Raw genomic sequence first — 57,671 nt, 5'->3', positions numbered from 1 at the left:
GAGCCGGGTGCGGTCGGACAGCACGGCCTGGAGGTGCCCGGGTCCGAGCTCACCGGTCGCGGGGTCGAAGTCCGCCCACCGGACCGTCGCGCCCACCGCTTCGGCGGCCTGCACCCATGGCCGTATGTTCGAGTCGTGGTCCAGCCGTGAGACCACCACCTCGTCCCCCGGGCCCCAGCCCTTGGCCAGGGTGCGCGACAGGTCGTAGACGAGTTGTGTGGCGCTGCGCCCGAACACCACCGAACCGGGCTCCGAGCCGAGCAGATCGGCCAGGGCCGACCGCGCCCCGGCCACGATCGCCTCGGCGTTGCGTCCGCCCTCCGTGAGTATGCCGCGGTTGGCCAGTGGACGGGTGAGGGACTCGGTGATCGCGTCGATCACCTGCTGGGGCGTCTGGGTGCCGCCGGGGGCGTCGAAGCGGGCGGTCCCCGCCTTCAGGGCCGGGAAGCAGGCGCGGACCGCCTGCACGTCGAGGGTGGGGAAGCTGTCACTGCTCAAGGGGTACTCCGGGAGGGGAAGGGCGGGCGGGGACCGTGCGGGGCACCGTTCAGAACGGGTAGCGCTCGATGCGTGCCTGGGCGGTGATCCACTGCACCTCGGAGAAGGTGTCCAGACTCGCCTTGCCCCCGAAGCGGCCCCCTGTCCCGGAGGCCTTGGTGCCGCCGAAGGGGGCCACCGCCTCGTCGTCCACGGTCTGGTCGTTGATGTGCACCGCGCCCGATTCGATCCGGTCGGCGAGTTCCCACGCGGCGAAGGCGTCACCCGTGAGGATCGACACGGACAGCCCGTACTCGGAGGAGTTGATGATGTCGATGGCCTCGTCCACGGTCTCGTACGCGACGACGGGAGCGACCGGGCCGAACACCTCCTCGGCGAACGCCGGCGAGTCGAGTGGGACACCCGTCAGGACGGTGGGGCGGTAGAACAGACCGTCGTAGGTGCCGCCCGCCGCGAGCTCGGCGCCCTGCTCGACCGTGCGCGTGACGATCGAGTGGATCCTGTCGCGCTGCCGCTCGTCGATGACCGGGCCGAGCGGGTTGGCCGGGTCGGCGGGGTCGCCGACCGGGATGCCGTTCGCCTTCCCGGCGAGCGCGGCGGCGTACTCGGCGGCCTGGGAGACGTGCACCAGATGACGTCCGGTGGTCATGCAGATCTGGCCCTGGTGCAGGAAGGATCCCCAGGCACCGGCCGAAGCCGCGGCCTCGAGGTCGGCGTCGGGGAGGACCAGGAGGGCGTTGTTGCCGCCCAGTTCCAGATGGACCTTCTTGAGCAGCGGGGCGGCCGCCGTACCGATGGCGCGGCCGGCGGGGGTGGAGCCGGTGAAGGAGATGCACGGCACGTCCGGGTGCGCGACCAGGGCCTCGCCGACGTCGGCGCCGCCCGGCAGGACGTGCAGCAGCCCTTCGGGCAGTCCGGCGTCGGCCAGCAGTTCCGCGAGGGCGAGGCCGCCGGAGACCGGGGTGCGCGGATCGGGCTTGAGGACCACGGCGTTGCCCGCGGCCAGCGCCGGTGCCACGGAACGCAGGGCGAGGATGGCCGGGAAGTTGAACGGGCTGATGACGCCCACGACGCCCAGCGGGACGCGGCGCACGGCGGAGAGCCTGGACTTGGAGCTCCGCAGCAGTTCCCCGTAGGGCTCCGACGTCAGTGCGGCGGCCTCGTTGAGCTCCGAGACGAGCAGACCGACCTCGAACTGCGCCTTGCCCTGCCCGGACCCGGATTCCGGGACGAGCCACCGCACGATGCGGTCCGGGTCGGCGGCGAGCAGGGCGGACGCCCTGACGAAGACCTGGGCCCGCTCGGCGTAGGCGAGCTTCGCCCAGGCGCGCTGCGCCGTCCTCGCCGAGGCGACGGAGGTGTCGAGGTCCCCGGCCGTGGCCGCGCCCACGGTCGCGACGACCTCGCCGGTGGCGGGGGCGGTGACCTCGAAGGTGCCGCCGCCCGCGGCTCGCCAGGAGCCGTCGAAGATCTTCCCGGACCAGATCGGCCCGGACGCCGACGGGGCGGTGTCTGTGCTGGTCATGATGAGTTCCTCTCGCGGGTCGGGGCCGGCCTGCCGGTGGGGAGGCGGACCGGGCGGTCCGCCGATTCCACCACAGGCCCCGTACCCGGCCACCGCCCCGGCGCACGACTCCCGCCGCACGTGAACGGGGGCCGTCGCGTCCGACGGCCCCCGTTCCGGACGGGTCAGGCGGCGAGCCGCGGTCCCGGACGCGTGCCGGGACCGCCCCGCTATCCGGCGTACGTCTCGAACTCGGCCACCTTCGGTGTCCCGGTGGAGCCGGTGATCTCGAAGGTGATCTTCTTCAGCGAGGTCTGGGGCACCGCGATGACGCCCGCCCCGCTGCCGGAGGCCAGCACCGCGCCGGTGTCACCGTTGAGGACCTTCCAGGTACCGATGCCGCCGGTGGAGCCCGACGCCTCGCGGATGTTGACCTTCGAGACGGAGGTGGCGGTCGCCCACTTGACCGAGACGGAACCGGTCGAGCCGGCCGGCGACCACGAGGTGTTCAGGTCACCGTCCCGTACGTTGCCGTAGCTGGTCCCGGCGGCCTTGCTGGAGCCGTCGGCGCCGGCACCGAGGCTGAGGTTGGTCCCGCTGGGCTGGGTGGGGTCGGGCGTGGGGTCCGTCGGGTCCGGGGTCGGGTCCGTCGGGCCGGTGGTCGGGTCCGGCGTCTGCGGCGAGCAGTTGCCGTCCGACACCTTCAGGCCCTTGCCTGCGCCGGCCGTCGCCGTCACGATGCCCGGCACGCAGCTCGCGGCGTCGAGGCTGTACGCGTAGGGGATGCTGACGGTGGTGTTGGACTTCGGGTCGGGACCGGCGGGGTTGTTCTCGCTGCCGGGTGCGGACCAGGTCACGTTGTCGAAGGTGTTGCCGCTGACCTGCCAGTACCCGGCCGCGTCGGTGTAGAACGTGCCCAGGACGTCCTTGGAGTCCTTGAAGTAGTTGTTGTCCACCTTGGCACGCGCGCCCGCCCGGGAGTTGATGCCGGACTCGTTGAGCTTCACGTAGTAGTTGTTGTAGATGTGGGCGATGCCGCCGCGCAGCAGGGGCGCGCGCGAGTCGATGTTCTCGTACAGGTTGTGGTGGTACGTGATGTAGCCGTTCGAGAGCTCGGTCTCGCTGGACCCGACCAGGCCGCCACGGCCGGAGTTGCGCAGGGTGCTGTAGGACAGCGTGACGTACTGGGTGTTGGCCTTCATGTCGAAGAGGCCGTCGTAGCCCTCCGACTCGCCGCCCGACGCCTCGAGGGTGGTGTGGTCGACCCAGACGTTGCGGACGTCGCTCTCCATGCCGATGGCGTCACCGCCGTTGGACGTGGGCGAGCCGGACTTCTTGACGTTCTTGACGGTCACGTTCTGGATGATGATGTTGCTGGACTGGCGGATGTGGATGCCCAGCTGGTCGAAGACGGCTCCGCTGCCGACGCCGACGATCGTGACGTTGCTGATCTGCTTGAGCTCGATCACACCGGCGGCGGTGTTGCAGCTGTCGCCTGACACCTTGGCGGTGTTGCCGTGGTTGATCGTGCCCTCGACCTCGATGGTGATCGGGGTGCTGCTGCTGGCCCGGTTGCACAGGGCCGTGTGGATCGCCGTACCCGTGGTGGCCCGCACCGTCGTCCCGCCGGCACCGCCGGTGGTCCCGCCGTTCTGGGTCGCGTATCCGGTGGCACTCCCGGTCACCGCCGCCGACGCCGCCTCGGGCATCGACAGCACCACGCCGGTCGCGGCCGCCACGGCCAGTGTGGCCAGCCCGGCGTTGAGTCGCAGCGCGACTGGTCGTCTCATCTTCGTGTCCCCATTCGTCTTCACGTGCTGGGTGTCGCCGCGGTCGCAACGGCGGACCGGCGGGGCCGCCGTCACCGGGCGGCCCCCGTCGGCCTCGTAAAAGCCCTGCACCGGACCGGTGGCGGCTCGTGCGCGTCTGTCGCGACGGCCGTCGCGACAGACGCTTCCACCGGACGGAATCAGGAGGGGAAAGCGCTTTCTGTCCGCGACAATAGAGCGCCCACGGTCAAGCTGACAAGGTTCATGACACGTACGGACTCCGGTTTCACCCGTCGGCACTCCGACTGCAACACCCCTGTACGGCAAAGGAGTTCGGCGCCCGGTTCAGGCGTCGAGACCTCCGCGCCTGACCAGCTGGCTCGCGATGACGTTGCGCTGGATCTCGTTGGTGCCCTCGCCGACGATCATCAGCGGGGCGTCACGGAAGTAGCGCTCCACGTCGAATTCGGTCGAGTAGCCGTAACCGCCGTGGATGCGTACGGCGTTGAGGGCGATCTGCATGGCCGTCTCGGAGGCGAACAGCTTCGCCATGCCCGCCTCCATGTCCACGCGCCGCCCGGCGTCCGCCTCGCGGGCCGCGTACAGGGTGAGCTGGCGGGCGGCGGTGAGAGACGTCGCCATGTCGGCGAGGTAGTTGCCGATGGACTGGTGCTTCCAGATCGGCTGCCCGAAGGACTCGCGCTCCTGGGCGTAGGCGAGGGAGTCCTCCAGCGCTGCCCGGCCGACGCCGAGCGCGCGGGCGGCGACCTGGAGACGGCCGGTCTCCAGGCCCTTCATCATCTGGGCGAACCCGTCGCCCTCCGCTCCGCCGAGCACCGCGTCGGCCGGCGCCCGGTAGCCCTCGAAGGAGAGTTCGCAGCTCTCCACGCCCTTGTAGCCCAGCTTGGGGAGATCGCGGGAGACCGTCAGCCCGGGGCCGTGTTCGACGAGCAGGATGGAGATGCCCTTGTGCGCCGGGGACGCCTGCGGGTCCGTCTTGCACAGCAGGGCGATCAGCTGCGAGCGCCGCGAGTTGGTGATCCAGGTCTTCGCGCCGTCGATCACGTAACCCTCGCCGTCCTTGCGGGCGACCGTGCGCATGGCCTGGAGGTCGGAGCCGCCGCCCGGCTCGGTCAGGGCCATGGTGGCCCTGACCTCGCCGGTGGCCATCCTCGGCAGGTACCGCCGCTTCTGCTCCTCGGTGCCGAAGCGGAGCAGCAGCTTGGCGACCACGGTGTGTCCGCCCATGGCACCGGCCAGGCTCATCCAGCCGCGCGCCAGCTCCTCGGTGATGAGGACGTAGCAAGGGGTGGACACGGGGGTGCCGCCGTACTCCTCCGGGACGGCGAGGCCGAAGATGCCGAGCTCCTTCATCTGCTCGATCAGGGCCTCGGGGTAGGTGTCGGTGTGGTCGAGTTCCCGCGCGACGGGCTTGATGTCCTTGTCGACGAAGTCGTGCACCGTGCTGACGATGAACTGCTCGTCCTCGGAGAGGATGTCGAGGGTGCTCATGTGGGGCGGCCTCCTTGCCGCGGGTCCTGCTCGCGTGTCGGGTGGTCAGATGGCGCCGTGGGCGCGCAGGGCGGCGATCCGGTCCGGGGTGTGGCCCAGCTCGGCGAGGATCCGTTCGGTGTGCTCACCGACGGCGGGGACCGCGTCCATGCGCGGGGCGGTGCCGGCCAGGTCGACGGGCGGCAGCAGGGCCGTCATCGTCGCCCCACCGGGTACGGGCACCTCCCGCCAGCGGTCCCGGCCGGCCAGCACGGGGTGTTCCAGGAACTGCTTCACGTCGTTGACGGGGGCGTTGGCGATGCCGATGGTGTCGAGCAGCTCCATCACCTCACCGCTGTCCGACGCGGCGATCCTCCCGGCCAGCAGCGCGTCGACCTCCTCGCGGTGGCGCACCCGGGCGGATCCGGTGGCGTAGCGCGGGTCGCCGGCGAGGCCGGGGTCGCCGAGGAACTTCTCGCAGAGGGCGGCCCATTCGCGTTCGTTCTGCACGGAGAGCAGGACGTCCTTGCCGTCGGCCGCCGTGTAGGTGCCGTACGGCGCGATGGTGGCGTGCCGGGTACCGACGCGCGGCGGCTGCGTCCCGCTGTACGCCGTGTAGTACGCGGGCTGGCTCATCCATTCGGCCAGCGCCTCGAACAGCGAGACCTCCACGGCCCGTACGGAACCGCGCGTCGCCCGGGTGAAGAGCGCGGTGAGGATGCCGCTGTAGGCGTACATGCCCGCGGCGATGTCGGCGACCGACACCCCGACCCGCGCGGCCTCCTCGGCGCTGCCGGTCAGCGAGACCAGGCCGGTCTGGCACTGCACGAGCAGGTCGTAGGCCTTGCGGTCCGCCCAGGGCCCGCTCGATCCGTAGCCGGTGACGGAGCACGGGATGAGTGACGGGAACCGCTTCGCCAGCTCGTCGGCGCCGAGGCCCATGCGGGCTGCGGCGCCGGGTGCCAGGTTCTGCACGAACACATCGGCGCCTGCCAGGAGTTCCTCCAGGACCGCCCGGCCCTCCTCCGACTTCAGGTCCAGGGTCAGCGATTCCTTGGAGCGGTTCAGCCACACGAAGTAACTGGACTGGCCGTGCACCGTGGTGTCGTACGCCCGGGCGAAGTCCCCGTCGCCCGGGCGCTCCACCTTGATCACCCGGGCTCCGAGGTCGGCGAGCTGGCGGGTGGCGAAGGGGGCGGCCACCGCCTGCTCGATGCTCACGACCGTGATGCCGGACAGCGGCAGGTCATCGGCGGGCGGTGCGTTCTCTGCCATGCGTTGTCCTCCGAGGTGTCGGTGACCCGAGCGGGAGTACCATCATGTGCACTCATGTGAGGCCGAGGGAAATAACAATTCGTGATGCTGCCATGCGGGCCGCGGATGCCGGAAGAGGGACGCACCATGGACGTCAAGCAGCTCAAGGCACTCATCACGGTCGCCGAGGTGGGCAGCGTGACCCGCGCCGCCGAGCTGCTCCACCTGGTGCAGCCCGCCGTCACCCGGCAGATCCGCACCCTGGAGGAGGAGCTCGGTGTCGCCCTCTTCCGGCGTACGCGCCAGGGCATGCGGCCCACCGAGGCCGGCGAGATCATGGTCGACCGGGCGCGCCGGGCCCTGAGCGAGCTGGAGCGGGCGCGCGCCGAGGTGCAGCCCAGCCCGGGTGAGGTGACGGGCATCGTCACGGTGGGGCTGCTGGAGAGCACGAGCGATCTGCTCGCCGAGCCGCTGGTGTCGGCCGTCGGCGCGGCCCATCCGGGTGTGGAGCTGCGGCTGATGACGGGGTACTCCGGCCATCTCCAGCGGTGGCTCGACGACGGTGACCTGGACCTCACCCTGCTGTACAACCTGGACAGCTCCCCGTCACTCAACGCCCGCCCCCTGGTGCGCGAGCGCCTGTGGGCGGTTGCCCCGGCGGCTGCCGGACTGCGGGCCGACCGCCCGGTCGCCTTCGCCGACGTGGCGGCGCACCCCCTGGTGATGCCCGCCGCGGGCCATGCCCTGCGCACCCTGATCGACGCGGCGGCGGCCCGGTCCGGGAGCCCGATGGACGTCGCCGTACAGACCAACGCGATGCGTGTGCAGAAGCAGCTCGTGCTGGCGGGGCACGGCTGGACGGTGCTGCCCGGTGTCGGTATCGCCGAGGACGTCGCGGACGGCACGCTGAGCGCCGCGCCTCTGTGCGAACCCGATGTGTGGCGGTCGATCGTCCTCGGCACCCCTCGGTACCGGCGGGTCCCGCCCGCCGTCGAGGTCGTCGCCCGGGAGCTGGTCCTCCGCGTGGAGGCGGCCGTGTCGCAGGGACGGTGGCCATCGGCGCAGCTGCACACGTCCGGCGAACCGGGCACCGGAGCCTGACGGCTGCGCCCCCGGGACGCGCTCGGGGTGCCGGGCCACCGTCATGCGGTCGAGTCATACGGGCATCACGGATTTCTATTGTTCTTCCGCCTCGATCAGCACTCATGATGTGGGGCACGTGAGCCGCCGGGGACGCCGAGCACATGGGGCCGCCCGAGCCGCAGCGTCACCCGGGCGACGAGAGCAACGGAGCTTCCCATGCCGCAGAGCCGCACACCCGCACCGCCCACGCCCGACCGACCGCGCGTCGTAGCGAACGTCGTACGCGGCTGTCTGGGCAACCTCGTCGAGTGGTACGACTGGTTCGCCTACGCCACGTTCAGCATCTACTTCGCTTCGGTGTTCTTCCCCGAGGGAGACCGGACGGCCCAGCTGCTCTCCACCGCGGTCGTCTTCGCGGTCGGCTTCTTCATGCGCCCCCTCGGCGGCTGGCTGCTCGGCGCGTACGCGGACCGGTTCGGCCGGCGCCGCGCGCTGACCCTGTCGGTCACCCTCATGAGCGCCGGGTCCCTGACCATCGCGCTCGCCCCCGGCCACGACGTCATCGGCCTGTGGGCGCCTGCCCTGCTGGTCCTGGCCCGGCTGGCCCAGGGCCTGTCCGTGGGAGGGGAGTTCGGCTCCAGCGCCTCCTACCTCTCGGAGGTCGCTCCGGCGGGACGGCGCGGCTTCTACTCCAGCTTCCAGTACGTCTCGATCGTGATGGGCCAGCTGGCCGCGCTGCTCGTGGCGATCGTCCTGCAGCACCTGCTCACCGAGGAGCAGTTGCACGGCTGGGGGTGGCGCGTCCCCTTCCTGATCGGCGCCGTGGCCGGTCTGGTCGTGATGTACCTGCGCCGCAGCATGGAGGAGTCCGAGCACTTCCGGAAGGAGCAGGCGCGCACCGCCGGCGGGCTTCCCGAGAGCTCCGGAACGCCCGAACGCAAGGGCCTCGTCGCGCTGTTCGCCGAGTACCCGCGCCAGCTCCTCGCGGTCTTCGGCCTCGCCATCGGCGGCACCGTCGCCTTCTACACGTACACCACCTACCTCCAGAAGTACCTGGTGAACACCGCGGGCATCGCCAAGCCGACGGTCACTCTGATCGGCTTCGCCGCGCTGTTCGTCTACATGCTGATGCAGCCCGCCGTGGGCGCCCTGTCCGACCGCATCGGCCGCCGCCCGGTGATGTTCGCGTTCTCCGGCGGCTGCATGCTGCTGACCGTGCCGCTCATGACGCTCCTCGGCCGCACCAGCAGCCCCTGGATCGCCTTCCTCCTGATGACGGTGGCCCTGACCTTCGTCACCGGCTACTCCGCGCTGGCCGCGATCATCAAGGCGGAGATGTTCCCCACCAAGGTCCGCGCGCTCGGCGTGGGGCTGCCACACGCCCTGGTCACGGCCACCTTCGGCGGGCTGACCGAGCCCATCGCGCTCGCCCTGAAGGACGGCGGCCGCGAGACACTCTTCTTCTGGTACGTCACCGGATGCGTCGGCCTGACCTTCCTGGCCACCCTGCTCGTACGGGAACCGTCCCGCACCTCCCATCTCGACACCCCTGAGGCACCGGCCGCCGCTCCGCGGCCGTCGAAGACCGCACCGCTCGCCTGAATCACGAGGTCCGATCCCCCGATGCAGCCCGCACCCCTCGGCTCCTACGTCGAGACCTGGCACCCCGAGCCCGTCACCGCCCACGACCCGATGGACCCCGGCCCCACCGCCGCCGTGTCCGCCCTCCTGGACCTGCCCGGGCCCGCCGCGGGGGCCGGTGACCCGCTGCCGCCGCTGTGGCAGTGGTTCCACTTCCTGCACTGGCCCGCCCAGCACGAGCTCGGACCCGACGGCCATCTGCGCGACGCCCGCTTCCTGCCGCCCCTTCCCGACCGGCAGCGCATGTTCGCCGGCGGACGCAGCCGGATCGTCCACCCCCTGCGCCTGGGCGAACCGGCCGAACGCGTCAGCAGCCTGGGCGCGGTGACGCCGAAGCACGGCCGCAGCGGGGAACTGCTCTTCGTGACCGAGCGTCAGGAGTTCCGCCAGTCCGGCCGCACCTGCCTGGTGGAGGAACAGGACATCGTCTACCGGTCCGGCCGCAGCGCCGGTGCTCCGCACCCGGCCACCGTCGACGACCGCACGGTCCCGGCCGCCGGGGAGCCCTGGCGGCTCCGCGCCCAGCCCGACCCGACGCTGCTGTTCCGGCTGAGCGCGCTCACGGCCAACGCCCACCGCATCCACTACGACGCCCCGTACTGCCGTGATACCGAGGGCTATCCGGGGCTCGTCGTCCACGGCCCGCTGCTCGCCCTCCTCATGCTGGACGTGGTCCGGCGCGAGGCCCCGGAACGCCAGGTGGGCGCGCTCTCCTTCAGGCTGCGGCGTCCGGCGTTCGCGGGAGAGCACCTCCTCGCCGAGGGCAGCCCCTCGGACACGGGTGCGCTGCTGCGCACCGCCACCCACCGCGACACCCGTCACGCCACCGCCGAGGTGACCTTCGCATGAGCGCCTCCCTCGCGGTCGCGGCCGCCCGCACCCTGCTGTTCGTACCGGGCGACCGCCCCGACCGCTTCGACAAGGCCGCGGACTCCGGCGCCGACCTCGTGGTCGTCGACCTGGAGGACGCGGTCGCCGCCGAGGACAAGAACCGGGCCCGCCGGGCCGTCGCCGGCTGGCACGGGCCCCGGGACCGTACGGTCGTACGCGTGAACGCGCCCGGCACGCCGTGGTTCGAGGCAGATCTGGACACGGCGGCCGGGCTCGGCTGCCTGGTGATGGTGCCGAAGGCCGAGGACCCGGCGGTCCTGGCCAGGATCGCCGCCCGCTGCACAACGGTCCCGCTCATCGAGACGGCGCTCGGCGTCGAGCGGGCGTACGAGGTGTGTTCCGTACCGGGTGTCGTGCGCGCCGCGTTCGGCAATGTGGACCTCGCGGCGCAGCTCGGCGTCGCCCCCGACGACACCCTCGCGCTGGCCCACGCCCGCTCCCGCCTCGTCCTGGCCTCGGCGGCCGCCGGGGCCGCCCCGCCGGTGGACGGGGTCACGACCGCGGTGCGGGACACCGGGGCACTGGCCGCGGACACGGCCCACGCCCGCCGGCTCGGCTTCTCGGGCAAGCTCTGCGTCCATCCGGCGCAGATCGCCCCGGTCGCCGCGGGCTTCGCCCCGACGGAGAGCGAACTGCGGTGGGCGCGGGCGGTCCTGGGCGCGGGGGACGCGGTCACGACCGTCGACGGGCACATGGTCGACAAGCCGGTCCTGGACCGCGCCCGCGGGATTCTGGCGCGGTCCACGGAGGTTGCACATCCGCGCGACTGACGATTGACATGTGCAGGACCATTCACGATGCTGTGGGAGCGCTCTTTTCATCGATGTACAAGCCGGTTCGATTCGTCGAGGTACACCTCGGCGTGACGGCCGGCCTGCCCCTCCCCCGGTGCCGCGTCGGCGCCGGGCCCGACCCGTGGAGCGGGATGATGACGTTCTCTCGTCGCTTTGCCGGTGCCGCCGCCTTCGCTCTCTCCGTCGTGCTCGCCGCCGCGATGTCCCTCTCCTCCGCCGAGCCCGCGCGGGCGGAGCAGACCGGTCTGCGCGCCGCCGATCCCAGCGTGCTGCGCGTCGGGAGCACGTACGTCTCGGTGGAGTCGACCGGGGGCGGAATCGCCGTACGGCAGGCTTCGTCGACGGCGGCCCTGGCCTCGGCGCCCGCGCGTCAGGTCTGGTCGGACACCGGGGGCCTCGGCGAGGTCTGGGCCCCGGAGATCGTGCGGGACGGCGGCCGTTACTACATCTACTTCACGGCCGGGCGGGGTGCGGCCCACCGGATGTACGTCATCGACTCCGCCACCGCCGACAGCGGGTACTCCGCCGGGACGAAGCTCGCGCTGGCCGACGACAAGTGGGCCATCGACGGCACGCTGTTCACGTTCGGCGGGCAGCGCTGGTTCGTCTGGTCCGGCTGGGAGGGCGACAGCAACGTCGAGCAGAACCTCTACATCAGCTGGATGAGCAGCCCGAGCACACCCTCCGGCGCCAGGTACGTCATCTCGCAGCCACGGGAGAGCTGGGAGCGCGTGGTCGGCAACCCGTTCATCAACGAGGCGCCCGAGGCGATCAAGGACCCGAACGGCCAGCTGCACATCACCTACTCCGCCAACGGCAGCTGGAGCGACCGGTACTGCCTGGCCGACCTGCGGCTCCGGGCCGGCGGTGACCCCACGTACGTATGGGACTGGTACAAGTCGAACGGCTGCCTGTTCGGCTCCGACCGCGCGACGATGATGCCCGGCTGGGACCCGACCCTGTACGTCGACGGGCCCGGCCACCACAGCTTCGTCCTGCTCGACGGCGACATCGCGACGAGCCCGCCGGCCGGTCCGCGGTTCCCCCTGATGTTCCACGCGGTCGCGAAGGGGACGCCGTACTCCTGGGAGAACCGGCACTGGTACACAGGGACGTTCAGCTGGTGGGGCGACATCACCTACAGCCGTGCGAACGTCCCGGGCGACCCCACCAGCACCGGCTGGAGCCTCAAGTTCTTCGAGTGACACGGACGCGGGGGCGCACGGACGGGTGCGCTGCGGCGCCGTACGGAAATGCGTGGCCCCGTGAGCGAGTTCGGGCTACGCTCCCGCCGATGACTACTCCAGGTGTACGCAGATTGGGGGTCCCGTCCGCGCAAGGTGAGTGCTGATGCTCACCAGGACCGCGTTCGAGGATTCCCGCCTTTCCTTCTGGCTGCGCGTGCGCGAGATCGCCGTGCCGCCCTCCATGATCGAGACCGCGACGGTCCGGCGCACCGCCGGCGACTGGGCGGGGGCGTGCGCCGCCGCCGGATTCGACGTCGACCTCGACCTCCGTACCGCCGGCCGTGTCCACGGCGGCGAACTGGCCGCCCGCCTCCGGGCGGACCTGCGCCGGCTCGCACCGGATCTGCTGCGGTGGCACATGCCCCGCACCGCACCCGACGGTTTCCTGCGGGCCGGTACGTCCGTCACGCTCGTCCGGTACGACGGGCCCGGTCGTACACGTCCGGTGCACCTCGTCGCGCGTACCGCTCCCGCGTGGGCGGACGCCGGACAGCGGATCAGCCTCGCGCTGTGGGACGGCCGCGTGACGCCCGGGTGGGACACCGGGCCGCGCGGTTACCGCGCCCCCGACCGGCGGTTCCGGCTGGATCTGCACCGCCATCTCTGGGACGCGGACCGCAGCGGTGAGCTGCGCGGGCGTTCCGGGGCCGACGGGCCGGGAGGCCTGCTCCCTCCATCGGGGGCTGCCGGCCGGACCGTACCGGCGTGGGCCCCGGGCCTGCCCGGCGCGGAGCGGTTCGCGGTCGGCCGGTGGGCCGCCGAGGCGGCTCTGCTGCTGAGCGCGGACGGCCGTGCCGGGGACGGCCGCGTGGTGGTCAGGCTCGGCGCCCGGCAGCGTCTTCTCCTGGACGTACGGTCCTCCCCGGAGGACCCGGCGGCAGATGGCGGACCGCCCGAGGTGCTGTCCGCCCGGGTCGTACGGGCCGGTGCCTGCGCGGGACTTCCCGTGCTGCCCGACGCCGCCACCTGGGTCCTGCCCGACCTGGAACTGCTGCGGGGCGGCTGGATCGCACCCGGCCGGCTGCATCCGCTGGTCGCGGCGGCCCTGGAGCCCGGCACACCGCCGCCCGACGCCACGGATCCTGGCACGGGCGGCCGTGCCGTGCCGCGCGTCGTGGACTGCCGGGGCGCCCGGCACCGGATCGGTCCGGTCGACGGGGTGCTGGTTCCGCTGGACCACGATCCCGCCGAGATCCGGCGGGAGGAACTGCTCGCCGCGCTCACCGGTACGCCGCTCCCCTGCCTCCAGGTCATCGATCTGGCGCACCGCCGGCCGGACTGGCTCGCCGATGTCCGTGACCGGCTGGCCCACGGGGATGCGGCGGGTGCGCTGGCCCGGGTCGAGAGCGTGCTCGGTGCCGGGGCCCGGCTCCGGGACGGCGATCTGCGCGACGCGCTTCTGGACGCCGCCCGCCGGCGGGTCAGGCACGGCCTGTTCAGGGCGGGCCTGACCCCGCTCGCCCCCGGGGAGCCGCCGCCCGTACGGACGTCCTCCCGGCCCGCCGCCCACCGCTCCCGCCCCCGGCGAGCGGCCTCCACCTGACCTCCGACGGCGGATCCGCAGGACCGCCCCCGCCTTTGCCGTGCCCCCGGGCGCCCTTGACAGCGGGCGCCGACAGCCTTCGACGACCCACAGGTGATGCCTCATGACCACGTACGCCCCGACCCCGTCCGACACTTCTGCCCCGTCCGACCCCTCTGCCCCTGCCGCGCCTTCTCCCGCCCCGGCCTCCCGGCTCGACGTGTCCGGGGCGCTGCTCGGCCTGCTGCGGGACACGACCACCGCGCCACGCACGGATCCGCAGCTGGAGGCGCTGACCCTGGCCGTGGCGGCGGACCTGCCGGTCCTGCTGTGGGGCGAGCCGGGCATCGGCAAGACGGCCGCGCTCACCCAGCTCGCCACCACCCTCGACCTGCCGCTGACCACGGTGATCGCCAGCGTGCACGAGCCGTCGGACTTCTCCGGCCTCCCCGTCATCGGGGAGGATCCGGCGGAGAACGGCATCCCGATGGCACCGCCGGACTGGGCGGTCCGGCTGGTGAGGGCGGGCCGTGGCCTGCTGTTCCTCGACGAACTCTCCACCGCGCCGCCGGCCGTCCAGGCGGCACTGCTGCGGCTCGTGCTCGAACGCCGGGTCGGCGCCCTGCGCCTGCCGCCGGGTGTGCGGATCGTGGCCGCCGCCAACCCCCGGTCCTCCGCCGCCGACGGCTGGGAGCTGAGCCCGCCGCTCGCCAACCGGTTCGTCCATCTGCAGTGGGTCCATGACGCCGATGTCGTGGTGCGTGGCCTCGGTGGGGTCTGGCCGACGGCCGACCTGCCGGTGCTCGACGGCACGAGGCTGCCGGAAGCCGTGGCGTTCGCCCGCCGCGCGGTCTGCGGGCTGCTGGGTGCACGGCCCGCCCTCGTGCACCGGCTGCCGTCGACCGAGGCCCGGCGCGGCGGGGCGTGGCCGTCACCGCGCAGCTGGGACATGGCGCTGTGCCTGACCGCCTTCGCGACGGCCGCCGGCGCCTCGCGCGACGTCCTGTCGATGCTGGTCAGAGGGACGGTGGGGGACGGTCCGGGGCTGGAGTTCCTGGCCTACCTCGACCGGATGGACCTGCCCGATCCGGAGGACCTGCTGGCCGATCCGGGGAGCGCGGAGCTGCCGGACCGGGGCGACCTGCGCCAGGCGACGCTGGACGCGGTGGTCGCCGCGGTCCGCTCGCGCCCCGGGAAGGACCGGTGGGACGCCGCCTGGGCCCTGCTGGCGAGGGCGGCGGATACCGGGGCTCCGGACCTCCTGGTCGTACCGGCGACGACGCTGGCCACGCTCCGCCGTGACGACTGGGAGGTGCCGGCTTCGATCGAGGGGCTCGCGGGGGCGGTGTCCGTATCGCGGCGGGCCGGCCTGGCGGAGGTGCGGGCCCTCGACGTGACACGGGCGGGCCGATGAGGGCGCCCGCCCCCGGACCCGTACTGGACACCGGGAAGCTCTTCGCGGCCCGCCTCCAGGCGGCACGCGTACGCCCGTACCTGGCGACGGCGCTGTTCGCCCTGCGCCCGGTGGAGTCCCGCGGCGTGCCGACCATGGCGGTCGATCCGTACTGGCGGTGCTACGTGTCCCCCGCCTTCGTGGACCGTACGCCCGTGGAGGAGCTGGCCGGTGTCTGGGTGCACGAGGTGTCGCACCTGCTCCGCGACCACCACGGGCGCGGTGACCGCTACGCGCACCGGCACGGGCTGACCGGACCTGCGGAGCGGCTGCGGATGAACATCGCGGCCGACTGCGAGATCAACGACGACATCTTCGGTGAGGGTCTGGTGGGGCCCGAGGGAGCCGTCCGCCCGGAATCCCTGGGGCTGAAGGACGGCGAGCTGATGGAGGACTACCTCCGGCAGTTCCGCCTCGGGCCGCACACCGCGCACCTGGCGTGGCTGGAGTGCGGCAGCGGTGCGGACGGCCTGCCCCGCCCGTGGGACCTGGGCCCGGGCGGGGCGCACGGGCTCAGCACGCAGGAGCGGGACGCGGTCCGCTTCCGGGTGGCGCAGGGCATCGTCGGGCGTCCGGGGAACGCGCCCGCCGGATGGCGGCGGTGGGCGGAGGAGGCGTTCCACCCGCCGCAGCCCTGGCGGGAGTTGCTCGGTGCGGCCGTACGGGCGGCGGCCTCCGCGCCGGGCACGGGCGAGGACTACGTGTACGGCAGGCCGGCGCGCCGCTCGGCCGCGGTCCCGGGCGCCGTCCTGCCGAGCCTGCGGCGCAGGCCGACGCGGGTGGTCGTGGTGATCGACACCTCGGGCTCGGTCAGCGACGCCGAACTGGGCAGCGCGCTGCTGGAGGTGGCGGCGATCTCACGGGCCGTCGGCGGCCGCCGCGACCTCGTGGGCGTGCTGCCGTGCGACGCGGCGGCCGGCCGGGTCCGCCCCCTGTGCGGCGGCACGGAGGGCGTCGAACTGCTGGGCGGCGGCGGAACGGATCTGCGTACGGGCTTCTCCCGCGCCCTGGAATCCCGCCCCCGCCCGGACGTCGTGGTGATGCTGACCGACGGCCAGACCCCGTGGCCGTCCCGGCGCCCGCCGTGCCGGACGGTGGTGGGCCTGTTCGGCCGCCACCACCGGCGTTCGTCCTACGACGAGTCCGATGCCGAGTACACCCCGGACGGCCCACCCGCATGGGCGCGGGTGGTGACCATCGGGTGAGGGCTCCCCGGCGCGCGGCCCGTACCGCGGAACCTCGTACCGGCCGGGGTTCAGACGGCCGGGGTGCGGAAGTAGTGCCCCTTGCCGAGATCGTCGATGAGCCCCGGCTGCGTGGGCTGCCACCCCGTCAGTTCACGGGTCGCCGCGCTGGAGGCGGGCTGGTCGGCGGCGAGCACCATGGCCAGCCAGCCGAAGTGCTCGCCCGCGTCCTCCGGCGGTACGGAGGCGACCGGCACGTCCAGGTGGCGGCCGATGACCTCGGCGATGTCGCGGAGGGCCACTCCCTCGTCGGCGACGGCGTGCAGTGTCGTCCCCGCCGGGGCGGTCTCCAGCGCGACGCGGAACATGTGCGCGGAGTCCAGACGGTGGACGGCGGGCCAGCGGTTGGTGCCGTCGCCGTAGTAGCCCGCGACGCCCTTGTCGCGGGCGGTCCGGACCAGGGCCGCGACGAAGCCCTCGTCCCCCTCTCCGTGGTTCGTCCGCGGCAGGCGCACGACGGACGGGCGGACACCGCGGGAGGCGAGTGAGAGCGTCCACTCGGCGGTGGCCGTCCGGGCCGCCGGTCCGGCGAGCACCGGATCACCGGCGGCGCCCGGGGCGGTCTCGTGCCCGTCGAGCTCGGTCGCCGCCCGGCCGGGCACCACGGGCGTCCCCGAGGCGAGGACGAACGGCTTGTCCGAACCGGTCAGCGCCTCCCCCATCGCCTCGACCGCGCGGCGGTCCGCATCGGCGGCGCCCTTGAAATCCCCTCCCTCGAAGGCGAGCTCATGGTTGAACGCGAGATGGATCACGCCGTCCGCCGAGGCGGAAGCGCTGCGCAGGACGTCGAGATCGTCGAGACTGCCGCGGACCACCGTGACCCCGGCCGCGGTCAGGGCGTCGGCGGAGGCGTCCGAACGGGCGAGCCCGACGACCTGGTGGCCTGCTCCGACGAGGTCGGGGACGACGGCGGAGCCGATCCAGCCGGACGCGCCGGTGACGAAAACACGCATGTGAAACGACCTCCTTGTACCGCCGGGGCGGCACGCGGGAACACCAATGTCAGGTACTGACATCAGAATAACAGGCGATGTCAGTACCTGCCATCACACGCGGCGGCGTGTCAGGAGCGCAGGAGCGCGGCCATGGCCGCGCGCGCCGCGCGGCCTTCCGGGATCGGCAGCAAGGGATAGACGTGCACCATGCCCCGGGCCTCGTGGAAATCGACCTCGACACCGGCCTCGCGGGCCCTGCTGACCAGCAGGCGGACATCGGGGTACGTGATGTCGACCGTGCCGCTGAACACCGCGAGCGGGCCGAGGCCCGCGAGATCCGTGAGCAGGGGGCTGACGCGCATGTCGTCCAGGGGCAGGTCAGCCCGCCACAGGTCGATGGCTTCCCGGAGTCCGGGCCGGGCCAGCCAGGGGTCCCGGGGCTCCACGTCGTCGATCTCCGGGTTGCCGAGGCGGAGATCGAGGGCGGGCGAGATCAGGACGGTGCGGCGCAGGACGATGCCTTCCCGGCGCAGCAGCAGCCCGGCGGACAGGGCGATCTGCCCACCCGCGGAGTCCCCGATCACCGACACCTGTTCCGCACCGTGTTCGACGGCAAGGCCGCGCAGGAGCTCGGCGGCCCTGGGGACGACCGTGGCGGCCGTCCCCTGTGGTGCCAGGGGATATATGGGGACGACGATCCGGGTTCCCCCGGCCGCGGCGAGGCGGGCGATGAGCCTCCAGTGGTGGCCGGTGATCTCGTTGATCCAGGCGCCGCCGTGCAGATAGACGGCGTGGCGGTCCGGCCGGCCGCCCTTGCCCACCACGTCGTAGACCGGCCAGCCGCCGTCGTCGCGCACACTGATGTGCACGTCTCGCGACAGGCGCCGCGGGGGGCCGTACGCCTTCGGGCGCAGGCGGTCCCCGGCGACCTGGTCCAGGGTCGCCTGCGGGTTCGCATAGCGCCGTTTACGCCCCAGGACCGCGAGCACCGGAGGCATCAGACGGCTGGCGAGACTGGCCACGGGTATCTCCTCGCATCGGACCCGAGAGTGAGCCCGGGTCCGCTCGGCAGGCAGCAACCCCTCGATGATGCGGTCGAGTTGACACCCTGTCGACCGGCCGGTGCGCCCGCAGCGGCCCGGTACCGCGCTACGGGGCCACCGTCGCTCCCTCCGCCGCACGTTCTCCAGGTTCTTCAGGCGATAACTGGCGGTCGACGGCGTGATGAACACGGCGGAGGCGCCGAGGGAGAGGCTGTGCGCCTCCGCGATGGCACGGAAGAGCCGCAGATCAGAAAGTTCGTAACGCACGGCTTCTCCGTCCGGGGAGCCGCCGGCGCCGGACGCCAGGCGCACTCCATGTGATCCACACCTCATGTACGGCGCCCCACGCTACGACGCGTGCAGAGAGCAAGGAACTGTGAGTGCTGAGGGTCACAGGCCGACCCCCGTCCCCCTCCTGCTCCGGCAGGACCGCGGCGCCCGGCTCAGCCACGCGGCGTCGACCCTTGCCCGAACGGTTGACAGTCACGCTGTAGCAAATACGCTACGGGGCATGGAGCAACTCCCACACCTCACGTCTTCCGCATCCCTGGGCGACCAGGCGTACCAGGCCATTCGCGAGGCGATCCTGGCGGGCGTGCTGGAGCGCGGGCAGAAGGTGACCGAGCGAGGGCTGGCCGACTCCCTGAGCATCAGCCCCACCCCGGTACGCGAGGCGCTGCGCCGCCTGGAGCAGGACCGGCTGGTGAAGCGGGCCGGCCCGCGTTCCGTGCACATCGCGAAGTTCGAGGAGGAGGAACTGCGGGAGTTCACCATGATCCAGGACGTGCTCCGCGCACTGGCCGCCCGGCTGGCCGCGGAGAAGTCGACCGCCGCCCAGCGGCGGGAGATGCGCGACGTCCTGGACACGGCCGATGCCCTGCGCGGCAGGGCGGCCGCGGCGGGGGCGGGAAGCGAGGAGGAACAGGACCTGGTCACGGAGATCCTGGACTGCATGCGCCGGTTCCACGCCCTGGTGGACCGGGCCGGCGCGAACCCCACCCTGATGCAGATGCTTCACATGGTGGACGCGTTCGGGATCGACGAACGGCGCAGCACCGTCCTCAGCGACCTCCACGCCGACCGGGGCGCGGTCGACGAGCGCTATCGGCAGCACCGGTCCATCTACGACGCCATCGCCGCGGGCGACGGCGATCTCGCGGCGGAACGCATGGCCGCCCACAGCCGTACCGCGAACTCACCCCTCATCGCGGAACGGTACGCAGACTGAGGAGGCAGGCGGGCGCCTGCCCTGCCTGACACCCAGGATGCTATAGCAAATCGCAAGAGTCTCTCCGGGGTCGACTTCACAGCGGCCCCCTGCAGTCAGGCAGCTCACCCCGGTGGGGCGCCGGAGAATCACCGGACATACACCCGCTCGACAGTCGCACGGGACGCGGCCGTACGAGCATTTCGTCAACCATTGATGCTATGGCATATGGCAAAGGAGCCGCCATGCCCGCCAACCTCGCCCCCGGGTCGAAGAAGAGCCGTGACACCGGGGCCGATCCACATCCCGCCGGCCGTCCGGTGCACCGCACCACCGTCCTCTGGGTCGCGCTCGCCGTCTTCGCCCAGGAGTCGGTGTGGAACTTCTACGACGCACAGGTCCCGGGTGAACTGCGCCAGTACCTGACTTCGGCGGGCCTCGTCGGGCTGATCATGGGCCTGGACAACATGCTCGGAGTGCTGATCCAGCCGTGGATGGGCTTCGTCTCCGACCGGCGCGCCCGCGACGGCAGGGGGCGCTGGGCGATCATCCTCATCGGGGCCGCCCTGGCGTCCGTGCCCTTCGCCCTGATCCCATGGACGAAGAGCCTCCCGGCGCTCATGGTGTGCGTCATCGCCTTCGCCGCGACCGCGAACGCGTTCAAGGGCGTGACCGAGACGCTGGTCTCCGATTACGTCACGCCCGCTCACCGGAGCAGGGCCCAAGGGTTCGTGAAGGCCGGGGTCGGCCTCACGATCGTCGTCTCCTCGCTGATCAGCCTGCTGGTCATCGACCGCAGCATCAGCCTCGCCTTCGCCATTCCGCCCGCGCTCATGCTGCTGCTGATCTCCACGTCCTGGCTCTTCCTGGGACGCAGGCCCACCGTCCACGCGGCGCACGCCGAACCACCGGTGACGGGTCGGGGGACAGCACCACAGGAGGGAGCGGCGGAGCTGACCTCCCCCTGGGCCGTCGTCAGGAACCTCGTACGCGAGCCGTCCCGTGCCCGGCTCCTCCTCATGCTCGGCATCTTCTGCTTCGCCGGCATGTGGTCCGCCCTGCGCTCGCAGATGACGCCCTACGGCATGGAGACGCTCGGCCTCTCGCGGGGCGCCGCCGGCGGACTGGCCCTGCCGGGCGCCGTCGCCTTCCTGGTGTGCGTGGTCCCGCTCGCCTACGTCTCGTCCAGACTGGGTCAGGTGCGGGCCATCCGGTACGGCGTCGGGGTCTTCATCGTCGGCCTGCTCATCGGCTTCGCCTCCCCCACGGTGCCGGGCACCGTCATCGCCATGGTCGTCACCTCGGCGGGCTATGCGGCCTTCGCCGTCAACGCCCTCGTCGCCCTCTGGAACCTGGCCCCGAGCCGTCATGTGCTGGGCACCTACACCGGCCTGTACACCGTCGCCTCCTCCACCGGCGCGGCGCTGGGACCCGCCCTGCTCGGCTTCACCGTCGACCTCACGGGCTGGCGCTACATGCTCCTGAACGGCGCCCTCTTCGCCGTCGTCACCTTCGCCGTCTTCACCCGCCTGGCCCGGCGCACCCCCGCGCCACCGGCCTGACCTGCACCTCCCGTAAGTCCTCCACCCCCTCCCGTAAGCCCCCCGAAGGAGACACAGACACTGATGGAACTCCGCATCCTCGCTCCCACCGGTGCACTCGGCGCCGGCTTCGACGCCGGCGCGTTCGCACAGGGCGTGGCCGCCCGGCCCCATGTCATCGCCTGCGACGCGGGCTCCACCGACTCCGGACCGGCCGCACTCGGCTCCGGCGTCCCCAAGCTGTCCGACCAGGCCGTCGCCCGGGACCTGCGCCTGCTCCTGAAGGCCCGTGACGAACTCGGCGTCCCCCTGATCATCGGCTCCTGCGGCACCAGCGGCCGCGACACCGGCGTGGACGGGGTCGCCGCGCTCGTACGGGCCCTCGCCTCCGAGGAGGACCTCCACTTCACCCTCGGCCTGATCTACTCCGACCAGTCCGGCGACCGCCTGCGCTCCCTCTTCGACGCCGGCCGCATCAAGCCGCTGCCCCACGCACCCGCCATCGAGCGGGAGTTGTTCGACCGCAGCCACACCGTCGCCATGATGGGGGTCGAGCCCATCCAGGACGCCCTGCGCTCCGGGTGCGACGTCGTCCTGACCGGACGGGCCAGCGACACCGCCCTGTTCGCCGCGCTGCCCCGGATGCGCGGCGCCGACCCCGGCCTGACCTGGCACATGGCCAAGACCATCGAGTGCGGCGCGGCCTGCGCCGTCCCGCCGTCCGCCAACGGGCTCCTGGTCCACCTGCGCGACGACCACTTCGACGTCACCACACTCGCCGAGGGCAGCCGGCTCACCCCCCGCTCGGTGGCCGCGCACACCCTGTACGAGAACGCCGACCCGTTCCACGTCGTCGAACCCTCAGGCGTGCTCGACACCTCCCGTGCGACGTACGAGGCCGTCGACGAGCGCACCGTGCGGGTACGCGGAGCAGAGTTCCGCCCCGCCGAGGGCTACACCAACAAGCTGGAGGGCGCCGAACTCGTCGGCTACCAGACCGTCGTCATCGGCGGCGTCCGCGACCAGGTCGTCATCCGGCGGCTCCCCGAACTCCTGCCGTTCGCCAGGAAGTACTTCACGGACAAGATCCTCGACGTGTTCGGCGGCGCCGTCGACCCCGACACCGTCGACATCGACTACCGCCTCTACGGCGACGGAGCCGTCCTGGCCACGGCGGAACCCGAACCGCTGCACCCCCGCGAACTCGGCGTCCTGATCACCGTCACCGCACCGGACCAGCCCACCGCGCACGCCGTCGCCACGTTCGTCGCCCACGCCAGCAGCCATCTGCCCATACCCGAGTACGACGGCCTGGTCTCCACCCTCGCGTACCCCTACTCCCCTCCCGAGACGGACCGCGGGGCCCTGTACCGCTTCACGCTCAACCATGTCGCCACCGGGGTCACCCCCACCGAACTGTTCCGCACCACCACCGAGGAGCTGTAGACCCCATGGCCACCCTGCTCGACCACTGCTCCCTGGTGCGCTCCAAGAACGCCGGGCCCTTCACCCTCACCTTCGACTTCATGTGCCACGACCGGGCCGCCTTCGACGCGCTCGTCGCCTCGGGCTTCCTCGACAAGGGCCTCTTCGCCGAGCTGTACGGGGCCGACCCCGAGGACATCCTCGTCGTCAACCACCCCCTCGCACTGGCGGTCAAGGTCTCCCTGCCCCGGCCCACCGTCCAGGGCGAGCTGCGCGACAGCGACTGCTACGCCGGACAGCAGTACGCGCCCCTGATGGACCTCACCTTCGACACGGAGCCCCGCCCATGACCACGGAACGCCCGCTCACACCGGCCGACTTCCCCCCGGGCCACCCCGCCTGGTCCCTCCTCACCGGCCCCACCCCGCTGTTCGCCCTCGCCCAGGACCCGCGCTTCTCCTACTGCCTCTACGTCCCCCGGGAGTACCGCGCGAACGGACCCGCGTACCCGCTGGTCGTCGCCGTACACGGAACCCGCCGACGGGCCGAGACGCTCCGCGACGCCTTCGCCCGCTTCGCCGAGGAACACGGCTGCATCGTCCTGGCGCCGCTCTTCCCGGCGGGGATCACCGGCCCCAACGACCTGGACAGCTACAAGCTCCTGTCACCGGTGATCCGGGCCGACACGCTGCTGCTGCACATGGTCGACGAGGCCGCTGCCCGCTGGAACGTGGCGAAGGACCGCTTCCATCTGCACGGCTTCTCCGGCGGCGGCCAGTTCGCCCACCGCTTCGCCTACCTGCACCCCGGCCGGCTGGCATCCCTGTCGGTCGGGGCGCCCGGCCGCGTCACCTTGCTCGACGCCACCCTGCCCTGGTGGCACGGCACCGCCGACATGGCGGAGAAGTTCGGCGCCGAGGCCGACCCGGCCGCGCTACGGCACCTGCCCGTGCAGCTGGTCATCGGTGAGGGCGACACGAGCACCACGGACCTCTCCCCGGACGGCCCGGACCCCGCCGGCGCCCACCGCACCGATCGCCTCGCCGCCCTGCGGGACAACTGGCACGCCCACGGCATCAGCACCCGCCTGGACACCGTGCCGGACGTCGCCCACGACCACTTCGGTGTCCTGCCCACCGTCCAGCGCTTCCTCGCGGAGCAGCTCAGGACGTAGCGGGCTCCGGCCGAGGGGCGGGACGCGGAAGCCCGCGGCCGGAAGGTGCTCATCGCTGCGCGGTCTCGTTCAGCCAGAGGGCCGCGGTGACACCGCGCGGATAGTAGCGGCTGGCCATGACGTCGCCGGCGAGCATCTGATCGCTCCAGGCCGATGCCGCGTTCCCCGTCCGCAACAGCCATGACATGTGGGCATCGTCGGCCTGCGTGTCCTGGCTGGCCGGCCGGCCCAGGATGTGACGGGCGACGAACTGGCAGAGGTAGATCTTGCTCAGCCAGGAGTTGTCGCTGCTCGCGGAGAGCTTCCAGCCCCCGTCCGCGAACAGGCACGTTCCGGGGGTGAGTACCGCGTCGAGGTGAACGCGCAAGGCCGAAATGAGCTCGCCGTAGGGGCCGTCCGTGGCGAGGACATCGGTGAGGCCGGCCGCCCACAGGTGAGCGAGGCCTTCGATCACCGGAATGGTGACGCTGCGCGACCCGTCATCGAGCAGGGCCGGAACGACTCCTCGGCCGTCCCGGTGCGCCAGCACGGTCCCGGCGCAGCGACGTGCCTGTTCCTCGGCGAGTCTCCCTGGCACGCCCTGCAGCGTGCGTGCCAGCCACACGTACGCCGCGAACGTCTTGACCGCCAGATAGGCGCTGCGCCGCGCCTGCCCGAGGGATGCGTCCAGACTGTCGTACGTGGTGATCTCACCGCTGCTGCCGCACCGGACTCCGTCCAGGCTCATCACTCCGTCCCGCAGCGCAGGATCCGGATGATCTCGGTTCACCAGACTCTCGAGACATCTCCGGAGGAGGGACAGCTTGCCGCTGAGCCAGCCGCTGTCGCCCGAGGCATTGACGTAGACGGCGGCGCACAGGACCCAGTTGACGAGCTGTTCGTGGGACATGTGGGAGAACAGGCCGTCGGTGCCGGAGCGCTCGTAGGAGGAGTGGCCCGGTGGTGAGAACGCGTTGGCGAAGCCCATGTCGTGGGTGAAGGCGATGCCCCCGGGGTGCTCGACCGCTTCGCCCGGCAGCCGCGCCCGGTCGTCGTAGGCGTACCGCTCCGCGAACTGGTCGAGCACGTTGCGGATGGTCCACGGGTTCTGCTGTGCCTCGAAGAAGACCTGGTCGGCGGTGAGGTCGAAGGTGTTCATCATGCGGTACTCGCCCTCGTTGACCACCCAGTGAGCTGCGCCGTTCTCGTCCAGGGCCTGGGTCGAGGCGAAGTATCCACGCGTGGCGTGGGCCAGCATGAAGCGTTGCGAGGCGCTCAGGTGCGGCGCGTCGAACCGGGCGGCGTCGCGTTCGCACCGCGCCGTGAGGGCGGCGAAGTTGCGGGTCGCGTGGTCGGCGACGTCTTCGATCGTCGGGAACCAGCGTGTGTAGAGGTACGACATCGGTCGCCCCGTGGTGGCGAGGCCCGCGCGGTGGAAGCACACCGCCACCCGGATCGTGCGCCGGGTGCCGGCCGGGACGTCGGCGACGAGGGCGGCCGCCGGGCCCAGGCCGAAGCCCCAGTTCTCACCCTCGGGGGAATTGACGATGTCCTCGAGGTCGAAGCCGATGGCGGAGCAGACGCCGTCGTCGCCGGTGGTCAGTGCGGTGCAAGCGCCCTGACCCACCCCTGCGGTCAGAGTCCCGGTCCGTTCGAAGTGGCGCATGCCTCGGGTGCGGTCGCTTCCCTGGTAGCCGAAGAACGCGCGGCGCGCACGGGTGCCGCCGGTGTTGTCGAGGGTGAGCTCGGTGAAGACCGCCGGCAGGAACGCCGTGGCGAGTTGTTCGTCGGTGGCCGTGTCCGGGTCGGGAAGGGGGCCTGTGGGCGACCACACGGTGAAGGTGAGGTCCCCGGCGGTCCAGGTGTCGCGGCCTGCCGTCATGTCGCGTGACAGCGCCTCGTCGGGGAACGCCACGAGCGGACGGTCACCGACAGCTCCCGTCCGTACGGCCTCGGAGTCGAAGCGCAGCCGATCGTCGGGGGCGGGCGAGAAGAAGGGAAGCGCCTCGAACCGTTCTCCGTCCGCGGACTCGGCGCCGATCCACACGTTGTCCTGGGACGGCCCTGTGTGTCGACCGTGATGCCGTGCGGGCTGTTGAACCGGCCGGGCAGGGGTGCGGGCGCGACGGTCGCGCCCTGCGCGTCGGTGGTGTTGGGCCATGCCTGCCGGAGGGGCGCCACGTCGTCGAGGCCGACGCGCTCGATCAGCTTTCCCTCGCGGTCCAGATGGGCGAACGACGCCTCCAGCTCCCCCACCAGCAGAGAGCCCCGGTGAAGGGCCACACTGCTCGGTTTGCGCAGCCCCTCGGCGATCGTGCCGATGAGAGCACCATCCGGATCCACCGCGACCAGACGGTTGTTCTCCCGGTCGGCCACGATGATCCGGACCTCGGCCTCGCTGTCGTCCAGCGCCATGGCGTGCGGGCAGTGGAAGGCACCGTCCCGGCTCGCGGCCACCGGGCCGAGGTAGTCGCCCCCGGCCCCGTAACGGTGGATCAGACTCTGCCCGTATCCGTCCGACACCCACACCTCCCCCGTTACGGCGACCGGCAGGACAGCTGTCGGCGGGGGAGAACGTCACCAGCCTGCCGTCGGGAAGGGTGGTGATGTCGCTGTGCGCCCAGTGCGGGCCGCTCATGTCACTCCTCGGTGCAGGGTTACGGAATGGGGGGCGCGGCAGGTTCGAGGGCCGCGCGGGCTGCGGGTCCGGCCTGTTCACCGATCCACAAGGGCGCGTGCTGCAGGGCGAGGTCCACCTCTCGCCAGCAGGGTCCGGACACCGACGCTCCGGTGGCGTAGTGCGTCCACTGCCCCGGCGGGAACCAGACGTGCCTGCGTCCGCCGGGCGCGTACAACGGTGCGACGAGCAGGTCGGGGCCCAGCAGGTACTGGAGGTCCGCGGCGTGGGCGTCGGGCCGCCCCGGATGGTCCAGGAACATGGACCGCATCAGGGGCAGACCGGTGCGCACGCTGTGCGCCGCCTGTTCCCGCAGATACGGGAGGAGGCGTTCGCGCACGCGGGCCGCCGAGAGCACGGCGTCGAAGGCGTCCTGCGGGAAGTCCCAGGGAAGCCGGGAGGTCATCCCGTGGAAGCGGGCCATCGGTGAGAGAAGGCCGAACTGGGCCCACCGGACATAGAGTTCGGGGGTCGGCGTGCCATGGAATCCGCCGATGTCGTGGCTCCAGAAGGGCTGTCCGGTCAGGCCGAGCGAGAGCCCGCCGCGCAGCACCGAGGCGAGGTCCTCCCAGGTGGAGTTGGGGTCGCCGGCCCACTGCACGGCGTGCCGCTGTCCGCCGGTCCAGGAGGAACGGCCCCAGACCATGCCGGTGCCGCCGGTGACCTCGCGCAGCACCTCGGACACCAGGTCGTTGTAGAGCAACGGGTAGAGGTTGTGGAGCCGTTCGCCCGACATGCCGTTGTGGGCGACGGCGTCGCGCGGGACGCCTTCCCCGAAGTCGGTCTTCATCGCGTCGGCTCCCGCGGCGAGCGCCTCGCGCAGCAGTTCCCGGTACCAGGAGACGGCGCCCGGATGGGTGAAGTCGACCATGGCGACGTCGGGGTGGAAGCCGCTCCAGGCGTCACTGATCCAGGGTGTGCCGTCCGCCGTGCGCAGGAAGTAGCCCGAGCGCTCCGCCTCGGCGAATCTCGGGCTCCCCGTACCGATGTAGGGGTTCATCCAGAGACAGGTGCGGAAGCCCTGGTCCCGCAGGCCGGTGATCAGGCCCTTGGGGTCGGGGAACGCCCGCTCGTCCCAGCGCAGGTCGGACCAGCTGCCGTGCTCCTGCCAGTGGCAGTCGATGTGGATCACCGAGCACGGCAGTCCGTGCTCCCTGACCTCCGCGGCCCGCCGGGTGACGCCGGCGGCGTCCTCGGCGGCGAATCCGGAGGAGACCCACGGCCCGAAGGCCCAGTCGGGCGGGAGCAGGGCCGGTCCCGTGAGTGCGCGGTGCGCGCCCAGGCAGGTCCGGGGGTCGCCCGCGATGAGGTAGTAGTCGAGCTGTTCGTCGGCGACGCTCATGGACCAGGCGGCGGTGTTGCTGTGGGCGAGGTCGAACAGCGCGTGGCCGGTGGTGTCGACCAGGACGGCGTAACCACGGCTGGAGAGGAGCCAGGGGCTGGCCTTGTAGGCCCGGCTGCCGGAGGTTCCCATGGCGTCCTGGATCCAGCAGCTCACCTGGCGGCCACGGAGATCGGGTCCGGTGAACTGCTCGCCGAAACCGTAGAACCGTTCGTCGGGCGCCGCGGTCCAGGTGTCGTGATGGACGAGCGAGCCGTCCGTCAGCTCGGTGACCCCGAGCGGGAGCACCGTCAGGACGTCGTCCGGCTGCCGGTCGTCCCCGTTCTGCCGCAGTACGTCCCCCGAGGGGCCGGGGGTCAGCCGGAACGACATGTGGAACGGGTCGAGGTCCACCCGCAGGGCGGCGCTCGGGGTGATCAGCTCGACGTGGGTGTCGTGGAGTACGACGCGTCCGGATCCACGGCCGGGGTCGGCGACACTCACCCGCGGGCTCCGCGCGACACCGGCCATCCGCAAGGTGACCCGCACCGAACCGGCCGCGGCCGCGGCCAGCCGCAGGGTGCCCTCGCGCCCCTGCTCGGTGTGGACCCGCAGGGTCAGGGAGTCGCCACCGGTCCCGGCCGCCTCGGCCCGGACGACCGGGTCGAGGGCGCCTGCGGCCTCCATGGAGGGAGGCGGAGCGATGAAGGGGTTCACGGCGCGTGGGTGCAGGGAGGTCATGTGTTCCTCGGGGTGCGTCGGGGATTGCGGTGGAACGCCCACGTGGGCGCCGCGCGGCGGGCCGGTCAGCCCTTGACGGCGCCGGTGAGTACGCCCTTGGAGAAGTGGCGCTGGATGAAGGGGTAGACGCACAGGATGGGGATGACCGCGAGTACGACGACCGCCATCTGCACCGCCTGCTGCGGCGGCGGCACGTCGCCCGCGCCCTGGTCCATGCCGGCCAGCGGCGCGCCCTGCAGCACATAGGTGCGCAGGACCAGCTGGAGGGGCCACTTGGTGGAGTCGGAGAGGTAGAGGGTGGCGCTGAAGAAGGAGTTCCAGTAGGCGACGGCGTAGAAGAGGCCGACGACGGCGACGACGGCCTTGGACAGCGGGAGGACCATGGTGCGCAGGATGCGCCACTCGCCCGCGCCGTCGATCCGTGCGCTGTCCAGGAGTTCCTGCGGGATGCCCTGGAAGAACCCTCGGACGATGACCACGTTGAACGCGCTGATCGCGGTGGGCAGGATCAGGGACGCGTAGTTGTCCAGCAGGCCCAGCTGCTTGACGACGAGGTAGCTGGGGATGATGCCGGGGGTGAAGAGGAAGGTGAGCAGGACGATCAGGAGCAGCGGCCTGTGGAAGACCGTTCCCGACCGGCTGAGTCCGTAGGCGGTCAGCACGGTGACGGTGAGGCTGATCGCGGTGCCGACGAGGGTGACGCCGGCGCTGACGAGTACGGCTCGGGTGACGATGCCGCCCGACAGTACGGATGTGTAGGCCTCGAAGGTGGGGTGGGACGGCCACAGGACGAAGCCGCCGCCTCCGCTGATCTCGGCCTGGCCGGCGAGGCTGGTGGAGATCACGATGAGGAAGGGGAAGGTCACCGCCAGGACGATCGCGGTCAGCACGAGGCCCTTGGCCGTGTTGCCCAGCCGGGTGGGCGGCTCCATCCAGGCGGGACGGATTGCTGAGCTCATTTCGAGTACACCCCTTGCTCTCCCAGCGCCCGTGCGGCGCGGTTGGCGGCCAGGACGAGGACCAGGCCCACCACGCCCTTGAAGAGACCGGCGGCGGCCGCCACACTCCAGTCCCCGTTGGCCACGCCGTGGAAGTACACGTAGGTGTCGAGCACTTCACCGGCCTCCGGTCCCACCGCGTCGCGTTGGAGGAGGATCTGCTCGAATCCCACGGACAGGCTCTCGCCGAGGCGCAGGATGAGGAGCAGGACGATCATGGGGCGGATGCCGGGCAGCGTGATGTGCCACAGCCGGCGCCACCGGCCCGCGCCGTCGACGACGGAGGACTCGTAGAGCTGGTCGTCGATGGTGCTCAGTGCGGCGAGGAAGATAATCGTCCCCCAGCCGGCGTCCTTCCAGATCGTCTGGGTGGTCACCAGGAAGGTGAAGGTGTCGGGGTTGGTCATGATGTCGACGGCGTGCCAGCCGTGGTCGCGCAGTGTCTGATTGATGACACCGGCACCACCGAGGACCTGCTGGAACAGGGCGACGATGATCACCCAGGACACGAAGTGCGGGAAGTAGACGACCGTCTGCACGAGGCGTTTGATCCGGGTGCCGACGATGCTGTTCAGCAGCAGGGCCAGGGCGATGGGCAGCGGGAAGAACAGCACGAGCTGGAGCCCGGTGATCTCCAGCGTGTTGCGCATGGACTGCCAGAAGGCGGGGTCCGCGAACAGCGTGCCGAAGTTGTCGAACCCCACGAACTCGCTGTCCTGGATCCCCACGTACGGCAGGTAGTTCTGGAAGGCGATCACATTGCCGAGCAACGGCACGTAGTTGAAGAGCACGAAGAGCAGCAGCCCCGGGACGACCATCAGCAGCAGTGACCGGTCGCGGCGCATGCGCCGCAGGAGGCCGGTGGGCTTCAGCTGCTGCGGTGGTTTCCCCGCGCGCGGGGGTTTCCGTTCCGCGCTCTTCGGCGGGTCGCTGGTTCGCGCGGTTATCGCCACGGCACTTCTCCCTGAGATCGGTCCCGGTCAAAGGACCGGTGGGAAGACATGCGGTCCGGGCCGGGGCAGTCGTACGAGCCGGAGCCGGCCGGCCACTCGGCCGGTGGTGACCACCTGCCTGGCCGGGACCTTAAAAGGTTTACAGGAACGTCGTCAATACTTTCGCCAGCATTTACAGCGGGCCATGCACGGCGGGATCACCGCCCTTGCGGACATCATCCCAGGTCACGGGAGTCGACGGGGGATCCGGCAGGGCGTCCGAGTCAATCACCATGCCGAATCGGGCCGTTGCGGCCGTCCAGTGCCGCGACACGGGCGAACGAGGCGCCTACCTCGACGAATACGGTAAGGCCACCCGGTGGACGGAGCCGTACGCGACCTTGAGTTCGTACCAAAACCTTGCGTCTGGCGCGCACGCTATGCACACTACCGAGAAAACGTTTCCAGCCTGTTGCTCGCAACATTGGCGTGACAGACCGCCGCAGGCGGGACGTCGACGACGCGCTGATCCGCCCGGGCGGACGAGCACTCGGCCGCTCCCCTCCTCCGACCTCAGGACGTCCCTCATGGCTCCTCGTGTCCCATCCCCACTCGACCGCCGCACGTTCCTGCGCGGAGCGGTCCTCACCGTCGCCGCGGCGTCGGTGGGCGCCCCGCTGCTCACCGCGTGCGGAGGAGGTGCCCGGTCCGCGGGCGCCTCCGGCCCGAAGGCGGCCCTGCCCGCGTACGTTCCCGCCCTGAAGGCGAAGCCCGACCTGGTGGGGACCGCGGACGGCGTCCAGGACGGCTTCACCCGGCCCCTCACCTCGTCCTACCGGTCCGTGACCGGCAAGGTCGGCACCGGCAGCGCCGTGACGGCGATGATGCTCACCTACACACCGCCCCCGCCGGCGGCCGCCAAGAACGTCTACCTGCAGGAGGTGAACAAGCAGGCGAACACGAACCTCAAGGTCCAGGTCACCCCGGCCGCCGACTACCCGTCGAAGTTCGGCGCCGTGACGGCCGGCGACGCGCTGCCCGATCTCGTACAGATGCCGCTGTTCATGAATCTGCCGCACCTGGACGAACTCCTGGACTCGCGCTTCGCGGACCTCTCCGACCACCTGTCGGGCGACAAGGTCAAGGCGTACCCGAACCTGGCGGGCATACCGACCTACGCGTGGAAGGCCGCGCGGATCCGCGGCCGCATCTACGGCATCCCGCTGCCCCGGCCGCTGGTCTCCGCGCCGATGCTGGTGCGCCAGGACCTCCTCGCCAAGGAGGGGCTGCAGCACCCCGGCACCGCGGACGAGTTCGTCGAGTTCTGCAAGGCGCTCACCGACGCCAAGGCGGGGCGCTGGGCCCTCGGCTCCGACTCCACGTACATGTTCAACGTCAACTGGTTCGGCCAGATGCACGGTGCGCCGATGCACTGGGGGCTGGGGCAGGACGGTTCCCTCGTGAAGGACTGGGAGACCGACGAATTCGCCCAGGCGGTGGAGTTCGCCCGCAAGCTCAGGTCCGCCGGGTACTTCCACCCGGACGCCGGCGCCGTCAGCGTCGTACAGGTCAAGGAGCAGTTCGCCCAGGGCAAGGTCTTCATGTGCCTGGACAGCCCGATGGGCTGGCCGGCGTACTACGAGGTCTACGGCAAGTCGATCCCGGGCCTGGACGTCGACGCCCTGGTCCCGTTCGCGCCCGGTGGCGGCCCCGCGAAGCAGTACCTGGACACCGGGATCTACTCGATCACCGCGCTGAAGAAGGCGGACAAGGACCGCGTCGAGGAACTGCTGCGGGTCATGAACTTCCTCGCCGCCCCCTACGGCAGCCAGGAGTACGCGCTTCTCAACAACGGCGTCAAGGGCACCGACCACACCGTCGACTCCAAGGGCACCGTCACGATGACGGACCGCGGGACGTCCGAGAAGAACGTGGCTCTCTACTACCTCACGGTCGGCGCCCCCGTGCTGACCAGCCCCAACTACCCGCACTACGTCGAGCAGGCGTACGCCTGGCAGAAGAAGGTCGTCCCCGGCGGTGTCTCCGACCCGACCAACGGGCTGTACTCCGAGACGGCCTCCCGGGTCAACAGCCAGCTGACCAAGGCCATGAACGACAGCCTGCTCGGCATCATCTCCGGGCGCCGCCCCCTCTCCGACCTCAAGTCCGCGGTCACCACCTGGCGCAACGGCGGCGGCGACACGATGCGCGCCGAGTACGAGAAGGCTCTTGAGGAGGACACCAAGTGAGCGATCGGGACACGGCATCACCCCGCTACCCGGAACAGGTCTCCCTGTTCGACCCCCTCGCCGCCCGGCTGCCCAGGCCCAACCCGTACGACGTGCGGATGATGCTCGACCGGGCACCGGCCGACTGGCAGCCGTTCGCCGCGATCGACGACCGCGCGGCCTGGGAGACGGTCGGCCGGAACATCGGCGCCGGCCGCGAACGGCTGGTCGGGGACGGCCGGCTGCTCGCGGACCGCGGGCTCCTCCCCATGCCGGTCCGGGCCTGGCGCGCCATGATGCTCGACGGCGAGCCCGCCCCCTACGTCGACCTGTGGATGGAGCGGCGCACCGATCTGGCGAAGCTGCTGATGGCGCACCTCCTGGAGCCCGCGGAGTCCACCCTCGACGCGATCATCGACCTGGTGTGGGCCACGTGCGAGGAGACCAGCTGGGCCAATCCGCAGTACGACCCCCTCGTCGAATTCCCCGACGCCGACGATCACATCGTCGATCTCTGGTCGAGCATCACGGCGGTCGGCCTCGCCGAACTGTGCTCGGTCCTCCGGCCCGTGCTCCCGGCGGCGGTACTGACGAGGGTGGAGCGGGAGATCGACCGCCGGGTCATCACGCCCTACCTCGCCACCGACACCTGGTGGTGGATGTACGAGGGTGCGAAGCGGGCGAGCAACTGGGACGCGGTCTGCAACTGGGGCGTGGTGGGAGCGGCGCTCTACGTCGAGCGTGACCACGCCCGGCTGTCGTCGATCCTGTGCAAGTCCGCCCGCTCGCTGGAGGACTACCTGGAGAACTTCGACCCCGACGGCGGCACCAGCGAGGGCACCGGCTACTGGAACTTCGGCTTCGGTTCGTACTGCCAGCTCGCCGATCTCGTGGAGCGCCGCACCGGGGGCGCGCTGAACTGGTTCGACGCGCCGATCGTGCGACGCGTGGCCGAGTTCCCGCTGCGGTCGCGCCTCACGGTGGATTCCTGGCCCACGTTCTCCGACGCCACGCCCGATCCGCACTTCAACACCACGCTCCTCCTCGGCCTCGGCCGCCGCCTGGGCATCGAGGACCTGGTCACGCTGGCGTCCACACGGGCGGGCAGCGACCGCTGGATGATCGGGAACTCCCCCGTGACCCAGGCGCTGCGCACCACCTGTGCCGGGTCGCTCGCGAAGGACGGCCCGATGCCTCCGATGCAGGGGACCTCCCAGTACTTCCGCGGCGTGCAGTGGCTGCTCTCGCAGGCCGACCCCGACGACGAGGACACCCTCGCCCTCGCGGTCAAGGGCGGCCACAACCTCGAACTGCACAACCAGAACGACCTCGGCTCCCTCATCGTCAGGGCGGGCGGCGAGGACCTGGTCGTCGATCCCGGCCGGGGCCGCTACGTCCGCGACTACTTCAGCCCCGACCACCGGTACGAGTTCTTCGTCAACCGGTCCTTGGGACACCCCGTGCCCCTCCCCGGCGGGGTCGAACAGCGCGAGGGCCATGAGTACCGCGCCACCGTGACGACGCTGGAGCAGACGGCGCAGACGGACCGGATCGTCCTCGACCTCACCGCCGCCTATCCCGAGGAAGCCGCGCTGCGCCGGCTGGAGCGGACCGCGGAACTCCACCGTGACCAGGCGCGCGTCGTCCTGACCGACCACTTCTCCTTCAGCGCGCCGCGGCGGGCCGAATCGGCGATCGTGACGCACGCCCAGGTCGTCCGCGAGGACGGAAGGCTGCTTCTGCGCGGGGAGAAGGCGACGCTGGCCGTCAGCTTCGACCCGCGGTGGGTGGTCGAGGTGCACGCCGAGGACGCCCTGGATCTCTTCGACGGCCCCAGGGACGCCACCCGGGTGGCGTTCCGCACACCGGACGACGTGTCCGAGACGGCCCTCACCCTGGTGATGACCCGGCTCGACGAGGACGTCCCGCGCACACAGCACCCCCGGCCGCCGCTGCCGGCGTCCCGCTGAACCCTGAAAGGCAAACTGTGTCAGACCCCGTAATCATGGTGGCCATGCCCGACGAGCTGATTTCCCGGCTCTTCGGGGGACCGGCCTGGGACACGCTCTGCTCCCTGGGGCGCGTCCTCGTCTCACCCACCCCCGACGACCATCTCAGCCCGCAGGCACGAGGCATGCTCGGCCAGGCGGAGGTACTCGTCACCGGGTGGGGATCCGGCATGGTGGACGCGTCCGTGCTGGACGCCGCCCCCCGCCTCAAAGCCGTGGTGCACACCGCGGGTTCGGTGAAGGCCTTCGCCTCCCCGGACTGCTACGACCGGGGAGTCGCCATCTCCTCCCAGGCGGCCGCCCTCGCGGACCCGGTCGCCGAGTACACCCTCGCGATGGTCCTGCTCGCGGCCAAGGGGGCCTACCGCGCGCAGCGGATCTACCGTGCCCGGCGCGCGACGTTCGACACACAGACCGAACTCGCCTCGTACGGCATCAACGGCACACGCGTCGGCATCATCGGGGCCTCGGTCATCGGCCGGAAGGTCATCGAGCTGTTGCGCCCGTTCCGTCTGGAGCTGGTCCTGTCCGACCCGACCATCGACGACGCCACGGCACGGGAGCTCGGGGTCGAACCGGTCGGGCTGGACGAGCTCATGGCGACCTGCCCGGTGGTCTCCCTGCACGCTCCGATCCTGCCCACCACCATCGGCATGATCACCGCGGACCGTCTGCGCTCCCTTCCCGACGGCGCCACCTTCATCAACACGGCCCGTGGGGTGCTCGTCGACCAGGACGCGCTGATCGCCGAGCTGGAGACCGGGCGGATCGACGCCATCGTCGATGTCACCCACCCCGAGGTCAACGACGTCGCGTCGCCCCTCTGGGATCTGCCGAACCTCGTCCTGACCCCGCACATCGCGGGACCGACGGGCACGGAGCTCGGACTCCTCGCCTCGTCGGCCCTGGAGGAGATCGCCCGCGTGCTCAGCGGCAGGACACTGCACGGGGCCGTCGAGCCCTCCCGCTACCACGCCGTGGCATGAGGACGGGGCAGGCGACGATGGCGAACACCCGCACGCCGGGACGCCGTTGGACCGTGGGCGCCTCGACGCTCGGCGCGCCCGGTGAGGAGCTGTCCACGGTGCTGCGCTGGCTCTCGGAGGCCGGCGCGCGGACCATGGAACTGCGTGTGGCCGAAGACCAGCCGGTGCACGTGGACAGCGGTCCGCAGGAACGCGCCCGGGTCAGGCGGCAGATCGCCGCATCCGGGGTCGAGTTGCTCTCGTGCTCCTCGTACGTCCGGCTCGGCGCCGGGTCGGACGACCGCGAGGTGACCGGCGATCTGGAACGCCACCTGGAGCTGGCGGCGGATCTCGGGGCCCGCTTCCTGCGGGTGTTCCCGGGGGCGGCCACGCTGCCGGGACCCGGCGACCGCCCGCCTCTCCTGGAGGACGGCAGGGAGGAGACGGACGACCGCATCGTGCGCCGACTGGCCTCCGTCGTGGCCACGGCCGCGGACCTGGGGGTGCGGCCGGTGCTGGAGACCCACGGTTCCCATCCGCGCGGGCAGGACGTGGCCCGCGTGCTGGACGCGCTCGACGCCCGGGCACCCGGGCACGGGGTGGGAGCGATCTGGGACGTGGAGCACCCCTTCCGCACCGGCGAGGCGCCGGCCCGCACCTGGCAGGAGATCGGGCGGCGTGTCCTGCACGGCCGTGGCTTCGTACAGGTCAAGGACGTCGGCTCCGTGCTGGACCCGACCCCGGTGCCGGTGGGCCGGGGGATCGTGCCCCTCGCGACGATCCTCGGTGTGCTGGAGGCGGGTGGTTACGCGGGCCCGCTCTCCCTGGAGTGGGAGCGCGCATGGCACCCCGAGGTGGCGCCCCTTCCGGTGGCCCTCGCCTCACTGAACCGCTGGCTGACCAAGTCCCTCTGAACGCCGCGACGGCCCGGCAGCCCGGCTGCCGGGTCGTCGGGTCGTCGCGGTGAGGACGAAAGGGGGCCTCGGCCCGCACGGCCGGACGCCCCCCAGGGGCTCTCAGGGGCCGGTGCGGGCCCGGTTGCGGACCGAGTCGCGGGTGACGATGTGCGTGCCCAGGACGACGTGCTGACGGTCGCGGGCGTCGCCGTTACGGTGCAGGGCCATCCGCACCGCGGTACGGCCCAGCTCCTCGTGCGGCAGGTGCACCGAGGTCAGTCCGGGATGCAGGTCGGAGGCCACGGGCAGGTCGTCGTAGCCGACGATCGAGATGTCCTCGGGCACGCGCAGACCGGCCGCGCGCATGACCTTCATCGCGCTGGCCGCCATGTCGTCCGTGCCCGCGTACACCGCGGTGAAGTCGACACCCGAGTCCAGCGCCTGCCGCATCGCCTCCGTGCCGCCGCGGCGGGTGAACTCCGTGCGGAAGACGAGCCGGTCGTCGTAGGGGATGCCGTGATCGGCGAGGGCCTGCCGGTATCCCTTCAGGCGGTTCTCCGCGACGGTGCTGTGCGGGATTCCGGACAGGTGCAGGATGCGCTCGTGGCCCGCGGACAGCAGATGGCGCGTGACCGCGTACGAACCGCCTTCGTTGTCGTACTCCACCACGGAGGCGGGGACCCGCTCGCCCAGCGACGGCCGGCCGCAGAGCACGAGACGGCCGCCGGAGGCGTCCAGCGCGTGCGCCGCGGCGATCATCCGCTCCTCGTACTCGGGCCCTTGGACCGCGCCGCCGACCACGATGATCGCCTCGGCGCCCTGCTCTCGCATCATGGACACCATGGCCATCTCGCGTTCGAAGTCACCGCCGGTGGAACAGATCAGGCACATACGCCCCTCGGCGGCGGCCTGCTGCTCCACCCCGTGGCACACCTGGGCGAAGAACGACGCCGTGAACTCGGGGACCACGATCGCCACCGAGCCGGGGCCGGAACCCACCAGCGCGCGGGCGTGGGCGTTCACCACGTACTCGAGGTCCTTGGCCGCGGCCACCACCCGCTTGAAGGTGTCCGAGCCCGCCGCGGCCTTGCCGGACAGCACACGCGACACCGTGGCGATGGACACATCGGCCCGTGCGGCGACATCTCGGATGGTCGCCCGCCTGCCGAGCCCCTCGGCCGACTTCTCACCCTGACGCACAACCCGCTCCTACCCGCTGACCTTGCTCGATGAAACATTTACAGACTACGTCTTCACGTAGTTTTGACCGGCGGCCATCCACTGTCAACGAGGAACAGCGCCTCCAGACAGCCTCCAGACGGACCTTAAAAGGTTTTCTGGAACATGGTCAACATCATGACGTAACTGCACGTCACCCCTGGAGGGCGGCCCTCGGTACGCGGCCACACACCCGCCGGACACCGAATAGTTGGCGGACTCCGCGACGCAGAAAGTCTGTAAAGTTTACGAGAACGGTTTCTTGTGATCACATCGACGATCTGTCACAGTCGTGTCGCACCCGAACCGCCGCCCCCGCCCCCAGCACGCCTCGGAGGCTCGCCGGTCCCCCCATCGCGCCGATGCGACCGGACGGCAGGGCGAAGCGCCCCCACTGTTCTCGACGTGTGCCCCGGTGCGACTGCCGAACAGCCGTACCGGGGAGCGAAAGGTACTCAGATGAGCCGCACCAGAAACCGCCTCGCAGGCAGCGCCCTCGCACTCGGCACCCTGTCGCTCCCCATGCTCCTGGCCGGCGCCACCCCGGCGCAGGCGGCCACCACCACGTACTACGTGAGTCCTTCGGGATCCGACACGAATCCCGGCACCTCGGACGGCGCGCCGCTCAAGACCCTCCAGAAGGCGGCCGACCTCACCGAGCCCGGCGACACCGTGTCCATCATGAAGGGCACCTACACCGAGTCGGCCGAGGGACGGGACGTCCTCACCATCAGGCGCTCCGGGAGCGCGGGACTGCCGATCACCTTCAAGGCGTATCCCGGTCACCATCCGGTCATCCACCCGGTCACCGGCTGGAACGGGATCAACATCTCCGGCGCCTCCTACATCAGCATCAGGGGCCTGGAGGTGGCGGGAGACATCCCCGGGCTCACGCTCGCCGACGCGGAAGCCCACGCCGTGCCGGGCAAGCCGAAGTTCAACACCAACTGCATCGCGGCGTACAAGAACACGACGACCGGCCTCACGTCGCACCACATCGACATCATCGGCAACGATGTGCACGACTGTCCCGGCGGGGGCATCTCCGCCATCGATGCCGACCACGTCACGATCGACGGCAACAGCGTGCACCGGACCTCCTGGTACAACGTGTACGCCACCAGCGGCATCTCGATCCTGCGCGCGCTCGACAGCGACAAGGGCGATCCCGGCACGTACAAGATCCGCATCACCAACAACGTGGTCAACGACAACGAGACCAAGATCAAGTGGCATGACTGCGACTGCTACTCCGACGGGAACGGCATCATCGTCGACACCCTGAAGGGCAAGCCGGCCGGCGAAGGGTCCGACTACGACGGGCGGGTCCTGGTGGCGAACAACCTGTCCTTCGACAACGGCGGTTCCGGTATCCACTCGTTCAAGTCGCAGCACGTGGACATCGTGGGCAACACCGCGTACTACAACTCCCGTTCGTCGCGGCAGACCGGGTACGCCAACGTCTACGCGCTCCAGAGCACGGACGTGCGCCTCCTCGACAACATCTCCTACGCCCGCGCGGGCAAGCCGACCAACCTGACCGCGGGCAACAAGGACGTCACCTACGACTCCAACATCTACTTCAACGGGGCCGCGCCCGAGACCACCGGGCCGCACGACCTCGTGGCGGACCCGAAGCTGGTGAGCCCCGGCACCGACCCCGCAACCGCCGACTTCCGGCTGCGGGCGGACTCCCCCGCCGTCGACAGCGGCGTCGCGTTCCCCGCGGTCGACAAGGACCTCGACGGCAACAGCCGTCCCGCCGGGAGCGGTTACGACCGCGGGGCCTACGAACGTACGGCGCAGGGGGCCGGCCTGGAGCCTCAGGGCAGCCGCGACGCGCAGGTGGAGGCCGCCGCGGCCGACACGTCCGCGGACACCGCGCTGGCCTCGACCGGCTCTTCGACGGCCCCGGCCGTCTGGGGTGCGGTCGTCCTGGCCGCCGGCGCCGGAATCCTGGTGCTCGCACGCCGCGGGCGCGCCCACCGGCGCGGCTGACCGGCGCGGCGGAGCCGCCCACGTCCGTACCCACACGTCTGTACCCAGAGGTCCGTACCCACACGTCCGTACCCCAACCAGGGAGGGAACCACCGTGCAGCAGCCATCGCGGGCCCGCCGCCGAGCGCGGGGAGCGGGGCGCGGGCCGGGGCACCAGGCGGCCGGGGCTCTTCCCGGTGATCCGCCGGGCCCGAAACCCAGGGCCTACGGCGCGTGGGCGGCCTGGGGCACCGGGGTGGCCGTCTACGTCTTCGCGGTGGCGCAGCGCACCAGCCTGGGAGCGGCGGGGCTCGACGCGGCCGAGCGCTTCGGAATCAGCGCCTCGGCCCTGTCCGCCTTTCCCGTCTTCCAGGTCCTCGTCTACGCCGTGGCGCAGATCCCCGTCGGACTGGCCATCGACCGCCGGGGACCCCGACGCGTCCTCGCGACGGGGCTGGTGCTGCTGATCGCCGGACAGTTCGGCTTCGCCTTCGCGACGAACTATCCGTCGGCTCTCGTCTCGCGCACGGCGCTCGGCTGCGGCGACGCCATGATCTTCGTGAGCGTGCTCCGTGTCGTCACCAACTGGTTCCCCTCCCGCAGGGCTCCCTTCATCGCTCAACTCACCGGTCTGGTGGGGACCCTGGGGAACCTGTTCGCCGTCACCGCGCTCACCTCCATGCTGCCGGTGCTCGGGTGGACGGTCACGTTCGCCGTCACCGGCGCGCCCGGATGTGCGGTGCTGGCGGTGGTCCTCCTGTTCCTCCGCGAGTCCCCGGACGCCCCGTCGCCGCTGTCCGGCATGCGGTGGCCCCGGCTGCGTCCCAGGCGCCCGCACGGTCCGTCCGTACGGGGGCGGAAGCAGGAGGCCGGCCCCGGGGCAGGGGCGCTGACCCTGGCGGCACAGGTCAGGGGGGCCTGGCAGGAACCCGGCACCCGGCTCGGCATGTGGGTGCACTTCACCACGTCGTGCTGGGCCTCCCCGTTCCTCCTGCTCTGGGGGCTGCCCTATCTCGTCGACGGCCAGGGGCTGAGCCGCTCGGAGGCGGGGTCGCTCCTGGGGATCGTCGTCGTCATCGGCATGGGGTACTCGCTGCTGTTCGGCCAGTTGCTGTCGCGTCGCCCTCAGGCCCGGACCCCGCTGATGCTGACCGTGGTCCTCACCACCTGCGTGCTGTGGGGGGCGGTCCTGGGCACCCCGCCGGGACACACTCCCCCGTGGCTGCTGGTGACCCTGGCCGTCGTGCTCGGCGCCAACGGCCCCGCCTCGCTCGTGGGCCTCGAGTACGCCCGCCCCGTGAATCCGCCGGCCCGGGCCGCCACCGCGGCCGGAATGGTCATCATGGGCGGCTTCACCGCCACCATCCTCGCGCTCCTGGCCATGGGAGCGGTGCTCGACGCCCTCACGCCGCCAGGTTCCGGCGGCTACTCCCCGACGGCCTTCCGCATCGCGTTCCTGGTCCCGTACGCGACGACAGCCCTCGGGCTCGTCCAGATCCTGCGGCTGCGCGGAAAGGCAGCAGCCCTCGAACAACCGTATCGAACTCGTTCTGGAGAACCTCATGCATGACACGCACCACGCCGGCCCCCGGTTCGGGGTCAACTACGTCCCGAGCCACAACTGGTGGTACTGCTGGACCGACTGGGACGCCGACTCCGTCCTGTCGGACCTGCGTGCCATCGCCGCGCTCGGCATGGATCACATCCGAATCCAGCTGATCTGGCCGGTGTTCCAGCCCAACCCAACCATGGTCAGCCCCATGGCGCTGCGGCGCCTGCGGGAGCTGCTCGACCTCGCCGACCGGCCGGACACCGGACTCGACGTGAGCGTGAGCGTCCTCGACGGCTGGCTCAGCGGCTTCGCGTTCAGGCCGGCCTGGCTCAAGGACCGGAGCATGATCGCGAACGAGGACGTGGTCCAGGCGGAGCTGCGCCTCCTCGACGCGCTCGGTGCCGCGGTCGGCACGCACCCGCGTCTCCTCGGGTTCGACCTGGGCAACGAGATCTCCGTCATCAACGACGAGATACCGCCCGAGGTGGGGGACCGCTGGGCCGCCCGCCTTCTGGACCACTGCGAGCACCTCGCACCCGGTCGCTTCCACGTCAACGGGGTCGACCACCTTCCGTGGCTGGAGGGCAAGGCGTTCTCGCGGCAGGGGCTGGCGACCACCGGCAGCGCGAGCGTGCTCCACACCTACCCGTACTGGACGGGAGTCCTCGAGAAGCACGGCCCCGACGGCACGGGCACGCTCCACCTCGGCGAGTTCATGGCCGAGCTGGCCGAGGCGTTCGCCGTGCGGCCCGGCCGGCCCAAGTGGCTCCAGGAGTTCGGCGCGTCACCGGCCGAACGTGCCAGGGAGACGATCCCCGACTGGGCCGAGACCTTCGTGCGCAACACCGTTTCCTCGTCCGGCGTCTGGGGCTGCACCTGGTGGGGCAGCCACGACATCGACCGGCGGTTCTCCGAGTTCGACGAGTACGAGTACGAACTGGGCCTCCTCACCGTGGACAACCAGGTCAAGCCGGCCGGCCGCAGGATCGCGGACCTCATCTCCGAATTCCGCAGCAATCCCCCGGCACCGCTCCCCCGCACCACCGCTCTGGTCGTCCAGGACATCGGGAAGGCGGGACTCGACGTCGCCGAGGCGTTCTTCGCACTGATCGACGAGGGAATCCGCCCTGCCGTCGTCACGGCCGAGCGGGCCGGGGACGACGCCTACCTCGCGTCGCGCAACATCACCGAACTGCGGTGACCGCCCGCCCCGCTGCCAACTGATCGGCCACCGGGCCGCGTTGACAGCGGGGACGGTCAGGCTGAAATGATTGCCGCGAAGGTAATCAGACCTGACCTTTCGGCGCGTGCCCTCGACGCCGCAGGCGCCCGCCTGGTCATGTGCGGACGGCCCGTACGACGACACCCTCGTCCTGTGGGGCGGCTCCACCAGGGCGGGGGGCACGGCGCTGATGCACCGCGCACTGCGTGCCGGCCTGCGTCACTCGGCGAACTTCGCCGGAAACGACCTGGCGGCGGCAGGCGCACTGCCCGTCCTGCGGAAAGCAGGCATCCGGGTACCCGAAGACGTTTCCATAGCCAGTTACGACGGCTTGTCCCTCGCCGTCGATCTCCATCCTGCACTGACCTCCGTCCACCTCCCTCATGAGGAGATCGGCCGCACCGCCGTGCGCGTCGCCCCCCCCCACCCACCGGGACGGTTCGGCCCATGACCGTCGGCACGTGACGCTCGGGACGCACATCGTCCTGCGGGCCTCGACCCCCGTAGAAGGCGCCGAAGGCGCAGGTCCACGGCTTCCCGGCCGTCGCACCCCGGCCGGACGCCCCACCGGGCATGCCGGGCCGCCCGTCACGCGACCGGCGCCCCCACGGCGTCTCCATGACGCGCAGGGGCGCCGACGGCACCAACTCCCCCTCCACCAGAGCCGGGAAGCCTGCGCCGCGCAGCCGGGACAGCCGGGCTCCGCCTCGCTCCAGGCACATCGACGGCACATCGGTGTTGCCGCCGTCCCAGGCATTGACGTCGTTTACGTAAAGGTTTTAATCTCTTGTTCAGACGGGCTCCCGGCATGTCGCGGCTCCGCCTCCCGTCGACCCGAGCGCACCCCCGGCCCCCTGCGCACCGGTCGGGGCACATCAGCGTCGTACGCCCGTCACGCACAGGGAGGGGCGGCAGCGGCACGAGCCCTCCCACGCCAGTAGACGAGGGGGACCGCGCGATCCTCCACCGACACGGTCGAGCAGTGGAAGCACCGCCCGCGACCAGACCCGCACGGAACTCCAGGAGGCACCCATCCATGGCTGACCACGCACCCACCGAAGCGGCTCCACCACCGGAGGCCACGGCACGGCCGGACAGCGTCACCGCTTGGGACGCCAAGGCGGCCCGGCTGCCCCGGCGTTCCGCCGCCGAGGTCCGGGACATGCTCGCATCGGCCCCGTCCGAGTGGTTCCTCTTCCCCCGCGCCGAGGACCGCCTCTCCTGGGACACGGTGGCCGAGCGGCTGGGCCCGGTGGCCACCCAGCTCGTCGAGGCCGCGCAGCAGGCCGCCGAACGCCCCGTCCCGCACCTGACCTCCTCCCTGTGGCGCGCGTTCCTGCGCACCGGGGAGCGGCTGCCCTACGAGAACCCGTGGTACGAGCGTCGCGACATGCTCAGCGATCTCCTGGTGGGCTACTGCCTTCACCCCACCGACCAGGTGCTCGACGCGTTGATCGACGTCGTCTGGCTGATCTGCGAGGAGACCTCGTGGTGCTTCCCCGCCCACGATCCCACCGAGTTCCCCGACCCGGGCACCCCGGTCGTCGACCTCTTCTCGGCGCTCACGGCGGTCGGGCTGGCCGAGACCCTCGCCGTGCTCGGCGACGCCTTGCCCGGCCCCGTGGCCGACCGGATCCGGACCGAGGCCGACCGGCGCGTCATCACTCCCTACCTGGAGAGTGACGCATGGCGCTGGCTGTACGGCACCGCCGACACCGGGGTGAGCAACTGGACGGCGGTCTGCGGGCTGGGTGCCGTGGGGGCCGCCTGCTACCTGGAGCAGGACACCGGCCGGCTCGCCCGCCTCCTCGGCAAGGCGGCCCGCTCGGTGGAGGACTACCTGGGCACCTTCGACCCCGACGGGGGCACCAGCGAAGGGATCGGCTACTGGGTCTTCGGCTTCGGCTCGTTCTGCCAACTGGCCGACATCGTCGAGCGTCGGACGGGAGGCGGGTGGAACTGGTTCGACGCCCCCGTCGTCGCCGACATCGCGCGTTTCCCTCTGCGGTCCCGGCTGACCACCACCTCCTGGGTAACCTTCTCCGACGTCGACAGCCGGACCGACTTCCCCGGCTGGCTCCTGCACGACCTGGGGACCCGCTTCGGCGAAGCGGGCCTGAACGATCTCGGGTCCGGGCCGTCCGCCACCTGGACGTGGAAGCGCACCAACTCGGCGGTCACCACCGCCCTGCGGTCCGTGCTCGGCGAAGGACGCCGGGCGGAGGACCGCCCGTACCCGCCCGCCGGACGGTCGGACTGGTTCCGCGGCATCCAATGGCTCATCACACGGGCCGACCCGGACGACCCCGATGCCCTCGCCGCGGCCGTCAAGGGGGGACGCAACGACGAGATGCACAACCAGAACGACCTCGGCTCCCTCATCGTGCGCCTCGGCGGCGAGGACCTCGTCGTCGACCCCGGCGCGGGGCTGTACACGCGTGACTACTTCAACGAGCACCGCTACGAGCAGTTCGTGAACTCCTCGCGGGGCCACTCCGTGCCACGCCCGGCGGACGTCGAACAGGAGGCGGGTCACACCCACACCGCCGGAGTTCTCGCCGTCCGGCAGGGCGAGGAGAGCGACGAAGTCACCTACGACCTCACCACGGCCTACCCCACGGACGCCGGCCTGAAGGCCCTGCACCGCACCCTGAGGCTGCAGCGCGGGCCCGAGCCCTTCCTCCGCCTCACCGACTCCTTCGCCTTCGACTCCCCGCGCACGGCCGAGACGGCCTTCACCACCTACGCCACGGTGGAGGTCACCCCCGACCAGATCCTGCTGCGCGGTGACCGGGCCGTACTGGGCATCGAGCTTCCGCACGGTCCGGATGTCGAAGTGCTGTTCCGCGAAGAGGAGTTCACGCCACGGTTCGGCGAGCCGCTCCTCGCCCGCCGCGTGGTCGTCCGCACGCGCGAGCCCCTCCGGGAATGCGCCCTCGGCTTCACGCTGCGCCGTGGGCCGGCCTGACGCCTGGGTTCTGTCCTGTCCGGAGTTCCATCCGCCCGTCACCGACGCACGTGTCACTCCTGCCTGCCCTCCCAAGGGCGGGTCACCTCCCGCACATCCCCTGCGAAAGGAACGTCCCATGCGTACGAAACGAGCCCTTGTCGCCGCGATCACCCTCGCGACCGCCGCGCTGACGCTCAGCGCCGGCCCCTCGCAGGCCGCCGACGCGCAGCACTACTTCGTCAGCGCCAACGGATCGGACGGCAACTCCGGGACCGACGCCCGGCACCCGTTCCGCACCATCCAGGCGGCCGCCGACCGGACGCTGCCGGGCGACACCGTGTACATCATGGACGGCACGTACTCCGAGAGCGTCCCCAAGTCCGACGTCGTGGTCATCACCCGGTCCGGCGCCCCGGGCGCCCCCATCACGTACCGCAACTACCCCGGTGCGCGCCCGGTGATCCACCCCATCACCGGCTGGGAGGGCATCCTCGTCTCGAACGCCTCCCACCTCACGTTCAGTGGTCTCACGATCCAGGGGAACAACAAGAACCTCAACCTCGCCGACGCCGAGAAGAACGCGAGCCGTGACGAGCCGACGTACAACACGAACTGCCTCTTCGTGAGAGGGACCGACGGGGCCCACCCGAGCCACATCACCGTCCGTGACAACGATGTCAGCGACTGCGCGGGAGGAGGGATCGCCTTCAAGAACAACGGTGACCACATCACCATCGACCGCAACAGGGTGCACGGCAACGCCTGGTACTCCGTCTACGCCAACAGCGGCATCACGGCCCTGACCCCGACCGACACCGACCCCTCGGACACGGGCTACAAGATCAGGATCACCAACAACGTGGCCTACGACAACGAGGCCAAGGTGAAGTGGGCTGCCTGCGACTGCTATTCGGACGGCAACGGGATCATCATCGACTCCACCCTGCACGAGGACGACGACCTGCCCGCCTACACCGGCCGCACCCTCATCGCCAACAACGTGGCTTACAACAACGGGGGTTCGGGCATCCACGCCTTCAGCAGCTCCCACGTGGACATCGTGAACAACACCGCGTACCTCAACTCGCGTAGCCCGCACCTCAACTACGCGAACATCTACGCGGCCTACAGCGACGACGTCCGGCTGCTGAACAACGTCTCCTACGCACGTGAGGGCAAGGCCACCAACAGCACCAACCGCAACACCGCCAGCGTCGTCTACGACTACAACGTGTACTTCAACGGCACGACCCCCGCGGTCCAGGGGCCGCACGACGTGATCGCCGATCCGCAGTTCAGCAAGGCCACCGTCGACCCGAGGACCGCCGACTTCCGGCCCCGGGCGGGCTCCCCGGCCATCGACACGGGAGTGGCCTTCGACGCCGTCCCGCGCGATGTACGCGGGTTCCCCCGGCCGCTCGGCGGTGGCACCGACCGGGGCGCCTACGAGATCCTGCCCTTCGGTACGGCCTCGGAGTAGCCCGTACCGGGGTGGGAGCGGGCTCCTGAGCGGGGGGCCCGCTCCCACCGGCCGGAGAACCTCTCGTCCCCCGTCAGGAGCCGCCGTATGACGTCCACGATCCCCACGCGGCTGTCGGGGCACGGGTTCCGGAAGCCCGGGGAAGTCGTCGCCCTGCGCCAGGAGCTCGTCCAGGCCTACCGGCCCCACTGGCACGACTTCCACGAGATGGCCGTCGTCACGGCGGGCAGCGGCATCCATCAGGTCGACGGGCGGACCCTTCCGCTGGCCCGGGGTGATGTCCTGGTGGTGTCCCCCAGCTCCCTCCACGCGGTGGCCCCCACACCGGGAGAGTGTCTCGAACTGATCGATGTCACCTTCGACGCGCAGACGATGCCGCAGGACGTCGAGACGATGCTGTCCGCTCTGACGTCGGGGGACCCGGCCGTCGGGCGCATGCCCGATCCCGCGCTCTTCGAGGCCCTCGCCGACGAGACCACCGGGAGCCGGCCGCACCGGCAGGTCATGGCCCGTGCGCTGGTGGCGCAGGTCGTCGTCTCGCTGACGCGCGAGCGCGGTGTGCACGGGAGCGGACAGCCGGCCCCGCCGTGGCTCGCGCAGGTGCTCGATCACATCGAGCGCGGGCACGCGCAGCCCCTGTCCGTCGACGAGCTGGCCGCCGTGGCGCACCTCTCGCCCGCCTATCTGCGGGAGCGGTTCAGGGCGGAGACGGGACGCACCCTCACCGGGCACATCCAGCAGGTGCGCCTGCGGACGGCACGCGCCCTGCTGGCCACGACCGACCTGGACATCAGCCAGGTCCGGCGGGCGAGCGGCTTCGGTGACGCGTCCCATTTCGCGCGGGCCTTCCGTGCCGCGGCCGGGTGCTCACCGACCGACTACCGGGCCGCGGCCTCCTGACGCGCCGGTCGCGAAGGAGCCTCGACGGCGCACATCCGGCCCCCCTTTCACGCATACCGACGGGCCCGCCCGGGTTCCATGCTGTTGCCCTCACCGACGAAGGGAACACGACATGAGCCGCCTCACCGGTATCGAGGTCGAGGGCTACCGCCGCGACGGATACCACCGCTTCACCGAGCAGGTCTTCGCCAAGGACCGCATGGACCGGCTCGGCGAGATCTTCGAGGAGCACGTCTCCGCCGCCGGCACCAGGCGCACCGACGAACTGGACACCCCGCACATCGAGGACGACCGGCTGCTGGAGTTCCTCCTGGCCGAGGAGGTGGCCGACCTCGTCGAGCCCCTGATCGGACCGGACATCGGCCTGTTCTCCAGCCACTTCATCGCCAAGGAGCCCCGGACCGGCCGGCCGACCCCGTGGCACGAGGACTCCGCGTTCTGGCAGTCCCGGTTCAGCGACTTCTCGCGCATCGTGACGGTGTGGCTCGCCCTGGACGACGTGGACCGGGAGAACGGCTGCATGGCGGTGATCCCCGGTACGCACGACAACGGTTTCTCCGCCTACCGGACGCTCGCGGACGGGGACTCCTACACCTTCGAGAAGGAGATCGCGGGGGTGGACGAGAGCAGCGCCGTATACCTCGAACTGAAGCGCGGCCAGGCCTCGTTGCACGACAGCCGCATCATCCACGGGGCGAAGGCCAACACCAGCCCCCGCCGCCGGGCCGGGTACACGATGAGGTACTTCGACACCTCGGCCCGCGTCCTGCGGCAGGAGTTCCCCGTCTGGCTGGTGCGAGGAGTGGACAAGGACGGTGGCAACGGTTTCGTCAACGGCTGAGGCGAGGAGGGCCCGTGCGGATACGGGAGCCCCTTCCACCTGTCCCGCCGATTCCGGGCGCGGTACGGGATGCCGCCGACGGTCCACCGCGAGACCACACGGCTGATCTCCGGCCCGGCCGCGAACGGGGCCTCACCCTGTCCCTCGTGTTCCCGCTCCGTGGTGCGGAGCGGGAACACGAGGTTCCTCAGTGGACCTCGGCGCCCTGACCGGTCCAGACGGCGTACATCTGGGTGTACGTGCCCTCGGCGGCGAGGAGTTGGTCGTGCGCACCGACCTCGACGATGCGGCCCTCGTCGACGACGACGATGCGGTCGGCCTTCATCGCGGTGGAGAGCCGGTGTGCGATCAGGATCGCGGTGCGGCCTTCCAGCAGCACGTCCAGGGCCTGCTCGATCTTGGTCTCGGACTGGAGGTCCAGGTTGGACGTGGCCTCGTCCAGGACCAGCACCCGGGGCTGGGCGAGGAAAGCCCGGGCCAGGGCGACGAGTTGCCGCTCGCCGGAGGAGAGCGACTGGCCACGCTCCTGGACGACGGTGTCGAGACCGTCGGGCAGCCGCTCGACCACGTCGACCAGTCCGACCACCCGCAGCGCCTCCCGGACCCGGTCGTCGGAGGCATCCGGGACGGCGAAGCGGATGTTGTCCCGGAGCGGCCCGGCGAACAGGAAGGGCTCCTGCGGAACGACACCGATCTGTCGGCGGAGGGACTCCATGCGCACGTCCCGGAGGTCGCGTCCGTCGATGAGGATGCGGCCGGACGTCGGGTCGTAGAACCGGGTGACCAGTTTGGCGAGGGTGGACTTGCCGGCACCGGTGGGGCCGACGAACGCCACGGTCTCACCGGCCCGGATGTCCAGCGACACCTCGGAGATCACCGGCCGGCCGGGAGCGTAGCCGAATGTGACGTCCTCGAAGACGATCTCGCCCTCGACCTTCGGCAGGTCGACGGCTCCGGGAGCCTCCTCGACCTCCGGCCGCGTGCTCAGGAGCTCCCTGAGCTTCACGATGGACGACTGACCCTGCTGGTACGTGTTGTAGAGCTGGACCAGTTGCTGGATGGGCTGGAAGAAGGCGCCCAGGGAGAGCAGGAACGCCACCAGCTCGCCGATGGTCAGCTCGCCGTCGGCGACCATGCCGGCGCCGATGGCCAGCAGTGCGAGCTGCCCCGCGACACCGATGACCTGGGTACTCGGCGTGTAGATCGAGTTGATCCGTCCGGTGCGGACGTTGGCGTCGTAGTAGGTGCCCGTGACCTGCCGGTGGTTCTCGGTGTTGTTCCGCTGCCGGTTGTGCGCCGTGACGATGCGCACTCCCTGCAGGCTCTCGGAGAGATCGGAGATGACGGCAGCGATGGTGTCCCGCACCCGCACGTAGCCCTTGCCGGACGCCCGGTGGAACCAGATGGACAGCACGGTCAGGACGGGCACGACCAGGACGACGGTGATCAGCGCCAGCGGCACGTCGAAGGTGAACAGCACCGCCGTGACGACGACCATGGTCAGGCCCTGGACGGCGAACTGTGCCAGCCCGTCCTGCAGCAACGCCTGGAGGTTCTCGATGTCGCTGGTCATCCGGGTCATGATCACGCCGGACTTCTCGCCGGTGTAGAAGTTCAGCGAGAGCCGCTGCAGGTGGGTGAAGACCCGTACCCGCAGGTCGTTCATCACCCACGCGGCGATCCGTCCGGTCACCTTGACCCGCGCGGCCTGCGCGGCACCGGTGACCACCAGGCTGACCAGGTACGCGATCGCGACCAGCACCAGTGTGCCGGAGTCGTTCGCCGTGATGCCGTCGTCGATGCCGACCTGGGTCAGCTTCGGACCGGCCTGGAGCATCAGCGCCTCCAGGGCCACGAACACCCCGGCCAGCAGCACGATCGGCCAGTACGGGCGGATCAGCCGCCGCAGACTCAGCTCGGCGGCTCCGGGATCGGGGTCGCCATGCTGGAAGACGGCCTCGGGTTCGGGGTGTTCCGGCTCGGTCTTCAGCAGCGTGTCGACGCTCGCCTGCATCTCCGGCGGCACTCCGGCGAAGGGCAGGCCCGGCGCGGTGGCCCTGCCGCCTCCGTTGAACGCGGCGCCGCCTCCTGTGGGAGAAGTCATCAGCCCACACTCCCCAGTTCCTCGATGCTCTCGTCCGCCTGCGCCAGCACTTCCGCGTACAGCGGGGTGCTCGCGAGCAGCTCCTTGTGTGTGCCGTCCGCGACGATCCGGCCGTCGTCCAGCAGCACCACGCGGTCGGCCAGGCTGATCGTGGACAGCCGGTGCGCGACGATCAGCGTCGTCCGGCCGGCGAACAGGGACCGCAGCCCGGCGTGGATCTCCTGCTCCACCTGGACGTCGATGGCGCTGGTGGCGTCGTCGAGCACCAGGACCGGCGGATTCACCAGCAGCGTCCGCGCGATGGCGATGCGCTGCCGCTGCCCGCCGGACAGCGTGTAACCGCGTTCGCCGATGACGGTGTCGTAGCCCTCGGACAGCTCGGTGATGAACGCGTGGGCCCCGGCCAGCCGTGCCACCCGCTCGACGTCGGTGATGTCCGCGTCCGGCCGCCCGTAGGCGATGTTGTCGCGGACCGACGCCGAGAACAGGAACGGCTCGTCCAGAACGACACCGACGGCGTCCCGCAGGCTGCGCAGGGTCAGATCCCGCACATCGTGCCCGTCCACGCTGACGGAGCCGGAGCGTACGTCGTAGAAACGTGGCAGCAGTCTGGCGGCGGTGGACTTCCCGGTGCCGGTCCGGCCGACCAGCGCCACGGTCTCGCCGGGGCGGAGCCGCAGCGAGAACCCACTCAGCACGTCGCGGCCGTCGCCGTAGCCGAAGGTGACATCGTCGAACCGGACGTCACCGCGCGGCCCGGTGATCTCCCGCGCGTCGGGGGCGTCCACGATCTCCGGCTTCTCGTCCAGCACCTCGTACAGCCGCTTGGCCGCAGCCGACGACCGCTGGCCCAGCATGATCAGGTTGCCGATCACCTGGAACGGAACCTGGAGCATGAGGAGATAGGCGTTGAAGGCCAGGATCGCGCCGACGCCCAGTTCGCCGTGCATGACGAGGTATCCGCCGTACAACAGCACGATCGCCATGCCTGCGCGGGGCAGGTTCTGCACCAGAGGCGTCCATCGCGCGCGCAGGTCGGCGTCCTTCACGTTGGCCCAGGCGACGCTCGTCGCGGCCTTCTGCAGCGAGGCGAGCTGGCTCCGCTCGGCCGCGAACGACTTGACCACACGCACGCCGTTGACGTTCTCGTCCACCACGGTCGCGACATCGGCCAGCCGGGCCTGGATCAGCCAGGACACCGGGAACAGCGACCGCTGCATGCGCCGGCTGGCCACGAACATCAGCGGCATCGGCAGCATGGCCAGGACGGCCAGCGGCACGTCGATCGCCAGCATGTACGCGAACGACACCAGCGAGATACCGGACTGCACCAGCAGGTACGGCGCGAACCCCAGATACATCTGCACCGCACGGATGTCGGAGTTGGCACGGGAGATGAGCTGCCCGCTCTGCATCCGGTCGTAGAACGGGAACGACATGGCGGTCAGGTGCTCGTACACGATGTTGCGCAGGTCGTACTCGATCCTGGCCGCGGCGCGGAAGAGCAGCTGCTTGGACAGGTAGCCGACGACCAGCATGATCACCGTCATCCCGACCAGCCACCACATGTAGTGCGACAGCGGCACCCTGGCCGACACGATCGAGTTGTCCACCGCGTCCTGGATCAGCCTCGGCACCTGTACGGCCACCAGCATGCTGGCCCCGGACATCACCAGGGCCGCACCGAACATCCACCGGTGCGCCCGGACCAGCGGCCACGCTCGCCGTAACCAGGACCTGCTCGGGTCGGGGTCGATCGCCGCGCTGGGCGGCGGATACGTCTTGTTCACCTGGATTCCCCTCTGTGCACGCCCTCGCGGGCGACCCACTCATCCTGCTCTGAGCAGCATCAACTGCACGTGGAACAAGGCGTGTTCGACTGTCCACGTGTGGGTCCCACGGATTCAGGATAGCAAAAAGAAGGTACAACGTACGCAGTTTGTTTTTTTCGTTGACCCATGCGAACCTCGGTCGCCGGACGGGCGCCTGCACGGTGGACGCACGCTTCACCCGCACCATCAACGACGCGGAGGTCGGATCATTGGTTACCGTTGTCTTCGGCGCACGTGGAAACGTCGGCCGCAATGTCGCCGCCGGCCTGCTGGCCGCCGGCGAGAAGGTCAGGGGCACCAGCAGAACCCCGGAAGCGGGCGGTTTCCCGTCCACGCTGGAGGTCGTCCAAGCCGACCTGGAGCGCCCCGAGACCCTGCCCATGGTGCTGGCCGGTGCGGACAAAGTGTTCCTGTACGCAAAACCTGAGGAGATCGACGCCTTCGTGGCGGCGGCGCGGTCCGCCGGCGTCCGGCAGGTGGTCCTGCTGTCGTCGGTGTCGGTCGTGATGGCCACCTCCGAACAGAACCCGATCGCCCGGATGCACCGGACGGTCGAGCTGGCCATCGAGCGGTCAGGGCTGGACTGGACGTTCGTCAGGCCGGGCATGTTCGCCACCAACGCCCGTTGGTGGTGGGGCGATTCGATCCGCGGGGAGGGTGTCGTGCGCCTTCCGTACCCGGAAGCACAGAACGCACCCGTCCATGAGAAGGACATGGCGGCGCTCGCCGTGACCGCTCTGACCGAGCCCGGCCACTCGCACCAGGCGTACACCGTCCACGGTTCCGAGTCGCTGACGCTGCGGCGCCAGGTGGAGCACATCGGCGAGGCCCTCGGGCGCCCGATCCGGGTGGAGAAGGTCTCCGTCGAAGAGGCGCGCGAGGAATTCGCCGAGAAGGCGCCGCCGAATGTGGCCGATGCGCTCCTGCGCATGTGGGCCGCCTCCGACGGCGTTCCGGCCCCGGTCTCGGTCGTCGTCGACAGGATCACCGGCAAGTCCGCGCACACGTTCGCGCAGTGGGCGGCCGACCACGCCGACGACTTCCGCTGAGCCGCCCTCCTCCCGCTACGACTCCGGCCAGGGCAGGTCGGTCTCGACCGGGACGGTGTAGTCGACGCCGGGGACGCCGAAGCCGTACAGGGCCCGGCACCGCGCCCGGAACCACGCGGTGTCGGCCAGCTCGGTGACGGTCCCGGAGGTGACCGACCTCCAGCGTTCGGCCACCTCCGCCTGGACCGGATCGGACAGCTCCCAGCCGTCGAGGCGGATACGGCCGGAGTCGTCCACGTCGGGCTGGCGGGCGGTGAGCTGCCGCCACAGGTCGAGCGACTGCGCCACGGGGGACGGGAAACGGTCACCGAGAACGCCACGGAGCAGACTCACGTAGAGCGGGACACCGGGGATGGCGGTCAGCGCCTCGGAGACCAGGGCGCCGTTCACCGAGGTGAAGGCGCGTCCGTCCACCGCGGCCAGCCGCCCGTTCAGGGCGCGCGCGGTGGACTCCAGGTCGGCCTTGGCGGCGCCGATCGTACCCCCGCGGTAGATCGCCGAGGTCAGCGGCGAGCCGATGTAGGTGAGGGCGACCGTGCGGAAGCCGCTCCGCAGCAGCCCGCGCTCGGCCAGGGCCGTGATCCAGCGGGACCAGTCCTCGCCGCCCATGACCCCCACGGTCGCGGCGGCCTCGGCCTCGGTCGCCGGGGCGACGGTGACCTCCCGCACCTGCGCGGCTCCGTCGTCGGCGAACTCCAGGTTCCGGGTGGTGTGCGGCGCGCCGAGCGGCTTGAGCACCGAATGGTAGGTCGTGCCGGTCCGCGGGTCGGTGCGCCGGGGCGCGGCGACGCTGTAGATCAGGTAGTCCACGCCGCCGAACCGCTCGGCCAGCAGATCCAGCGTCTCGGTCTTCGTGCTGTCGGCGAAGGCGTCGGCGTTACGGAACGCGAAGTCCGCCCCGAGCTCGCGCGCGATCGCGTCGGTGGCGACCGTGCGGTACCACCCGGCGCCGGCGCTGCGATGCCCGGCCGGCCGTTCGAGGCCGATCCCCACACCGTCGATGCCGTACCGCACCAGCCCGGCGATCGTGCTCGCCAGGCCGTAGCCCGAGCTCGACCCGATGACCAGGGCCGTCGGCCGCCGCGCCGGTGGCTGCTCCGGGACCGGCACCTCGGCCCGCATCAGCTCCACGCTGCGGAAGCATCCGGCCGGATGCGCGTCGAGCAGAAGATAGCCGCGTCCTGTCGGATCCACGACACGCTCAGACCGTGTCATCGGTGGGTGCATCATCGGCTCCTCCGCCGGATCGGTTGTCGCGCAGTGCCTGCTTGAGGTGCTGGACCAGGTCGTCCGGTGTCGACCGGTGGAACATCGACGCGGTGTCCAGACGCACGCCGGTCGCCGCGTCGAGGCGGTTCCGCAGGGTCAGGATGGAGAGCGAGTCGAAGCCGAAGTCGAGCAGGACCTGGTTCGGCCGCACCATGTCGGCCGACTCCAGCCCGAGCACCGCCAGGATCTGCGCGGAGACCAAGCCGGACAGCGTCCGGTCCTGTTCGGCCTCCGCCATCGACGCGAGCCGCTGCCGCACCGAGGTGGCCGAGACCGCGCCCCCGCTCGCCGTGCGTTTGCCGGTGCTCCTGACCAGCGACCTGAACAGCGGCGGCGGCGCCTCCCCGGCCTCGGCCTGCCTGGTCAGCTCGGCCAGATCCAGCCTGGCCGGAATCCATACGGGTCCGTCCGAGCGGCAGGAGGTGTCGAACAGCGCGACGGTCTCCCGTGCCCCCAGCACGCCCACGCCCGCGCTTCCGCCACGAGACGGCGCGTCGTCCGCCGCCCAGGGCCCCCAGGCCAGCGACACGGCGGGAGCGCCGCGAGCCCGGCGGCGTCGGGCCAGCGCGTCCAGCGCGGCCGCCGATGCGGCGGTTCCGGCCGTGCCGCCCGTGCCGAAGGTCCCGGCGAACGACGAGCAGAGGACGAGGGCGGCCTCCCCGATCTCCTGGTCGAGTACCTCAGCCGCACCGACCGTCGAGCCCACCGCCTCGGCGAGCGGGTCCGGGGCCTGGGACGGTGGCGCGGACAGGTTGCCGTCGTGCGGCGGAACCTGCGGTATGTGCACGGCCATGGTCAGCCGGTGCACGGCGGGCAGACCGCCGATCAGCTCCCGCAGCGCCGTGCGGTCGGCCGGATCGCACGCCGCGGTCGTGACGGCGGCGCCCAACGCGGTGAGTTCCGCGGCCCGCTCGGGGGCTTCGGCACCGATGAACAGCAGATGCCGTACACCGTGCACGGCGACGAGGTGCCGCGCCAGTAGCTCGCCCATGGGTGTGGAACCGCCGGTGATCAGCACGGTGCCCTCGTCGCCGGCGAACCGCTCCGTCGCGCCCGCCGGTGCGCCCGGGGCGAGCCGGGGCACCCTGATCCGCCCCTCCCGCAGGGCCATCTGCGGCTCGTCGGACATGACGGCCCTCGGCAGCGCACGCCAGGACGCCTCGTCGGCGTCCACGTCGGCGAGGACGAATCGTCCGGGGTTCTCCGTCTGCGCGGACCGGACGAGCCCCCACACCGCGGCGCCCGCGAGGTCGGCGCCGGCGGGGTCGTAGGCGGGCACGGCTCCGGTGGTCAGGAACACCACGGTCGCCGTGGCGAGCCTCTCGTCCGACAGCACCGCGTTCAGCCGGCCCAGTGTCTCCCGCACGGTGGCGGCGACCGCCGCGCCCGCCACCACGGGGAGCAGCAGGTGGTCCGGCGCGTCCCTGTCGTCTTCGGCCAAGGCGTCGAGCCCCGGGTATGCCCGGGCGTCCACGCCTGCGGCCGTCAGCCCCGCCGCGGTGTGGAGCGGATCCGCTCCCACGACGGCCCAGCTCGCCTTCCGGGGCGACGACTTCGCGAGGTGGTCGACCCATGCCTCCCGGTGGAGCACACCGAGTTGTACGACGCCGGCGGCCCCCAGCTCCGCGGGATCGACGGGCGTGGTACCGACGGTGAACTCGGCGACCGGATCGCCCACGGTGTCGGCCAGCATCACCGCCACCGAGCCCGCGCGGTCCGGGCCGATCCGTACCCGCAAGGCGGACGCGCCGACCGCGTGCACGGCGACTCCGCGCCACGACGTCGCCAGCCGGGGGCCCTCGATGAGCGCGGCGTGGAGTGCGGCGTCGAGCAGGGCGGGGTGGATGGTGTAGGTGTCGGGCTCGGTGGGGAGGGCGATCTCGGCGTACACGTGGTCGTTGTGGCGCCACATCCGGTGCAGCCCCTGGAACTCGGCGCCGTAGTCGTAACCCTGGTCGGCCAGGGCTTCGTAGGAGACGTCCACGGGCTGTGCCCCGGCGGGGGGCCAGGCCGTGAGATCCCAGTCGGGGGACGGCGTCCCGGCTTCCAGGACACCCGTCGCGTGACACGTCCACGACGTGGCCGTGCCCGTGTCGGGACGGGCGTCGATCCGCACCGTACGCTCGCTCCCACCGGCGCCCGGCTCGCTCACCTCCACCCGCAGCCGTACGGCGCCGTGCTCGGGCAGGACGAGCGGGGTCTGCACGGTCAGCTCACGGATGCTTCCGGCGCCGACCCGGTCGGCGGCGTGCACCGCCAGTTCGGCGAAGGCGGCGCCGGGGAACACCAGGATGCCGGCCACCTGGTGGGCGGCCAGCCAGGGATGGGTGACCAGGGACACCCGGCCGGTGAAGACCGTGCCGGCCGCGCCCTCGACGACTGCGCCGAGCAGCGGATGACCGGACGCCGTCAGCCCGACCGCACCGACATCACGACGGCTGGTGTCCGGGGCCAGCCAGTACCGCGTCCGCTCGAACGGATAGGAGGGCAGGGTGACATGTCCGCCGTGACCACTGTCCGCCGGGTTCCAGCGGTCGATGGCCCCCGCGGTGAAGGCTTCCCCGGCCGACCGCAGGAAGCTGTCCACGCCACCGTGGTGGCGGCGCAGCGTCCCGAGACCGCGGGCGGGCACGTCCGTACTGTCGATGGTCTCCTGCACACCGGCGAGCAGGACGGGGTGCGGGCTGCATTCGATGAAGGTGTCGAAGCCGTCCGTCAGCAGCAGTCGGGTGGTGGCTTCGAATTCGACGGTGTTACGGAGGTTGCGGAACCAGTAGTCCGCGTCGAGTGTGCCGGTATCGACCGGCCCACCCGT

General features: G+C 71.2%; 41 protein-coding genes and 2 pseudogenes (1 of these 43 running past the window's edge). 26 read left to right on the top strand and 17 right to left on the bottom strand.

Annotated elements, in window-relative coordinates:
• From ACIRD8_RS28865 to ACIRD8_RS28845, 5 genes are all read right to left on the bottom strand, one after another.
• Positions 1–498, bottom strand: partial view of a cysteine desulfurase-like protein gene (locus ACIRD8_RS28865; protein ID WP_403997715.1) — the 5' end (the start) only. 720 nt of this gene lie to the left of the window's left edge; 498 of the gene's 1,218 nt are visible here — the first part of the coding sequence; its start codon is at positions 496–498; the stop codon falls past the left edge of the window.
• A gap of 49 nt (positions 499–547) precedes the next feature.
• Complete coding sequence (locus ACIRD8_RS28860; protein WP_403997713.1) at positions 548–2,023, bottom strand: aldehyde dehydrogenase family protein; 1,476 nt, start codon at positions 2,021–2,023, stop codon at positions 548–550.
• A 209-nt stretch (positions 2,024–2,232) separates the two neighbouring features.
• On the bottom strand, positions 2,233–3,792 hold the full coding sequence (locus ACIRD8_RS28855) for a polysaccharide lyase family 1 protein (RefSeq protein WP_403997710.1): 1,560 nt from the start codon (positions 3,790–3,792) through the stop codon (positions 2,233–2,235).
• Positions 3,793–4,116: 324 nt separating this feature from the next.
• The gene (locus ACIRD8_RS28850) at positions 4,117–5,283 is read right to left on the bottom strand and encodes an acyl-CoA dehydrogenase family protein (RefSeq protein WP_403997707.1); all 1,167 of its coding nucleotides are present in this window, start codon (positions 5,281–5,283) and stop codon (positions 4,117–4,119) included.
• Between the two features lie 45 nt (positions 5,284–5,328).
• Positions 5,329–6,537: a CaiB/BaiF CoA transferase family protein gene (locus ACIRD8_RS28845; protein ID WP_403997704.1), complete on the bottom strand. Its 1,209-nt coding sequence runs from the start codon at positions 6,535–6,537 to the stop codon at positions 5,329–5,331.
• Positions 6,538–6,663: 126 nt separating this feature from the next.
• Between ACIRD8_RS28845 and ACIRD8_RS28840 the strand changes: the two genes are divergently transcribed.
• The 8 genes from ACIRD8_RS28840 to ACIRD8_RS28805 all read left to right on the top strand — a co-directional run bounded on the left by ACIRD8_RS28840 (position 6,664) and on the right by ACIRD8_RS28805 (position 16,352).
• Positions 6,664–7,617, top strand: a complete 954-nt coding sequence (locus ACIRD8_RS28840; RefSeq protein ID WP_403997701.1) for a LysR family transcriptional regulator — start codon at positions 6,664–6,666, stop codon at positions 7,615–7,617.
• Between the two features lie 198 nt (positions 7,618–7,815).
• Positions 7,816–9,201, top strand: coding sequence for an MFS transporter (locus tag ACIRD8_RS28835; RefSeq protein WP_403997698.1), 1,386 nt, complete (start codon positions 7,816–7,818; stop codon positions 9,199–9,201).
• Positions 9,202–9,222: 21 nt separating this feature from the next.
• Positions 9,223–10,089 (top strand): hypothetical protein, encoded by an 867-nt coding sequence (locus tag ACIRD8_RS28830; protein WP_403997695.1) that lies wholly within the window; start codon positions 9,223–9,225, stop codon positions 10,087–10,089.
• Positions 10,086–10,901, top strand: coding sequence for an HpcH/HpaI aldolase/citrate lyase family protein (locus tag ACIRD8_RS28825; RefSeq protein ID WP_403997692.1), 816 nt, complete (start codon positions 10,086–10,088; stop codon positions 10,899–10,901). The genes ACIRD8_RS28830 and ACIRD8_RS28825 overlap by 4 nt, the downstream gene beginning before the upstream one ends.
• Positions 10,902–11,059: 158 nt before the next feature.
• Complete coding sequence (locus tag ACIRD8_RS28820; RefSeq protein ID WP_403997689.1) at positions 11,060–12,130, top strand: glycoside hydrolase family 43 protein; 1,071 nt, start codon at positions 11,060–11,062, stop codon at positions 12,128–12,130.
• Positions 12,131–12,275: 145 nt separating this feature from the next.
• A complete protein-coding gene (locus tag ACIRD8_RS28815) occupies positions 12,276–13,715 on the top strand; it encodes a hypothetical protein (RefSeq protein ID WP_403997687.1) in 1,440 nt (479 codons plus the stop codon).
• A gap of 103 nt (positions 13,716–13,818) precedes the next feature.
• A complete protein-coding gene (locus ACIRD8_RS28810) occupies positions 13,819–15,108 on the top strand; it encodes an AAA family ATPase (RefSeq protein ID WP_403997684.1) in 1,290 nt (429 codons plus the stop codon).
• Positions 15,105–16,352, top strand: a complete 1,248-nt coding sequence (locus tag ACIRD8_RS28805) for a VWA-like domain-containing protein (protein ID WP_403997681.1) — start codon at positions 15,105–15,107, stop codon at positions 16,350–16,352. The genes ACIRD8_RS28810 and ACIRD8_RS28805 overlap by 4 nt, the downstream gene beginning before the upstream one ends.
• Positions 16,353–16,402: 50 nt before the next feature.
• Here ACIRD8_RS28805 and ACIRD8_RS28800 read toward each other — a convergent pair whose 3' ends face one another.
• The 3 genes and pseudogenes from ACIRD8_RS28800 to ACIRD8_RS28790 form a co-directional block, all read right to left on the bottom strand.
• Entirely contained in the window at positions 16,403–17,344 is a 942-nt protein-coding gene (locus ACIRD8_RS28800) for an SDR family oxidoreductase (RefSeq protein WP_403997678.1), read from the bottom strand.
• 110 nt (positions 17,345–17,454) lie between these two features.
• A complete protein-coding gene (locus ACIRD8_RS28795; RefSeq protein ID WP_403998045.1) occupies positions 17,455–18,348 on the bottom strand; it encodes an alpha/beta hydrolase fold domain-containing protein in 894 nt (297 codons plus the stop codon).
• Between the two features lie 171 nt (positions 18,349–18,519).
• A pseudogene (locus ACIRD8_RS28790) lies at positions 18,520–18,702 on the bottom strand (LysR family transcriptional regulator); the annotation flags it as partial.
• Between the two features lie 178 nt (positions 18,703–18,880).
• Between ACIRD8_RS28790 and ACIRD8_RS28785 the strand changes: the two are divergent.
• The 5 genes from ACIRD8_RS28785 to ACIRD8_RS28765 all read left to right on the top strand — a co-directional run bounded on the left by ACIRD8_RS28785 (position 18,881) and on the right by ACIRD8_RS28765 (position 23,716).
• Positions 18,881–19,597, top strand: a complete 717-nt coding sequence (locus ACIRD8_RS28785; RefSeq protein ID WP_403997675.1) for a GntR family transcriptional regulator — start codon at positions 18,881–18,883, stop codon at positions 19,595–19,597.
• Between the two features lie 224 nt (positions 19,598–19,821).
• Entirely contained in the window at positions 19,822–21,138 is a 1,317-nt protein-coding gene (locus ACIRD8_RS28780; protein ID WP_403997672.1) for an MFS transporter, read from the top strand.
• A 63-nt stretch (positions 21,139–21,201) separates the two neighbouring features.
• On the top strand, positions 21,202–22,563 hold the full coding sequence (locus ACIRD8_RS28775) for an acyclic terpene utilization AtuA family protein (protein ID WP_403997669.1): 1,362 nt from the start codon (positions 21,202–21,204) through the stop codon (positions 22,561–22,563).
• 5 nt (positions 22,564–22,568) lie between these two features.
• Positions 22,569–22,892, top strand: coding sequence for a DUF4387 domain-containing protein (locus tag ACIRD8_RS28770; protein ID WP_403997666.1), 324 nt, complete (start codon positions 22,569–22,571; stop codon positions 22,890–22,892).
• A complete protein-coding gene (locus ACIRD8_RS28765; protein WP_403997663.1) occupies positions 22,889–23,716 on the top strand; it encodes a poly(aspartic acid) hydrolase in 828 nt (275 codons plus the stop codon). The genes ACIRD8_RS28770 and ACIRD8_RS28765 overlap by 4 nt, the downstream gene beginning before the upstream one ends.
• 901 nt (positions 23,717–24,617) lie before the next feature.
• On the opposite strand, the pseudogene ACIRD8_RS28760 reads toward ACIRD8_RS28765, so the two are convergent.
• The 4 genes and pseudogenes from ACIRD8_RS28760 to ACIRD8_RS28745 all read right to left on the bottom strand — a co-directional run.
• Positions 24,618–25,856: pseudogene (locus ACIRD8_RS28760) on the bottom strand (glycoside hydrolase family 52 protein); the annotation flags it as partial.
• A 496-nt stretch (positions 25,857–26,352) separates the two neighbouring features.
• On the bottom strand, positions 26,353–28,434 hold the full coding sequence (locus ACIRD8_RS28755; protein WP_403997660.1) for a TIM-barrel domain-containing protein: 2,082 nt from the start codon (positions 28,432–28,434) through the stop codon (positions 26,353–26,355).
• A gap of 65 nt (positions 28,435–28,499) precedes the next feature.
• Positions 28,500–29,393 (bottom strand): carbohydrate ABC transporter permease, encoded by an 894-nt coding sequence (locus ACIRD8_RS28750; RefSeq protein WP_403997657.1) that lies wholly within the window; start codon positions 29,391–29,393, stop codon positions 28,500–28,502.
• Entirely contained in the window at positions 29,390–30,379 is a 990-nt protein-coding gene (locus tag ACIRD8_RS28745) for an ABC transporter permease (protein WP_403998042.1), read from the bottom strand. Before ACIRD8_RS28745 ends, ACIRD8_RS28750 begins: the two co-directional genes overlap by 4 nt.
• Before the next feature lie 572 nt (positions 30,380–30,951).
• Between ACIRD8_RS28745 and ACIRD8_RS28740 the strand changes: the two genes are divergently transcribed.
• From ACIRD8_RS28740 to ACIRD8_RS28725, 4 genes are read left to right on the top strand one after another with little or no spacing between them, the layout of a single operon-like run.
• Positions 30,952–32,613: an extracellular solute-binding protein gene (locus ACIRD8_RS28740; protein ID WP_403997654.1), complete on the top strand. Its 1,662-nt coding sequence runs from the start codon at positions 30,952–30,954 to the stop codon at positions 32,611–32,613.
• Complete coding sequence (locus ACIRD8_RS28735) at positions 32,610–34,562, top strand: hypothetical protein (RefSeq protein ID WP_403997651.1); 1,953 nt, start codon at positions 32,610–32,612, stop codon at positions 34,560–34,562. Before ACIRD8_RS28740 ends, ACIRD8_RS28735 begins: the two co-directional genes overlap by 4 nt.
• A 44-nt stretch (positions 34,563–34,606) precedes the next feature.
• On the top strand, positions 34,607–35,587 hold the full coding sequence (locus ACIRD8_RS28730) for a hydroxyacid dehydrogenase (RefSeq protein ID WP_403997648.1): 981 nt from the start codon (positions 34,607–34,609) through the stop codon (positions 35,585–35,587).
• Positions 35,584–36,480 carry a sugar phosphate isomerase/epimerase family protein gene (locus ACIRD8_RS28725; protein ID WP_403997645.1) on the top strand — a complete coding sequence of 299 codons (897 nt, stop codon included), beginning with the start codon at positions 35,584–35,586 and terminating at the stop codon, positions 36,478–36,480. Before ACIRD8_RS28730 ends, ACIRD8_RS28725 begins: the two co-directional genes overlap by 4 nt.
• 102 nt (positions 36,481–36,582) lie before the next feature.
• Here ACIRD8_RS28725 and ACIRD8_RS28720 read toward each other — a convergent pair whose 3' ends face one another.
• A complete protein-coding gene (locus tag ACIRD8_RS28720; RefSeq protein WP_403997642.1) occupies positions 36,583–37,662 on the bottom strand; it encodes a LacI family DNA-binding transcriptional regulator in 1,080 nt (359 codons plus the stop codon).
• Between the two features lie 477 nt (positions 37,663–38,139).
• Here ACIRD8_RS28720 and ACIRD8_RS28715 point away from each other — a divergent pair, with 477 nt between their 5' ends.
• From ACIRD8_RS28715 to ACIRD8_RS28680, 8 genes are all read left to right on the top strand, one after another.
• Complete coding sequence (locus tag ACIRD8_RS28715; protein ID WP_403997639.1) at positions 38,140–39,678, top strand: choice-of-anchor Q domain-containing protein; 1,539 nt, start codon at positions 38,140–38,142, stop codon at positions 39,676–39,678.
• Between the two features lie 94 nt (positions 39,679–39,772).
• Positions 39,773–41,227 carry a nitrate/nitrite transporter gene (locus ACIRD8_RS28710; protein WP_403997636.1) on the top strand — a complete coding sequence of 485 codons (1,455 nt, stop codon included), beginning with the start codon at positions 39,773–39,775 and terminating at the stop codon, positions 41,225–41,227.
• Positions 41,220–42,410 (top strand): glycosyl hydrolase, encoded by a 1,191-nt coding sequence (locus ACIRD8_RS28705; protein ID WP_403997634.1) that lies wholly within the window; start codon positions 41,220–41,222, stop codon positions 42,408–42,410. The genes ACIRD8_RS28710 and ACIRD8_RS28705 overlap by 8 nt, the downstream gene beginning before the upstream one ends.
• A gap of 106 nt (positions 42,411–42,516) precedes the next feature.
• On the top strand, positions 42,517–42,882 hold the full coding sequence (locus ACIRD8_RS28700; RefSeq protein WP_403997631.1) for a substrate-binding domain-containing protein: 366 nt from the start codon (positions 42,517–42,519) through the stop codon (positions 42,880–42,882).
• A gap of 585 nt (positions 42,883–43,467) precedes the next feature.
• Positions 43,468–45,399, top strand: a complete 1,932-nt coding sequence (locus tag ACIRD8_RS28695; RefSeq protein WP_403997629.1) for a heparinase II/III family protein — start codon at positions 43,468–43,470, stop codon at positions 45,397–45,399.
• A 118-nt stretch (positions 45,400–45,517) separates the two neighbouring features.
• Positions 45,518–46,861 carry a right-handed parallel beta-helix repeat-containing protein gene (locus ACIRD8_RS28690; protein WP_403997626.1) on the top strand — a complete coding sequence of 448 codons (1,344 nt, stop codon included), beginning with the start codon at positions 45,518–45,520 and terminating at the stop codon, positions 46,859–46,861.
• A gap of 87 nt (positions 46,862–46,948) precedes the next feature.
• On the top strand, positions 46,949–47,761 hold the full coding sequence (locus tag ACIRD8_RS28685; protein ID WP_403997623.1) for an AraC family transcriptional regulator: 813 nt from the start codon (positions 46,949–46,951) through the stop codon (positions 47,759–47,761).
• A gap of 112 nt (positions 47,762–47,873) precedes the next feature.
• Positions 47,874–48,602: a phytanoyl-CoA dioxygenase family protein gene (locus tag ACIRD8_RS28680; protein WP_403997622.1), complete on the top strand. Its 729-nt coding sequence runs from the start codon at positions 47,874–47,876 to the stop codon at positions 48,600–48,602.
• A gap of 187 nt (positions 48,603–48,789) precedes the next feature.
• On the opposite strand, the gene ACIRD8_RS28675 is transcribed toward ACIRD8_RS28680, so the two are convergent.
• Together ACIRD8_RS28675 and ACIRD8_RS28670 are read right to left on the bottom strand one after the other, a co-directional pair.
• A complete protein-coding gene (locus tag ACIRD8_RS28675) occupies positions 48,790–50,706 on the bottom strand; it encodes an ABC transporter ATP-binding protein (RefSeq protein ID WP_403997620.1) in 1,917 nt (638 codons plus the stop codon).
• Positions 50,706–52,496, bottom strand: a complete 1,791-nt coding sequence (locus tag ACIRD8_RS28670; RefSeq protein WP_403997617.1) for an ABC transporter ATP-binding protein — start codon at positions 52,494–52,496, stop codon at positions 50,706–50,708. The genes ACIRD8_RS28675 and ACIRD8_RS28670 overlap by 1 nt, the downstream gene beginning before the upstream one ends.
• A 161-nt stretch (positions 52,497–52,657) precedes the next feature.
• On the opposite strand from ACIRD8_RS28670, the gene ACIRD8_RS28665 reads away from it, so the two are divergent.
• Positions 52,658–53,587, top strand: a complete 930-nt coding sequence (locus ACIRD8_RS28665; RefSeq protein ID WP_403997614.1) for an NAD(P)H-binding protein — start codon at positions 52,658–52,660, stop codon at positions 53,585–53,587.
• A 15-nt stretch (positions 53,588–53,602) separates the two neighbouring features.
• On the opposite strand, the gene fabV is transcribed toward ACIRD8_RS28665, so the two are convergent.
• Together fabV and ACIRD8_RS28655 are read right to left on the bottom strand one after the other, a co-directional pair.
• Entirely contained in the window at positions 53,603–54,802 is a 1,200-nt protein-coding gene (gene fabV / locus ACIRD8_RS28660; protein ID WP_403997612.1) for an enoyl-[acyl-carrier-protein] reductase FabV, read from the bottom strand.
• Positions 54,789–57,671, bottom strand: a 2,883-nt coding sequence (locus ACIRD8_RS28655) for a type I polyketide synthase (RefSeq protein ID WP_403997609.1), incomplete at its 5' end; no start/stop codon positions are given. The genes fabV and ACIRD8_RS28655, both read right to left, overlap by 14 nt.

The sequence above is a fragment of the Streptomyces sp. NPDC102451 genome, assembly GCF_044765485.1.
In the GTDB taxonomy this organism is placed as follows: domain Bacteria; phylum Actinomycetota; class Actinomycetes; order Streptomycetales; family Streptomycetaceae; genus Streptomyces.
The sequence above is the reverse complement of the archived record's forward strand: the minus strand, read 5'-3'. Positions and strand labels throughout refer to the sequence as shown.

Bases quoted from the DNA above. Each gene is read 5' to 3' on its own strand.
- ACIRD8_RS28860 (WP_403997713.1), bottom strand. From the start codon at position 2,023: ATGACCAGCACAGACACCGCCCCGTCGGCGTCCGGGCCGATCTGGTCC.
- ACIRD8_RS28855 (WP_403997710.1), bottom strand. From the start codon at position 3,792: ATGAGACGACCAGTCGCGCTGCGACTCAACGCCGGGCTGGCCACACTG.
- ACIRD8_RS28850 (WP_403997707.1), bottom strand. From the start codon at position 5,283: ATGAGCACCCTCGACATCCTCTCCGAGGACGAGCAGTTCATCGTCAGC.
- ACIRD8_RS28845 (WP_403997704.1), bottom strand. From the start codon at position 6,537: ATGGCAGAGAACGCACCGCCCGCCGATGACCTGCCGCTGTCCGGCATC.
- ACIRD8_RS28840 (WP_403997701.1), top strand. From the start codon at position 6,664: ATGGACGTCAAGCAGCTCAAGGCACTCATCACGGTCGCCGAGGTGGGC.
- ACIRD8_RS28835 (WP_403997698.1), top strand. From the start codon at position 7,816: ATGCCGCAGAGCCGCACACCCGCACCGCCCACGCCCGACCGACCGCGC.
- ACIRD8_RS28830 (WP_403997695.1), top strand. From the start codon at position 9,223: ATGCAGCCCGCACCCCTCGGCTCCTACGTCGAGACCTGGCACCCCGAG.
- ACIRD8_RS28825 (WP_403997692.1), top strand. From the start codon at position 10,086: ATGAGCGCCTCCCTCGCGGTCGCGGCCGCCCGCACCCTGCTGTTCGTA.
- ACIRD8_RS28820 (WP_403997689.1), top strand. From the start codon at position 11,060: ATGACGTTCTCTCGTCGCTTTGCCGGTGCCGCCGCCTTCGCTCTCTCC.
- ACIRD8_RS28815 (WP_403997687.1), top strand. From the start codon at position 12,276: ATGCTCACCAGGACCGCGTTCGAGGATTCCCGCCTTTCCTTCTGGCTG.
- ACIRD8_RS28810 (WP_403997684.1), top strand. From the start codon at position 13,819: ATGACCACGTACGCCCCGACCCCGTCCGACACTTCTGCCCCGTCCGAC.
- ACIRD8_RS28805 (WP_403997681.1), top strand. From the start codon at position 15,105: ATGAGGGCGCCCGCCCCCGGACCCGTACTGGACACCGGGAAGCTCTTC.
- ACIRD8_RS28800 (WP_403997678.1), bottom strand. From the start codon at position 17,344: ATGCGTGTTTTCGTCACCGGCGCGTCCGGCTGGATCGGCTCCGCCGTC.
- ACIRD8_RS28785 (WP_403997675.1), top strand. From the start codon at position 18,881: ATGGAGCAACTCCCACACCTCACGTCTTCCGCATCCCTGGGCGACCAG.
- ACIRD8_RS28780 (WP_403997672.1), top strand. From the start codon at position 19,822: ATGCCCGCCAACCTCGCCCCCGGGTCGAAGAAGAGCCGTGACACCGGG.
- ACIRD8_RS28775 (WP_403997669.1), top strand. From the start codon at position 21,202: ATGGAACTCCGCATCCTCGCTCCCACCGGTGCACTCGGCGCCGGCTTC.
- ACIRD8_RS28770 (WP_403997666.1), top strand. From the start codon at position 22,569: ATGGCCACCCTGCTCGACCACTGCTCCCTGGTGCGCTCCAAGAACGCC.
- ACIRD8_RS28765 (WP_403997663.1), top strand. From the start codon at position 22,889: ATGACCACGGAACGCCCGCTCACACCGGCCGACTTCCCCCCGGGCCAC.
- ACIRD8_RS28755 (WP_403997660.1), bottom strand. From the start codon at position 28,434: ATGACCTCCCTGCACCCACGCGCCGTGAACCCCTTCATCGCTCCGCCT.
- ACIRD8_RS28750 (WP_403997657.1), bottom strand. From the start codon at position 29,393: ATGAGCTCAGCAATCCGTCCCGCCTGGATGGAGCCGCCCACCCGGCTG.
- ACIRD8_RS28740 (WP_403997654.1), top strand. From the start codon at position 30,952: ATGGCTCCTCGTGTCCCATCCCCACTCGACCGCCGCACGTTCCTGCGC.
- ACIRD8_RS28730 (WP_403997648.1), top strand. From the start codon at position 34,607: ATGCCCGACGAGCTGATTTCCCGGCTCTTCGGGGGACCGGCCTGGGAC.
- ACIRD8_RS28725 (WP_403997645.1), top strand. From the start codon at position 35,584: ATGAGGACGGGGCAGGCGACGATGGCGAACACCCGCACGCCGGGACGC.
- ACIRD8_RS28715 (WP_403997639.1), top strand. From the start codon at position 38,140: ATGAGCCGCACCAGAAACCGCCTCGCAGGCAGCGCCCTCGCACTCGGC.
- ACIRD8_RS28705 (WP_403997634.1), top strand. From the start codon at position 41,220: ATGCATGACACGCACCACGCCGGCCCCCGGTTCGGGGTCAACTACGTC.
- ACIRD8_RS28695 (WP_403997629.1), top strand. From the start codon at position 43,468: ATGGCTGACCACGCACCCACCGAAGCGGCTCCACCACCGGAGGCCACG.
- ACIRD8_RS28690 (WP_403997626.1), top strand. From the start codon at position 45,518: ATGCGTACGAAACGAGCCCTTGTCGCCGCGATCACCCTCGCGACCGCC.
- ACIRD8_RS28685 (WP_403997623.1), top strand. From the start codon at position 46,949: ATGACGTCCACGATCCCCACGCGGCTGTCGGGGCACGGGTTCCGGAAG.
- ACIRD8_RS28680 (WP_403997622.1), top strand. From the start codon at position 47,874: ATGAGCCGCCTCACCGGTATCGAGGTCGAGGGCTACCGCCGCGACGGA.
- ACIRD8_RS28675 (WP_403997620.1), bottom strand. From the start codon at position 50,706: ATGACTTCTCCCACAGGAGGCGGCGCCGCGTTCAACGGAGGCGGCAGG.
- fabV (WP_403997612.1), bottom strand. From the start codon at position 54,802: ATGACACGGTCTGAGCGTGTCGTGGATCCGACAGGACGCGGCTATCTT.